General features: G+C 62.2%; 49 protein-coding genes (1 of these 49 cut by a window edge). 20 read left to right on the top strand and 29 right to left on the bottom strand.

What is annotated here, in order from left to right; translation table 11 throughout:
• Positions 1-61: 61 nt before the first annotated feature.
• From ACN9MO_RS17645 to trxA, 6 genes are all read left to right on the top strand, one after another.
• Positions 62-2,542, top strand: coding sequence for a PAS domain-containing sensor histidine kinase (locus ACN9MO_RS17645; protein ID WP_057252053.1), 2,481 nt, complete (start codon positions 62-64; stop codon positions 2,540-2,542).
• A complete protein-coding gene (gene tsaE, locus ACN9MO_RS17640; protein ID WP_112995102.1) occupies positions 2,542-4,053 on the top strand; it encodes a tRNA (adenosine(37)-N6)-threonylcarbamoyltransferase complex ATPase subunit type 1 TsaE in 1,512 nt (503 codons plus the stop codon). Before ACN9MO_RS17645 ends, tsaE begins: the two co-directional genes overlap by 1 nt.
• A 10-nt stretch (positions 4,054-4,063) precedes the next feature.
• Positions 4,064-4,795, top strand: coding sequence for a nucleotidyltransferase family protein (locus ACN9MO_RS17635; RefSeq protein WP_112995069.1), 732 nt, complete (start codon positions 4,064-4,066; stop codon positions 4,793-4,795).
• Entirely contained in the window at positions 4,792-7,980 is a 3,189-nt protein-coding gene (gene addB, locus ACN9MO_RS17630; protein WP_112995070.1) for a double-strand break repair protein AddB, read from the top strand. The genes ACN9MO_RS17635 and addB overlap by 4 nt, the downstream gene beginning before the upstream one ends.
• Entirely contained in the window at positions 7,970-11,536 is a 3,567-nt protein-coding gene (addA, locus tag ACN9MO_RS17625; protein WP_113133120.1) for a double-strand break repair helicase AddA, read from the top strand. The genes addB and addA overlap by 11 nt, the downstream gene beginning before the upstream one ends.
• A gap of 86 nt (positions 11,537-11,622) precedes the next feature.
• Entirely contained in the window at positions 11,623-11,946 is a 324-nt protein-coding gene (trxA, locus tag ACN9MO_RS17620) for a thioredoxin (protein WP_057252049.1), read from the top strand.
• A 96-nt stretch (positions 11,947-12,042) separates the two neighbouring features.
• Here trxA and ACN9MO_RS17615 read toward each other — a convergent pair whose 3' ends face one another.
• The 5 genes from ACN9MO_RS17615 to ACN9MO_RS17595 all read right to left on the bottom strand — a co-directional run bounded on the left by ACN9MO_RS17615 (position 12,043) and on the right by ACN9MO_RS17595 (position 17,203).
• Complete coding sequence (locus tag ACN9MO_RS17615) at positions 12,043-13,386, bottom strand: bifunctional folylpolyglutamate synthase/dihydrofolate synthase (RefSeq protein ID WP_112995072.1); 1,344 nt, start codon at positions 13,384-13,386, stop codon at positions 12,043-12,045.
• Positions 13,387-13,502: 116 nt separating this feature from the next.
• A complete protein-coding gene (accD, locus tag ACN9MO_RS17610; protein WP_112995073.1) occupies positions 13,503-14,417 on the bottom strand; it encodes an acetyl-CoA carboxylase, carboxyltransferase subunit beta in 915 nt (304 codons plus the stop codon).
• A 50-nt stretch (positions 14,418-14,467) separates the two neighbouring features.
• Positions 14,468-15,307 (bottom strand): tryptophan synthase subunit alpha, encoded by an 840-nt coding sequence (gene trpA, locus ACN9MO_RS17605; protein ID WP_058327475.1) that lies wholly within the window; start codon positions 15,305-15,307, stop codon positions 14,468-14,470.
• 4 nt (positions 15,308-15,311) lie between these two features.
• Entirely contained in the window at positions 15,312-16,532 is a 1,221-nt protein-coding gene (gene trpB / locus ACN9MO_RS17600) for a tryptophan synthase subunit beta (RefSeq protein WP_112995074.1), read from the bottom strand.
• Positions 16,529-17,203, bottom strand: a complete 675-nt coding sequence (locus ACN9MO_RS17595) for a phosphoribosylanthranilate isomerase (RefSeq protein WP_112995075.1) — start codon at positions 17,201-17,203, stop codon at positions 16,529-16,531. The genes trpB and ACN9MO_RS17595 overlap by 4 nt, the downstream gene beginning before the upstream one ends.
• Before the next feature lie 157 nt (positions 17,204-17,360).
• Here ACN9MO_RS17595 and ACN9MO_RS17590 point away from each other — a divergent pair, with 157 nt between their 5' ends.
• The gene (locus ACN9MO_RS17590; protein WP_058321604.1) at positions 17,361-17,555 is read left to right on the top strand and encodes a YqaE/Pmp3 family membrane protein; all 195 of its coding nucleotides are present in this window, start codon (positions 17,361-17,363) and stop codon (positions 17,553-17,555) included.
• Between the two features lie 23 nt (positions 17,556-17,578).
• On the opposite strand, the gene ACN9MO_RS17585 is transcribed toward ACN9MO_RS17590, so the two are convergent.
• The 9 genes from ACN9MO_RS17585 to ACN9MO_RS17545 form a co-directional block, all read right to left on the bottom strand.
• Entirely contained in the window at positions 17,579-18,331 is a 753-nt protein-coding gene (locus tag ACN9MO_RS17585; protein ID WP_112995076.1) for a M48 family metallopeptidase, read from the bottom strand.
• Positions 18,332-18,435: 104 nt separating this feature from the next.
• Complete coding sequence (locus tag ACN9MO_RS17580; RefSeq protein WP_057252042.1) at positions 18,436-18,855, bottom strand: DUF2852 domain-containing protein; 420 nt, start codon at positions 18,853-18,855, stop codon at positions 18,436-18,438.
• 146 nt (positions 18,856-19,001) lie between these two features.
• Entirely contained in the window at positions 19,002-20,276 is a 1,275-nt protein-coding gene (gene phaZ, locus ACN9MO_RS17575; RefSeq protein ID WP_057252041.1) for a polyhydroxyalkanoate depolymerase, read from the bottom strand.
• A 333-nt stretch (positions 20,277-20,609) separates the two neighbouring features.
• On the bottom strand, positions 20,610-21,632 hold the full coding sequence (locus tag ACN9MO_RS17570; RefSeq protein ID WP_112995077.1) for a zinc-binding alcohol dehydrogenase family protein: 1,023 nt from the start codon (positions 21,630-21,632) through the stop codon (positions 20,610-20,612).
• 32 nt (positions 21,633-21,664) lie between these two features.
• A complete protein-coding gene (locus ACN9MO_RS17565) occupies positions 21,665-22,642 on the bottom strand; it encodes an ABC transporter permease (protein ID WP_058321607.1) in 978 nt (325 codons plus the stop codon).
• Between the two features lie 40 nt (positions 22,643-22,682).
• On the bottom strand, positions 22,683-24,236 hold the full coding sequence (locus tag ACN9MO_RS17560; RefSeq protein WP_058327479.1) for a sugar ABC transporter ATP-binding protein: 1,554 nt from the start codon (positions 24,234-24,236) through the stop codon (positions 22,683-22,685).
• A gap of 94 nt (positions 24,237-24,330) precedes the next feature.
• A complete protein-coding gene (locus ACN9MO_RS17555) occupies positions 24,331-25,320 on the bottom strand; it encodes an ABC transporter substrate-binding protein (RefSeq protein WP_058327480.1) in 990 nt (329 codons plus the stop codon).
• Positions 25,321-25,487: 167 nt separating this feature from the next.
• On the bottom strand, positions 25,488-26,507 hold the full coding sequence (locus ACN9MO_RS17550; protein WP_112995078.1) for an aldo/keto reductase: 1,020 nt from the start codon (positions 26,505-26,507) through the stop codon (positions 25,488-25,490).
• Between the two features lie 40 nt (positions 26,508-26,547).
• Positions 26,548-28,065, bottom strand: coding sequence for a UxaA family hydrolase (locus tag ACN9MO_RS17545; RefSeq protein WP_255571511.1), 1,518 nt, complete (start codon positions 28,063-28,065; stop codon positions 26,548-26,550).
• Positions 28,066-28,279: 214 nt separating this feature from the next.
• On the opposite strand from ACN9MO_RS17545, the gene ACN9MO_RS17540 reads away from it, so the two are divergent.
• Together ACN9MO_RS17540 and ACN9MO_RS17535 are read left to right on the top strand one after the other, a co-directional pair.
• Complete coding sequence (locus ACN9MO_RS17540) at positions 28,280-29,158, top strand: GntR family transcriptional regulator (RefSeq protein ID WP_057252035.1); 879 nt, start codon at positions 28,280-28,282, stop codon at positions 29,156-29,158.
• A gap of 19 nt (positions 29,159-29,177) precedes the next feature.
• Positions 29,178-30,266 carry a mannitol dehydrogenase family protein gene (locus ACN9MO_RS17535; protein ID WP_112995080.1) on the top strand — a complete coding sequence of 363 codons (1,089 nt, stop codon included), beginning with the start codon at positions 29,178-29,180 and terminating at the stop codon, positions 30,264-30,266.
• Here ACN9MO_RS17535 and ACN9MO_RS17530 read toward each other — a convergent pair.
• Both ACN9MO_RS17530 and gabD read right to left on the bottom strand, forming a co-directional pair.
• The gene (locus ACN9MO_RS17530; protein WP_113479862.1) at positions 30,260-31,066 is read right to left on the bottom strand and encodes an HpcH/HpaI aldolase family protein; all 807 of its coding nucleotides are present in this window, start codon (positions 31,064-31,066) and stop codon (positions 30,260-30,262) included. The two genes, ACN9MO_RS17535 and ACN9MO_RS17530, sit on opposite strands and share 7 nt — an antisense overlap.
• A gap of 254 nt (positions 31,067-31,320) precedes the next feature.
• Positions 31,321-32,775 (bottom strand): NADP-dependent succinate-semialdehyde dehydrogenase, encoded by a 1,455-nt coding sequence (gene gabD / locus ACN9MO_RS17525; RefSeq protein ID WP_110879972.1) that lies wholly within the window; start codon positions 32,773-32,775, stop codon positions 31,321-31,323.
• 256 nt (positions 32,776-33,031) lie between these two features.
• Between gabD and ACN9MO_RS17520 the strand changes: the two genes are divergently transcribed.
• Positions 33,032-33,628 (top strand): nitroreductase family protein, encoded by a 597-nt coding sequence (locus ACN9MO_RS17520; protein WP_112995104.1) that lies wholly within the window; start codon positions 33,032-33,034, stop codon positions 33,626-33,628.
• A gap of 59 nt (positions 33,629-33,687) precedes the next feature.
• On the opposite strand, the gene gyrB is transcribed toward ACN9MO_RS17520, so the two are convergent.
• The 5 genes from gyrB to ACN9MO_RS17495 all read right to left on the bottom strand — a co-directional run bounded on the left by gyrB (position 33,688) and on the right by ACN9MO_RS17495 (position 39,012).
• Positions 33,688-36,123: a DNA topoisomerase (ATP-hydrolyzing) subunit B gene (gene gyrB / locus ACN9MO_RS17515; protein WP_112995083.1), complete on the bottom strand. Its 2,436-nt coding sequence runs from the start codon at positions 36,121-36,123 to the stop codon at positions 33,688-33,690.
• 135 nt (positions 36,124-36,258) lie between these two features.
• A complete protein-coding gene (locus ACN9MO_RS17510; protein WP_058321614.1) occupies positions 36,259-36,636 on the bottom strand; it encodes a helix-turn-helix domain-containing protein in 378 nt (125 codons plus the stop codon).
• A complete protein-coding gene (locus ACN9MO_RS17505; RefSeq protein WP_112995084.1) occupies positions 36,633-37,199 on the bottom strand; it encodes a Smr/MutS family protein in 567 nt (188 codons plus the stop codon). The genes ACN9MO_RS17510 and ACN9MO_RS17505 overlap by 4 nt, the downstream gene beginning before the upstream one ends.
• Positions 37,192-38,292, bottom strand: a complete 1,101-nt coding sequence (gene mltA, locus ACN9MO_RS17500) for a murein transglycosylase A (protein ID WP_112995085.1) — start codon at positions 38,290-38,292, stop codon at positions 37,192-37,194. Before mltA ends, ACN9MO_RS17505 begins: the two co-directional genes overlap by 8 nt.
• Before the next feature lie 15 nt (positions 38,293-38,307).
• On the bottom strand, positions 38,308-39,012 hold the full coding sequence (locus tag ACN9MO_RS17495) for a Tim44/TimA family putative adaptor protein (RefSeq protein ID WP_057252027.1): 705 nt from the start codon (positions 39,010-39,012) through the stop codon (positions 38,308-38,310).
• Positions 39,013-39,223: 211 nt separating this feature from the next.
• On the opposite strand from ACN9MO_RS17495, the gene ACN9MO_RS17490 reads away from it, so the two are divergent.
• Positions 39,224-39,730 (top strand): FxsA family protein, encoded by a 507-nt coding sequence (locus ACN9MO_RS17490; RefSeq protein ID WP_112995086.1) that lies wholly within the window; start codon positions 39,224-39,226, stop codon positions 39,728-39,730.
• A 182-nt stretch (positions 39,731-39,912) separates the two neighbouring features.
• Entirely contained in the window at positions 39,913-40,416 is a 504-nt protein-coding gene (secB, locus tag ACN9MO_RS17485; protein WP_057252025.1) for a protein-export chaperone SecB, read from the top strand.
• A gap of 61 nt (positions 40,417-40,477) precedes the next feature.
• On the opposite strand, the gene dnaQ is transcribed toward secB, so the two are convergent.
• The 5 genes from dnaQ to ACN9MO_RS17460 are packed head-to-tail and all read right to left on the bottom strand — an operon-like array spanning position 40,478 to position 44,079.
• Positions 40,478-41,182, bottom strand: a complete 705-nt coding sequence (dnaQ, locus tag ACN9MO_RS17480) for a DNA polymerase III subunit epsilon (protein ID WP_112995087.1) — start codon at positions 41,180-41,182, stop codon at positions 40,478-40,480.
• On the bottom strand, positions 41,175-41,777 hold the full coding sequence (gene coaE, locus ACN9MO_RS17475; protein ID WP_112995088.1) for a dephospho-CoA kinase: 603 nt from the start codon (positions 41,775-41,777) through the stop codon (positions 41,175-41,177). Before coaE ends, dnaQ begins: the two co-directional genes overlap by 8 nt.
• A complete protein-coding gene (locus ACN9MO_RS17470) occupies positions 41,777-42,634 on the bottom strand; it encodes a shikimate dehydrogenase (RefSeq protein ID WP_112995089.1) in 858 nt (285 codons plus the stop codon). The genes coaE and ACN9MO_RS17470 overlap by 1 nt, the downstream gene beginning before the upstream one ends.
• Positions 42,627-43,226 (bottom strand): Maf-like protein, encoded by a 600-nt coding sequence (locus ACN9MO_RS17465; RefSeq protein ID WP_057252123.1) that lies wholly within the window; start codon positions 43,224-43,226, stop codon positions 42,627-42,629. The genes ACN9MO_RS17470 and ACN9MO_RS17465 overlap by 8 nt, the downstream gene beginning before the upstream one ends.
• Positions 43,227-43,257: 31 nt before the next feature.
• Positions 43,258-44,079, bottom strand: coding sequence for a pyruvate, water dikinase regulatory protein (locus ACN9MO_RS17460; RefSeq protein WP_057252021.1), 822 nt, complete (start codon positions 44,077-44,079; stop codon positions 43,258-43,260).
• Positions 44,080-44,486: 407 nt separating this feature from the next.
• Between ACN9MO_RS17460 and hemE the strand changes: the two genes are divergently transcribed.
• The 8 genes from hemE to ACN9MO_RS17420 all read left to right on the top strand — a co-directional run bounded on the left by hemE (position 44,487) and on the right by ACN9MO_RS17420 (position 53,578).
• Positions 44,487-45,518, top strand: coding sequence for a uroporphyrinogen decarboxylase (gene hemE / locus ACN9MO_RS17455; protein ID WP_113133122.1), 1,032 nt, complete (start codon positions 44,487-44,489; stop codon positions 45,516-45,518).
• Positions 45,515-46,057: a protoporphyrinogen oxidase HemJ gene (gene hemJ, locus ACN9MO_RS17450; RefSeq protein WP_057252019.1), complete on the top strand. Its 543-nt coding sequence runs from the start codon at positions 45,515-45,517 to the stop codon at positions 46,055-46,057. Before hemE ends, hemJ begins: the two co-directional genes overlap by 4 nt.
• Positions 46,058-46,251: 194 nt before the next feature.
• A complete protein-coding gene (gene rho, locus ACN9MO_RS17445) occupies positions 46,252-47,517 on the top strand; it encodes a transcription termination factor Rho (RefSeq protein ID WP_093233478.1) in 1,266 nt (421 codons plus the stop codon).
• Positions 47,518-47,891: 374 nt separating this feature from the next.
• Positions 47,892-49,220, top strand: a complete 1,329-nt coding sequence (gene mnmE / locus ACN9MO_RS17440; RefSeq protein WP_112995091.1) for a tRNA uridine-5-carboxymethylaminomethyl(34) synthesis GTPase MnmE — start codon at positions 47,892-47,894, stop codon at positions 49,218-49,220.
• A gap of 100 nt (positions 49,221-49,320) precedes the next feature.
• Positions 49,321-51,204: a tRNA uridine-5-carboxymethylaminomethyl(34) synthesis enzyme MnmG gene (mnmG, locus tag ACN9MO_RS17435; RefSeq protein ID WP_113479863.1), complete on the top strand. Its 1,884-nt coding sequence runs from the start codon at positions 49,321-49,323 to the stop codon at positions 51,202-51,204.
• Positions 51,201-51,842, top strand: coding sequence for a 16S rRNA (guanine(527)-N(7))-methyltransferase RsmG (gene rsmG / locus ACN9MO_RS17430; protein ID WP_058321626.1), 642 nt, complete (start codon positions 51,201-51,203; stop codon positions 51,840-51,842). Before mnmG ends, rsmG begins: the two co-directional genes overlap by 4 nt.
• 15 nt (positions 51,843-51,857) lie before the next feature.
• Positions 51,858-52,652, top strand: a complete 795-nt coding sequence (locus ACN9MO_RS17425) for a ParA family protein (RefSeq protein WP_057252015.1) — start codon at positions 51,858-51,860, stop codon at positions 52,650-52,652.
• 35 nt (positions 52,653-52,687) lie between these two features.
• Positions 52,688-53,578, top strand: coding sequence for a ParB/RepB/Spo0J family partition protein (locus ACN9MO_RS17420; protein ID WP_057252014.1), 891 nt, complete (start codon positions 52,688-52,690; stop codon positions 53,576-53,578).
• Positions 53,579-53,797: 219 nt separating this feature from the next.
• Here ACN9MO_RS17420 and holA read toward each other — a convergent pair whose 3' ends face one another.
• The 3 genes in view from holA to leuS are tightly spaced (at most 12 nt apart) and all read right to left on the bottom strand, a layout consistent with a single transcriptional unit that may run on beyond the window.
• A complete protein-coding gene (gene holA, locus ACN9MO_RS17415) occupies positions 53,798-54,832 on the bottom strand; it encodes a DNA polymerase III subunit delta (protein ID WP_058321627.1) in 1,035 nt (344 codons plus the stop codon).
• 12 nt (positions 54,833-54,844) lie between these two features.
• Entirely contained in the window at positions 54,845-55,378 is a 534-nt protein-coding gene (gene lptE / locus ACN9MO_RS17410) for an LPS assembly lipoprotein LptE (protein ID WP_057252012.1), read from the bottom strand.
• Positions 55,365-57,520, bottom strand: the 3' portion of a protein-coding gene (gene leuS / locus ACN9MO_RS17405) for a leucine--tRNA ligase (protein WP_112995093.1). It continues 472 nt past the right edge of the window; only the last 2,156 of its 2,628 coding nucleotides appear in the window; the start codon falls outside the window, past its right edge — the gene reads right to left on this strand; it ends in the stop codon at positions 55,365-55,367. Before leuS ends, lptE begins: the two co-directional genes overlap by 14 nt.

The raw sequence follows: 57,520 nt of genomic DNA, 5'->3' as shown, positions 1-57,520 counted from the left end.
GAACTGTGCAAGGCGCAACAAGGCCGGCAGCACCCTTCGGACAGACGGGGATGGCAGCGCCATGAACAGAGACCAAACAGCTATTCCGGGCACCCGCCGCAAGGGCCCGAAGTTCCTGCGCCACCTTCTGGCCGGTACCACTCTCTTTGCAGCAACAGATGCGCTCGCCCAGGTCGCGCCGCAGAAGGCAAATATCTTCGGCTCGTCGGAGGTCGTCACCTTCTCCGTGCTCATCGGCGTCGTTTCCGCAGCGATGATTTCGGCGATCTGGCTGATCCGCCAGCGCGGCAATATCGAAGCCGAGAACCGCGAATTGCGCTCCGATCTGTCGGACGCCAACCAGCGCCTCTCGCGCTATCAGGCGCTGGTGGCCGACAAGAACCGCCGGATCGTCGTCTGGGACGGGCTGCTCGAGCGGGCTGAGCTGCTCGGCCAGCTGCCGCCCGAAACCGGCGCGCCGGCAGACGACCGCGAGTTCCTGGCCTTCGGCCGCTGGATCAAGGCGCAATCCGCCGGGGAACTGGAAAATGCGATCGACGCGCTGCGCACCCAGGCGCGCAGCTTCGACCTGGTGCTCGAAACGCAGCGCAACGAAGTCCTGGAGGCCCAGGGACGGGTCTCGGGCGGGCGCGCTTTCGTACGCTTCATCGCTCTCAACAATATGCGCGCAGAACTCGCTGAGCTGAAGCTTGAGCACGATCGGCTCAATACTGCGCTCGTGTCCTTCCGCACCCTTCTCGACGCCATCGATCTGCCGGTGTGGCAACGCGGCACGGATGGCGCCCTCACCTGGGTCAACGAGGCCTATGCCGACGCCGTCGAGGCTCCTGATGTCGCGGTCGCGGTTGCCGAAGGGCGCGAGCTGCTCGCAACCGTCGCGCGCGAAAAGATCCGCGCGGTTTCCACCTTCGACACACCGTTCCGCGACAAGGTTTCGACCGTCGTCAGGGGTAACCGCACCTTCTTCGAAGTCGTCGATGCCCGCAGCCCTGCCGGCTCGGCCGGCGTCGCCGTCGACGTATCCGGCATCGAGGCCGTGCGCGAGGAACTCAACCGGACGCTCAAGAGCCATGCCGAAACGCTCGATCATCTGGCGACCCCCGTCGCGATCTTCGACGGCAATCAGCGCCTGCAGTTCTACAACCAGGCCTTCCAGCGTCTGTGGAACCTCGACATCGGCTTCCTCGAGCGCAAGCCCGACAACGGCGAAGTGCTTGACCGGCTGCGCGCCGGCGGCCAGCTGCCGGAGCAGCTCAACTGGAAACAGTGGAAGGCCACCGCACTTTCCGTCTATCAGGCGCTCGACACGCAGAGCGACCTCTGGCACCTGCCGAACGGCCAGACGCTGCGCGTCTTCGCGACCGCCCGCCCACAGGGCGGGGTCACCTGGGTGTTCGAGAACCTGACCGAGAAGGTCGATCTCGAAACGCGCTACAATACGCTCGTTCAGGTTCAAGGCGAGACGATCGACCATCTCGCGGAAGGCGTAGCTGTGTTCGGGCCCGACGGCCGCATTCGTCTCTCGAACCCGGCGTTCCGGGCGATCTGGGGCATCAGCGAGGCGGAGGCCAAGCCCGGCACCCATATCCGGGCGATCGAGCAGGCCTGCCTCATCTCCTACGACCAGCCTGACGGGTGGAAACGTTTCACCCACATCATCACCAGCTTCGACGACGAACGGCCCTCCAGCCGCGGCATCCTTGAGCTTCGAACCGGACTGATCCTCGACTACGCCGTCATCCCGCTGCCGAACGCGCAGACGATGCTGACCTTCGTCAACATCACCGACAGCGTCCGGGTCGAGCGCGCGCTCACCGAAAAGAACGAGGCGCTGCGCAAGGCGGATGCGCTGAAGAACGACTTCGTGCACCACGTTTCCTATGAACTGCGTTCGCCGCTCACCAACATCATCGGCTTCGCCGACCTGTTGAAGACGCCGGCTTTCGGCGATCTCAACGAGCGGCAGGCGGAGTATGTCGACCACATCGCCACCTCCTCGTCGCTGCTGCTGACGATCGTCAACGACATCCTGGATCTCGCGACCGTCGATGCCGGCATCGTCCAGCTCGACATGTCCGAGATCAGTCTCACCGACTTCCTCGATGATATTGCCCACCAGATGGCCGACCGGCTGCTCGAGAGCGGCGTGACCCTCAGGATCGCCGCCCCTGACAATCTCGGCCGCATGGTCGCCGACCAGCAGCGGCTGAAGCAGATCTTCGTCAAGCTGCTCACCAATGCCGCAAACTTTGCGCCCGACGGCAGCGCCATCGACCTGAAGTGCCGCCGCGAGGGCAGCGACTTCATCTTCTCTGTCTCAGACAGCGGCCCCGGCATACCGCAGGACGTGCTCGATACCGTGTTCAACCGCTTCGAAAGCTACGGCCAGCGCGGCGGCGCAGGCCTCGGCCTTTCGATCGTCGAGAGCTTCGTCAGCCTGCACCACGGCACCGTCTCCATCCGCAGCAAGGAAGGCGAAGGCACGGAAGTGACCTGCCGCATTCCCTCGGCCGAAGTGCCGGCGATCGTCGCGGCCGAATGATGCCGGCGATCGAGCGCTTCCTGACGGACGAGGCGGCAACGATCGAGCTCGGCGAAGATCTGGCGCTGGCCCTGAAGCCCGGCGACTGCGTCGCGCTCTCGGGTGATCTCGGAGCCGGCAAGTCGACCTTGGCGCGCGCCTTCCTTCGGGCGCTTGCCGATGACGACGGGCTGGAGGTCCCCAGCCCGACCTTTACGCTGGTCCAATCCTATGAACTGCGCATTCCGGTCGCGCATTTCGATCTCTATCGGCTGGCTGATTCCAGCGAACTGGACGAACTCGGCTTCGACGAGGCGCTATCGCTAGGCGTCTGTCTCGTCGAATGGCCGGAACGGGCTGACGACGCCCTACCCACCAGCCGCATCACGCTGAGCATCACCCATGAAGGCGATGGTCGCCGCGTCGAAATTTCCGGTCCGGACGAAAAGCTGCAGCGCATCGCCCGCACGCTGGCGATCCGCGACTTCCTCGATCAGAACGATCACCCAAACGCACGGCGCCGGCACCTCAGCGGCGACGCCTCGATCCGGGCCTATGAGCGCATTTACCCGGCAGACGGCTCCGTTAGCCGGATTCTGATGGATTCGCCACGACACAAGCCCGACCCCGTCCTCCAGGACGGAAAATACTACCAGCAGCTCGCGCATATCGCCGAAGACGTCGTTCCCTTCGTCGCGATCGACCAGCTGCTCATTGCACGCGGCTTTGCAGCGCCGACGATCTACGCCCGCGATCTCGACCAGGGCATCCTGCTGATCGAGGACCTTGGGTCGGATGGCGTTCTCGACGCGGCCGGCCAGCCGATCGACGAGCGCTACATCGAAAGCGTACGACTGCTCGCCCGCCTCCATGCCAAGCAGACCGACAGGGAGATCAACCTCGACAGAGCGGTCATCCACCGCATTCCGGATTTCGACCGGACGGCGATGAAGATCGAGACGCGGCTTTTGACCGACTGGTACCTGCCGTGGAAGCGCGGTGCGCCGGCAAGCGATGACGAAAAACGTGAATACGGAGAGATCTGGGACGGGCTGATTGATCTTCTCCAGACCTCCGAGACGAACCTGCTCTTGCGAGATTTTCACTCGCCGAACATCATCTGGCGCGGAGAGCGCCAGGGATTGGACCGGATTGGCCTCATCGATTTCCAGGACGCGATGATCGGCCCGACGGCCTATGACGTGGCATCGCTGGTGCAGGACGCGCGCGTGACCGTCGCGCCTCCGCTCGCCAACCGGATGATGGAAACCTATCTCGCCGAACGGCAGGCAAGCGGCAACTTCGACGAGGCGACTTTCTTGCGCGACTGGCATTTGATGTCGGCGCAGCGCAACTGCAAGCTCGTCGGCATCTGGGTGCGGCTGATGCAGCGGGACGGCAAACCCGGCTACATGAAACATATGCCCCGCACTTTCGCCTATCTTCAGGCGGCGCTCACACATGAATCGCTGAAACCCTTGCACGACTGGTGTATGAAGACCGGAATCCTAGATTCCGAATCAGCGAACTGACGGAGAAGCAATGTCGATCAGCAATGCGATGGTGCTCGCCGCGGGCCTCGGCACCCGGCTCCGCCCGATCACCAACACCATGCCGAAGCCGCTCGTAGAGATCGCGGGCAAGCCGATGATCGACTACGTACTGGATCTTCTGGCAGAGGCCGGCGTCACCAAGGCCGCGGTCAACGTGCATCATTTCGCCGACCAGATGGAAGGACATCTCAGCCAGAGAAGAAGCCCGGAGATCCTGATTTCCGACGAGCGCAATGCGCTGATGAATTCCGGCGGCGGCCTGGCCAAGGGCCTGAAACTGCTGCCGGAAGGCCCCGTACTGGTGATGAATGCCGACCTCTTCTGGGTCGGGGAACCGGTCGGCGTTCCCAGCAACCTGACGCGCCTCGCCGCAGCCTTCGATGCGGACCGCATGGACATGCTGCTCCTGTGCGTGCGCGATGAGGACACGACCGGTCACAACGGCAAGAAGGACTTTTCGCTCGGTGCCGACGGCAAGCTGACGCGATACACCGAAGGTCTGCCAAACCCGGTGGTCTATGCCGGCGCGATCGCGCTTCACTCCCGGCTCTTTGCCGACGCGCCTGATGATGCCTTCAACCTCAACATCTACTTCGATCGCGCTGCCCAAAAAGGGCGCCTCCACGGCCTCCTGCTCGATGGCCACTGGATGACGGTCGGCACGCCCGACGCGATCGGCGAAGCGGAAGCGGCGATCCGCCGCCACCAGCCAGGAGGATGAGCGTGCGCGGCCGCCGGTCCAACGTCTTCACGATCCCGCCTGGCCTCCCCTTCCTGAAGACGCTCGCCGAAAAGCTTTGCGACGGTATCCTGACTCCGGACTTCCGCTACGATCCGGCCGATCCCTTGCCGCTTGCCGGCGTCACGATCTTCGTGCCGACGCGGCGTTCGGCCCGTGTGCTCAGATCCGAATTCGTCGACCTGCTCGACGGCCGCTCCACCATCCTGCCCACCATCAAGGCGCTCGGCGAGACCGATGATGACAGTGGCTTCTTCGACGCCGAAGTACCGGCAATCCTCGATCTTGCGCCGCCGCTGCCGGGCACGGCACGGCTGATCGAGCTTGGCCGGCTGATTCTCGCCTGGCGCAACCGGCTACCAAAGGTCGTGCTCGACATCCATGCGGAAAGCCCGCTGATCGCGCCGGCAAGTCCTGCCGATGCGATCTGGCTGGCACGCAATCTTGCCGATCTCATCGATGCGATGGAGACGGAAGAGCTGGACTGGGACGCGCTCGACCGGCTCGACGCCGGCGAGCATGCGCTGTGGTGGCAGCTCACGCTCGAATTCCTCAAGATCGCCCGAACCTACTGGCCGGAACGGCTCGAGGAACTCAAGCAATCCTCGCCCGCACGCCATCGCAACGCCATCCTTCAGGCCGAAACGCAGCGCATCGCCGGCGGCAAGATCGAAGGCCCGATCATCATCGCCGGCTCGACCGGTTCCATTCCCGCCACGGCCGCGCTGATTGCCGCCGTGCAGAAGCTTCAGAACGGCACGATCGTGTTGCCTGGTCTCGACCAGACGATGAGCGATGCCGAATGGGACATGATCGTCGCCGACGCTGCCTTTGACGGCAGGCCGGACCCGGCAAGCCGCAGCCACCCGCAATACGGCTTCTACAGGCTGCTGAAGCGCATGGGCGTCATCCGCTCGGATGTGGGCGCGCTAGCCGGCGCCCAAACCGAACTCGATTTCCGCGCGGCGATCCTCTCGCACGCCCTTTTGCCGGCAAAGGCCACCGATGCCTGGACCGAAATGCGCAGCGAACTCGACGGCGAATTGCTCCGCGCTGCCTTCGGCGATACGGCTCTCATCGAAACCGCCAACGAACGCGAGGAGGCGGCGGCGATTGCCGTTGCGCTAAGGCTTGCGCTGGAAGGCAGCGAGGATAGCCAGGCGGCGTTGATCACGCCCGACCGAAATCTCGCGCGGCGGGTCGGCGCCGAGCTCGCCCGCTTCGGCATCGAGGCGGACGATTCCGCCGGCACGCCTTTGTCCTCGACGCCCCAGGGCAGCTTCATGCGTCTGCTTCTGGAGGCAAGCCTGCGCCCCGGCGATCCCGTGCCCTTCGTTGCGCTGCTCAAGCACCCGCTGGCGCGCTTCGGGCTTTCGCGTGATGAGATGCGCCAGGGCGCCGACGCGCTCGAACGCATGGCGCTGCGCGGCAGCACCGCAACCGTCGATATCCTCGCCCTGGAGCCGTTGCTCGATGCGGCGATTGCCGGCCACAAGGTCGATCGCCACCCGCCGGAATGGCGTGCCGGCATCGGCGCCGAGGAGCTTCAGGCAGCACGCGATCTGGCGATCAAGATCGGCCTCGCGGTGGCGCCGCTGGCTTCCGCGCTCACGCGCAGCAAGGACGGCAGCCGCGTGTTCTCGGACGAATTCACCTTTGCCGACTGGGCGACGCGTACCGGCCAGGCGTTGGAAGCGGCCTCGGCCGACGAGCGCGGCGATCTCGGTGGGCTCTGGTCCGGCGAGGCGGCCGATACGCTGGCGACCCTGCTTCGCGGCATTATCGAAACCGATGGCCAGATGACGGCGGACGGGCCGCAATGGTGCGACGTCATGGAGGCGCTTGCTGCAGGTGCAGCGGTCAAGCCGCGGTCCATGCGCCATCCGCGGGTCTTCATCTTCGGCGCGCTGGAATCACGCCTGCAGAGCATGGATCTCGTGGTGCTCGGCGCCATGAACGAGGGCAATTGGCCAGGCCAGACCGCCAACGACCCGTTCCTGTCGCGCACGATGAAGACGGGCATCGGTCTCGAGCCCCCCGAGCGGCGCATCGGCCAGCTCGCGCATGACTTCCAGATGGCCTGCGGCACACGGCGGCTGATCTTCACCCGCTCGATGCGCCAGGGAGCAACACCCACCGTTGCCTCGCGCTGGCTGCAGCGGCTGCTCGCGCTTGGCGGCGAACGGCTGACTGCGGCCTTGCAGGCCAATGGCGCCGACTATCTGGCCTGGGCCCGGATGCTCGACGACGGAGGGCGGCAGCCGCTTGCCGAACGCCCTGCGCCCAAGCCGCCGGCGGACCTGCAGCCGCGCAAATATTCTTTTAGCGAGGTATCGCGGCTGAGGCGCGACCCCTACGCGATCTACGCCCGGCGCATTCTTCGCCTGCATCCGCTGCTGCCGTTCAACAGCGATCCCGGTCCGGCCGAGCGCGGCACGCTCTATCACCAGATCGTCGAGCGCTTTGTTCGCGGCGGCTTCGACCTCATGTCCCCCGCAGCCGAAGAGGCCATGCATCGGCTGCTGAATGAGGCCTTCGACGAGGCGCGGCTGCCCACACATATCGACACGATCTGGCGGCCACGCTTCGCCGCCGTCGGCTTGGCTTTCATCAAATGGGAGCGGGACCGCGCACGCTTCATCCGCCGCTCGCGCACGGAAGCTCCGGCATCGATGGAGCTCGGCGTCGCCGATATGCGGCTGACGGGCATTGCCGACCGGCTCGATATGCTGACCGACGGCAGCGTGGAGATCATCGACTACAAGACCGGCTCCAGCCCATCGGTCAAGGAAGCCCGAGTGCTGCTCGACCCGCAGCTCGCCCTCGAAGCCGCAGCCCTCAAGGCCGGCGCCTTCAAGGATATGCCGCCGAGCCATCCGCAATCGCTGCTCTATGTCCGGCTGAAGCCTGGATCGCGTTTCAAGCAGGAGACCGTGAACAACGAGGGCAGTAAGGCGAAGGAAACCAAATCCGCCGACCAGCTTGCGGACGAATCCCTCACCGAGCTCAGAAAACTCCTGAGTGCGCTGCTTTCGGGCAAGCATGGTTTTGCATCCCGCGTGATTGTTCAGAAAGAGCGCGACTACGGCGGCGAATACGACCATTTGGCACGCGTTGCCGAATGGTCGACGGCCGATAGCGAGGAGGAGGACGGCGATGAGGGATGACAGCCTCGGCCCCGAACAGGCGACGCCGCAAGCCTGGCTCGACTGGACCTCGCGTCGGCAATCGCTAGCCTCCGATCCCGCGCGTTCTGCCTGGGTTTCGGCCAATGCCGGATCCGGTAAGACACATGTGCTGACCCAGCGGGTGATTCGGCTGCTGCTTGCGGGCTGCCGACCCTCGGCGATCCTCTGCCTGACCTATACCAAGGCGGCGGCCTCCGAAATGTCGAACCGCGTCTTCGAACGGCTGGCCGAATGGGTAACGCTCGACGACGCGACGCTCGAAAAACGGATCGAGGCGATCGAGGGCGAGCGGCCTGGTCTTCTGAAGCTGCAGGAGGCACGCCGCCTGTTCGCCCGCGCGCTGGAGACACCCGGCGGCCTCAAGATCCAGACGATCCACGCCTTCTGCGAGGCGCTGCTGCATCAGTTTCCACTGGAAGCCAACGTCGCCGGACATTTCTCTGTTCTCGACGACCGCGCTGCCGCCGTGCTGCTTGCCGATGCGCGCCGCATGCTGCTGACGGCGACGGCGGCCAAGGACGATCCGGAACTGGCGCGCGCTTTCGCCACCGTGCTCGACCTCGCCGACGATACCGGGCTTGAAAAACTGCTCGCGGCGATCGTCGAGAACCGCACCGCGATCCAGTCCTTTCTCGAACATGCCGACGCGCTCGGCGGCACCGAGGCCGAGTTGCGCCGCGCCCTGAAGCTGGCGCCGGATGAAAGCGTCGACAGCGCCTTGGCCGCGATCTGGCCGTTGGCGGGCCTGAACGGTGCGTCCCTGGAACGCTACTTCTCACTCGCCACGAGCGTTGGCGGAACGAAGGTTCTGGAATTTGCAGAGGGACTTCGGACCGTCTCCAAGCTCACTGACTTGGGCGCGCGCTATGACGGTCTCAGGCATTTGTTCTTCACCGGCACCGGCAAGCCCCGGGCACAATCGGCCTTCCTCAACAGGGCGATGCAGCAGGCGGCCCCCGATCTCATAGACCTGGTGGACGAAGCCTACCGCCATGTCGTCGCCTGCATCGATCACATCAGCATTCTTAGGATGTTCGAGGCGACGCTGGCGGCTCTGACCCTCGCCGAAAGGCTCAACGTCGACTACGAGGAGCTGAAGCGGCGACGCAGCCAGCTCGATTTCGAGGACCTGATCAACCGCACGGCGGCGCTCTTTGCCCGCGGCGATGTCAGCGCCTGGGTCCACTACAAGCTCGACCAGGGGATCGACCATATCCTCGTCGACGAGGCTCAGGATACCAGCCCGGCGCAGTGGACTATCATCCAGGCGCTGGCGGCTGACTTCTTCTCCGGCGAAAGCGCCCGTGGCGCCAACCGCACCATGTTCGCCGTCGGTGACGAGAAACAGTCGATCTACTCCTTCCAGGGCGCACGGCCGGAACGGTTCTCGCATGAGAGCCAGGAAACTGAACGGCGGGTGCGCGACGGCGGCAAGGCCTTCGAGCCCATCCGTCTTCAGCTCTCCTTCCGCTCTACCGTCGACGTGCTTTCGGCCGTCGATACGGTCTTCGCCAATCCGGCGCATGCACGGGGCCTCAGCGCCCGCAACGAGCCCGTCGTTCATGCTTCGAACCGTATCGGCCATCCCGGCGCCGTCGATATCTGGGACGTGATTGCCGCCGAACCGATCGATACGGACGAAGAATGGACCGCAGCCTTCGACGCAACGCCTGAGAGCGCACCGGTCAATATCCTCGCACGCCGGATCGCCGGCGTCTTGGAGAGCTGGATCGGCAAGGAAACGATCGTCGAGAAGGGTATTCGCCGACCGATGCGTCCGGGCGACGTGATCGTGCTGGTCCGTAAGCGCGACGCCTTCGTCAATGCGCTGACCCGGGCGCTCAAGCGCCGCAACAACATTCCGGTCGCCGGCGCCGACCGGCTGGTGCTCACCAAGCATATTGCCGTTCAGGACCTGCTCGCGCTCGGGCGCTTCGTCCTCTTGCCGCAGGACGACCTGTCACTCGCCGCGCTGCTGAAAAGCCCGCTGTTCAATCTCGGCGAAGACGCGCTGTTCGAGCTCGCGGCGCGGCGCAAAGAAGGCGAAAGCCTCTGGCAGAGGCTCCAGGCCGAGGCGGCCGAGGGCATCCTGTTCCACCAGGCAGCAAGGGCGCTGAAAAGCTATGTGGCGCTCGCGAACGCGCTTGCACCGCACGATTTTTATGCCCGCATCCTTGGCGTTCATGGCGGCCGGGCGGCCTTCCTGGCGCGGCTCGGCACCGAGGTCAGCGACATTCTTGACGAGTTCCTCACCTTCGCCCTCGATCAGGAAAGAAGCGGCCTCCCCGGTCTGCAGGCCTTCGTTTCGACGCTCGAAATGGAAGCGCCGACGGTCAAGCGCGAGCAGGACAAGGAACGCGACGAAGTCCGGATCATGACGGTGCACGCCGCCAAGGGTCTCGAAGCGCCGGTCGTCTTCCTCGTCGACGGCGGCGGTGCGCCGTTCAGCAACCAGCATGTCCCTTCCCTTCGTTTCCTCGAGCTCGCTCAAAGGGATGGCGCCGTCCTGTCGTTGCCGGTGTGGCGCGCACCGGGCTCGGAATCGAACACGCTCGTGGCCGCCGACAGCGATCGCCTGAAGACGCTCGCCGAGGAAGAGTATCGACGCCTGCTCTATGTCGGCATGACCCGTGCCGCCGACCGCCTGATCGTCTGTGGCTATCGCGGACAGCGGGCCGTCGCCGAAACATGGCATGCCATGGTTCAGGCGAGCCTCGCCGGGGACGAAAATGGCCGCGGCCACCCGAAGACCTTTCACACCGGCGGCGAGGAATGGTCCGGCCATGCCTGGCGCGAGAAGCAGCTCGAGCGCGACCTTCCCTCCAAGCAAGCGCCCACGCCGGACGCCAGCCGCCCGGCCACCGGCCTGCCGAAGGCCCTTTCGACGCCGCTGCCACCGCAAAAGCGGCTGCCGCGGCCGCTCAGCCCCTCCGGCGTCGGTATCGCCATCGACGAGGACGACGGCGATGGGCTTGTCGGATCCGCCCTGTTTTCTGAGAAGGCACCGGCAAATCTCTCGATGTTGCGCGGTGCCATCCTGCACCGCCTGCTGCAGGTCCTGCCCTCCATTGCGGGCAATGATCGCCGCGCCGCGGCCGAGCGCTACCTCGTGCGTTCCGTGCCCCGCTGGTCGCCGGAGCAGCGCGCCGCGCTGATTGACGCTGTCGAGAATGTGCTCGACCATCCCGATCTTCAGGCGCTCTTCTCGGCCGGCAGCCGCGCCGAAGTCTCGGTCATGGGCACGCTGACCCTCGGCACGCGCGAGCACGCGGTCTCCGGCCGTATCGATCGGCTCGCCGTCAGCGACGGGATCGTGACCATTGCCGATTTCAAGACGAACCGGCAGGTGCCGGCTTCGCAGGGTGACATACCCTTCGCCTACAGGGCACAGCTTGCGATCTATCGCGAGCTGTTGCGGCCGCTCTATCCCGGGCACGCATTCCGATGCGTGCTGATCTTCACCGAAGGACCGGCAATCCACGTGGTTACGGATCAGGCGCTCGACAGGAGCCTTGAAGACCTCGCGACAAAGTGAGATACCCGATATTGAAAATCCAGCGGTGCCATCTCACATGAGACACAACATCTGGATACTGCCATTCCGAACGCAAGGAGCAGCCTATGGCTACCGTAAAGGTCGATACGTCCAATTTTCAGCAGGAAGTGCTGAACTCCGCCGAGCCCGTGGTTGTCGATTTCTGGGCTGAATGGTGCGGCCCCTGCAAAATGATCGCGCCGAGCCTCGAGGAAATCTCGAACGAGCTCGCCGGCAAGGTCAAGGTCGTCAAGCTCAACATCGACGAAAACCCGGAACTGGCTGCCCAGTACGGCGTTCGCTCGATCCCGACGCTCGCCATGTTCAAGGCCGGCGAAGTGGCCGACATCAAGGTTGGCGCTGCGCCGAAGACGGCCCTTTCCTCGTGGATCTCCACGGCGGTCGCCTGAGACCTTCGCTGACTACCGCAGCAGAAAGCCCGGCATGCCGGGCTTTTTTCTTGTCTTGAACTTGGCTGCTATCGGGATGGCGGCGCCACCTCCGGATCACTTCGGCGGCGTACCGTTGTCGGCGAGAACGTCGCCCACCAGATAGAGCGAGCCGCCGATCAGGATGCGCGGCGGCGCCGGATCCTCATCGACCAGATTGGCAACGATCGTCAGCGCTTCGGCGACGGAAGAGACAGCCGAAGCCTCAAACCCGATAGCAGCCGCGTCGCTTGCAAGTGCCACCGGATCAAGACCTGCATCGGAACCACGGATCGGAACGGTGAAGACCTGTTCGGCAAGATCCATAAACGCCCGGAAATAGCCGACCGGATCCTTGGTGTTGATCATGCCGATGATCAGGAACAAGGGGCGCGATTCGCGTTCTTCGAAGGTCGCCATCGCTTCGGCGATCACCTGGCCGGCACCCGGATTATGGCCGCCGTCGACCCAGATTTCCGCATCGGCCGGACCGTAACGCGTAAGTTTGCCGCTGGTCAGGCGCTGCAGGCGCCCGGGCCACTCGACGCCGGCAAGCCCCTTCTCGATCGCCGCCTCCGAAACGTCGAAGCCCGCAGCCCGCACCGCGCGAACGGCCGCGGCGGCATTGGCGTATTGGTGGCGTCCCGGCAGCTTCGGCAGCGGCAGATCGGCGAGACCGCTTTCGTCCTGATAGACAAGGCGGCCGAATTCCTCATGCGCCATGAAGTCCTGGCCGTAGACGAACATCGGGCAGCCGAGCCGCTCGGCCGTCGAGATCAGCACATCGCGCGCAGCCTCTTCTTCCTGCTGACCGATCACGACGGAGCAGCCGCACTTCATGATACCGGCTTTTTCCGCAGCGATCAGTTCCACCCGGTCGCCGAGATAGGCCTGGTGATCGAGCGAGATCGGCATGATGACGGATACGGCCGGTCGGGCAATGACATTGGTGGCGTCGAAGCGGCCGCCGAGGCCAACCTCGATGATCGCGACATCCGCCGGATGCTCGGCAAAGAGAAGGAAGGTGACGGCGGTCAGGATTTCGAAGACGGTGATCTTCTCGCCGCCATTGGCTTCGGCGACGCGACGCACCGCATCGGCCAGAACGGGGTCGCTGACGAGCCGTCCCTTGCCGCCCTTGACGCCGAGGCGGTAACGCTCGTGCCAATTGACGAGATGCGGCGACGTGTGGACGTGAACGCTGAGACCGGCCGCTTCCAGGATCGCCCGCGAAAACGCGGTTGCCGAACCCTTGCCATTGGTGCCGGCGACATGGATCACCGGTGGCAGGCGGTCCTGCGGATTGCCGAGCGCGGCGAGCAGCCGGGTGATCCTGTCCAGCGACAGGTCGAACCCCTTGGGGTGGAGGGCAAGGAGTTTTTCGATCTCATAGCCCGCTTCGCTGGCTTCCACCGCTGTCATCTCTCACCCCGACCCGACAAGCTTGACTGCCAAACATCTCCGGTCTGGCGGAGATGTTTCATTCTTGTTCTGCACAACTGCGGGAAAACCGGTTCACGCTTTTCCCGCAATAGCCTTTAAGCGCTTGCCGCGACCGGCAAGGCAGCCGGCTGCGTGCCGCCGTTGAGCTTCGAGGCTTCTGCCGGCTTCTTCGTCAGGATCTTCAGGACCCGGGCAAGCGTCGACGGCAGATCATGGCGTTTGACGACCATGTCGACCATGCCGTGCTCCAGCAGGTATTCAGACGTCTGGAAACCTTCCGGCAGCTTCTCGCGCAGCGTCTGCTCGATCACGCGCTTGCCGGCAAAGCCGATTTCGGCGCCAGGCTCGGCCATATGGATATCGCCAAGCATCGCATAGGATGCGGTGACGCCACCGGTCGTCGGGTTGGTGAGCACGACGATATAGGGAAGACCGGCTTCCTTCAGCAGGTTGACGGCAACCGTGGTGCGCGGCAGCTGCATCAGCGACAGGATGCCTTCCTGCATGCGGGCGCCGCCCGATGCCGGGAAAATGACCAGCGGGCACTTCTCGGCGATCGCTCTTTCGAAGGCCTTGATAATCGCCTCGCCGGCAGCCATGCCGAGCGAACCGCCAATGAAGTTGAACTCGTGCACGACGGCGACGAGCTTGACGCCCTGAACGCGGCCGAGACCGGCGACGATCGTGTCTTCGAGCTCGGTCTTCACGCGGCTGTCGCGCAGACGGTCGGAGTACTTCTTGGAATCGCGGAACTTCAGCGGGTCCTGAGCAACCTTCGGCTGCGGAAACGCTTCATAGATGCCGCCGTCAAACAGGTCCTTCAGCCGAGCCTTGGCCGGCATCTTCATGTGGAAGCCGGACTGCGGGATGACCCACTTGTTTTCTTCGAGATCGCGGTGGAACACCATCTCGCCGGTTTCCGGGCACTTGATCCAGAGATTTTCCGGAACTTCCCGGCGGCCCAGCATCGAGTTGATCTTCGGCCGAACGTAGTTTGTGATCCAGTTCACTTAGTAACTCCTGAAGATTTCCTTCGGGTTGTGCGCGCTAATATAGGCAATTATTCGGCTGCTGCGAGGCGTGCGGACCGCACGCCTGCCGAGAGCCCTCTGACCAGCGCTTCAACACCCGGAACCGTCGCGTCCGTCGCCTTGCCCTCTTCGGTCAGGCTCGACGCGATCTGGTTGACGATCGCCGTACCGACGACCACGCCATCGGCGGATGCTCCGATGGCCCTTGCATGCTCCGCCGTCTTGACGCCGAAACCGACGCAAACCGGCAGGTTGGTGTGCGCCTTGATACGGCCGACAGCGCCGGCAATCAACGACGGATCGGGCAGAGCCGAACCGGTGATGCCGTTCATCGATACGTAATAGACGAAACCGGAGGTGTTTTCGAGAACCTTCGGCAGGCGACGGTCGTCCGTGGTCGGCGTCGCCAGGCGAATGAAGTTGATGCCCTTCGCAAGCGCCGGGATGCAGAGCTCATCGTCCATCTCCGGCGGCAGGTCGACGACGATCAGGCCGTCGATACCGGCAGCAAGCGCATCCGTCAGGAAGCGGTCGACGCCGTAGATGTAGATCGGATTGTAGTAGCCCATCAGCACGATCGGCGTGCGCTGGTCGTCCTCGCGGAAGCGGCGCGCGATCTCGAGCGTCTTGGCAAGCGTCTGGCCGCCCTTCAGCGCGCGTTGACCGGCAAGCTGGATGGCCGGGCCATCGGCCATCGGGTCAGAGAAGGGCATGCCGAGTTCGATGACGTCGGCGCCGGCCTTCGGCAACGCCTTCATGATCGAGAGCGACGTCTCGAAATCCGGATCACCGGCCATGAAATAGGTGACGAGGACCGGCCGTCCCTCGGCCGCCACATCGGCAAATCTCTTGTCCATGCGTGCGGTCATGATCTTACAGCCCCATTCCCAGTAACTTGCCGACGGTGAAGATGTCCTTGTCGCCGCGACCGGAGAGGTTCATCAGGATGATCTCGTCCTTGCCCATTTTCGGCGCACGCTTGATGACCTCGGCAAGCGCATGCGACGGCTCGAGCGCCGGGATAATGCCTTCGAGGCGGGTCAGCGTCTGGAACGCCTCGAGCGCTTCGTGGTCCATGATCGGCACGTATTCGACGCGGCCGACATCGTTCAGCCAGGCATGTTCCGGGCCGATGCCGGGATAGTCGAGGCCGGCAGAAATCGAGTGGCCTTCCTTGATCTGGCCGTCGCCGTCCTGCAGCAGATAGGTGCGGTTGCCATGCAGCACGCCGGGCGAACCGGCGGTGATCGACGCGCAATGCTCGTCGCCCTCGATGCCCTTGCCGCCGGCTTCGACGCCGACGATCTTGACGCTTTCATCATCGAGGAACGGATGGAAGATGCCGATCGCGTTGGAGCCACCGCCAACGGCAGCAATGACGAGATTCGGCAGCCGACCTTCGGCGGCGAGCATCTGTTCCTTGGCTTCCTGGCCGATGACCGCCTGGAAATCGCGGACCATTTCCGGATAGGGATGCGGGCCGGCGGCCGTACCGATCAGATAGTAAGTGTTGTCGACATTGGTGACCCAGTCACGCAGGGCCTCGTTCATCGCGTCCTTGAGCGTGCCGCTGCCGGCGGTTACCGGCTTGACCTCGGCACCGAGCAGCTTCATGCGGAAAACGTTCGGCGCCTGGCGCTCGACGTCGGTCGCGCCCATGTAGACGACGCAAGGCAGGCCGAAGCGGGCCGCGACTGTCGCCGAAGCAACGCCATGCTGGCCGGCACCGGTTTCGGCGATGATGCGCGTCTTGCCCATGCGCTTAGCCAGCAGGATCTGGCCGATGCAGTTGTTGATCTTGTGCGAGCCGGTGTGGTTCAGCTCTTCGCGCTTGAAATAGATCTTGGCGCCGCCGAGCTCAGCCGTCAGCCGCTCGGCGAAATAAAGCGGGCTCGGCCGGCCGATATAGTGAGCGCCGAGATGCGCCAGTTCCGCCTTGAATGCCGGATCGTCCTTTGCCTTGTTCCACTCGGCCTGCAGGTCGAGGATCAAGGGCATCAATGTCTCGGCCACGAAGCGGCCGCCAAAAATGCCGAAACGGCCGTCCTCGTCGGGACCGCCCCGGAAAGAATTCAACTTTGGCGCCTGGTTCACGTCCTGCTCCCTGACCGTGGCATGCCCGCCTCCGCCTGGCGAACGGCATTGAAAAACGATTCCATGAGCTTCAGATCCTTGACGCCCGGCGCGCTCTCGACGCCGGAGGAGATATCGATGGCGCGGGCGCGGGTCTGCGCCATGGCCTCGCCGATGTTACTGGCGTTAAGACCACCGGAAAGCATGTAATCGACGCTTCCGTCAAGCGCGTCGAGCAGGTTCCAGTCAAAGGAAACGCCGTTGCCGCCGGGCAAATCGGAACCTTGAGGCGGCTTGGCATCAAAGAGGAAGCGATCGGCAATGCCGATATAGGGGTCGATCCTTTCGAGGTCCGATGCATCGCGCACCGAAAGGGCCTTCATGATAGGGAGCCCGTACATCGCCTTGACCGTCAGCAGCCGCTCCGGATCTTCGCTGCCGTGAAGCTGCAGGATATCCGGGTTGAGCGCCGAAACGATCTCGTCGAGTTCGTCGTTGTCGGCATTGACCGTGACCGCGACGATCTTTACCTGACCGCGAATGCGGTCTGCCAGACGGCCGGCATCGTCAGGCTCGATGTTCCTGGGGCTCTTTGGAAAAAAGATGAAGCCGGTATGGGATGCACCGAGCGCGACAGCACGCTCAACCGCTTCCGCGGTCTTCAGCCCGCATATCTTCACTTCGGTTTTCATGAGAAGCGACCTTGCATGAAATGTCGCGCGAGTCGAGCCAAAAACCGACGCGCAAGGCCCAGCCAGCGCCCCCTGCAACGATGGCCCGACGGCCGTTGCGCCCCTTGCGCGACAGGCGAGCTTTCACCATATGCATTTTACCACAATGGAGAGACTGATGCGCCTGTTGCTCGCGCTAATCCTGCCCTGGCTGCAGTTTTTCACGATCGGCCGTCCCTTTGCCGGCCTCGTCTGCCTGATCCTGCAGCTCACCCTAATCGGTTGGGTTCCGGCAGCGATCTGGTCGGTCTATGCGCTCAGCCAATACAAGACCGACGAGAAGATCCGCGACGCTCTGCGTTACCGCGCGTAACGCGCCATCGCTCTCCGCCTGGTTCAGTCGAAGTCGATCGCGTGAAGCATCGTGCCGTTGCGGCGGAGCCAGCGCTTGGCATCCTCCGTATCCGGGCACAGCCTCCCGCACAGCGTCCAAAAATCGGGGCCGTGGTTCATCTCCTGCAAATGTGCGACCTCGTGCGCTGCAAGATAGGCGATGACCTTCGGCGGCGCCATGACGATGCGCCAGGAGAAGCTCAGCGCCCCATCGGCCGAACAGGATCCCCAGCGGCTGCGGGTGTCCTTCAGCGACAGCGACTTCGCCCGTCGGCCGATGCGGCCGGTATAGATTGCCACCAGCCGATCAAGATCCTGACGGGCTTCCTTCTTGAGGAAATCGACGATACGCCGGTTCAGGTGCTCCTCGCCGCCGTTGACGCGCAGCACCGGTTCGTCATCGATCAAGACCGCTTCCGTCAGACCGCGGATATTGCCGGTACGCTCGATCCGGTGGGAGATGCCTCGGATCAAGATGGAGCCGCCCTCCTCGATCTGGCTTTCGCCGGAGAAACGCGCGAGCTTCGTCATCAGCCAGCCCTGATGGCGGTTGAGAAAGGCGTTGACCTCACGCTCCGGCAAGCCTTGGGGTATCGTCATCTTCAGCGCCCGGCCGCCGGGCTCGATGCGCAGTGTCATGCGGGTCGCGCGCGCGTTCTGCTTGATCGTCAGCGGCAGGGACTTGCCGGCAACGTCGATCTGCCGCGTCATGGCGGGTGGAGCAGGTTGAATGCGCCGCTTAAATGAAGGGAACATGCAGGCTTTCTAACCGATTCGCTGGGGCTTCGCCTACAGCGTCGAAAGGCGCGCAATGGATAATCCGGCGTTTCATGTGAAACGCCGGAAGCGTTGTCTTTGGATTAGTGGGCTTCGACCACCGGGCCGGAGCCGCCGTTCTTGCGGTCGCGCATGAAGCGGTCGAACTCTTCCTGGTCCTTGGCGCGGCGAAGCTCGCGCACATAGGTGTCGAACTCTTCGCGCATCGCGTCGAGCTTGCGGCGTTCCTCGTCGAGGCGGGCAAGCTCGGCTTCACGCCAGTCGTCGAAGGCGACGTTGCCGGTGCGATGCGTCCAGTTGGAACGGCGTCCATTGCGCTTGAATGCAGAGCACATGCCATCCACCGTGTCGTTGGCGTCTTTCTTGAAAGTCTTCAGCTTTTCGCCGAACAGGATGTAGGCGAGCATGGCCAGACCCAGTGGCCAGAAGACCACGAAGCCGAGCACCATCAGGGCGATGGTCGCGGGCGTCCAATCCGGACGGATCATTGCAGATTGGTTCATCTTCAGGATTCCTCGCAATCATCCGGGCCACCCATGCGGCCCGATGAAAACGATGTGGGAAGGCGCCCTTGGCTGTGCAAGACGCCCTCCCCCGGATTCGAACAAACCCTTGACTCTACGCGGTCAAAACGGCCCCGATCGCGAGGTTAGGCCAACTTGCCGCCCTTGATGAGCTGCTTCACCGGCTTCACGTGCCGCGAGTGCTCGCGGTGGAAAGCGACGATGCGCGGCGCGATTTCGCGGCGGAAGCGCGATCCGTTGAAGACGCCGTAGTGGCCGACATCCGGCTGCATGTAGTGCATGCGCATGTGATCAGGGATGTTGGTGCAGATCGTCTGCGCCGCCTTCGTCTGGCCAACGCCGGAAATGTCGTCGTTCTCGCCTTCGACGGTCAGCAGCGCGACCTTCTTGATCGCCGTCGTATCGACGCGCTTGCCGCGATGCATCATCTCGCCCTTCGGCAGCGCGTGCTGCATGAAGACCACCTGCACGGTCTGCAGGTAGAATTCGGCCGTCAGGTCCATGACGGCCAGATACTCGTCATAGAAGTCCCGGTGCTTCTCGGCGGCGTCACCATCGTTCTTCACCAGATGCGCGAAGAACTCTTTGTGGGCGATCAGGTGCCGGTCGAGGTTCATCGACATGAAGCCAGAGAGCTGCAGGAAGCCCGGATAGACCATGCGCATGAAGCCCGGCTGCGGCCACGGCACCGGCATGATGACGTTGTCGCGGAACCATTCGATCGGCCGCTGTTCGGCAAGCTGATTGACGCCCGTCGGATTGATGCGGGTGTCGATCGGTCCGCCCATCAGCGTCATCGTCGCCGGCGACAGCGGATCGTCCGCCGCTTCCATCAGGGCGACGGCGGCGAGCACAGGCACTGCCGGCTGACAGACGCCGATCACATGGGTGTTCGGGCCCAGGAAGTGCAGCATCTGGATGACGTAGTCGATGTAATCGTCGAGATCGAAAGTGCCTTCGCTGAGCGGCACCATGCGGGCGTCGATCCAGTCCGTGATGTAGATGTCGGAATGCGGCAGCAGGGCTTCCACGGTGCCGCGCAGCAGCGTCGCGTAGTGGCCGGACATCGGCGCCACGACCAGAACCTTCGGATCGGCGGCACGCCCCTTGGGCAAGGCGCGCTCGAAATGGATGAGGTTGCAGAAGGGTGAGCGCCAGACGATGCGCTCGTAGACGGAGACGGACATGCCGTCGACCTCTGTCGCGGGAAGTCCGAACTCCGGTTTGCCATAGCGGCGGGTGGAGCGCTCGAACACTTCGAGCCCGGCGGCAGCGGCACGGCCGAAATAGGTGTGCGAGATGGGGTTCATCGGATTGCTGAAGGCAAGCCGCATGGCATCGGCGGCCGTACGCCACGGCGCCATCATTGCATGGTTCAATTCATAGAGCTGGTAGAACATGGGAAGCGTACCCCTTGGTTCAATCGACGACAACGCCGCTCCCGGTCGGACGCAAGCTTGCGATTGTTTGTCTTGGTGTCCGCAATCTCTGCCAGACTACCACTTTTCTTGTGCAGTGCAACAAATATACCCGTCTCGCCTCGATACAAGGCCTCAGGCCAGAATGAATCTGGATTCCTGACGATTTGCAAACGAGCTTGTCCGAAACTGGCGGTTTTCCGCAATTTTCGTGCGTTGAGTGCCGATGTCGGGCATTTTCGGAGAGAAAATGGCGACTCCGAAGAGCGACCGTCAGGCGCGACCTCTGCGGCAATGCAGCAAAGCCGCCATCGCTCATGCTGCTGCCACCTTGACGATTGCCTTGACCAGACCCGACTTTTCTTCCGCCCATCGCGGCAGATCGGCAACCGCGCCCTCCAGCGTCGTGCGGTGGGTGATCAACGCCTCGACCGGCACGAGGCCGGAAGCAATCGATGCAACGACGTGATCAAAGTCCTGGCGGGTCGCATTGCGGCTGCCGACCAAGGTCATCTCCCGCTTGTGAAACTCCGGATCGGAGAAGCATATCTCGTCCTTGACGACGCTGACAAAGACCAGCGTGCCGCCATGGGCGACATAGGCGAAGGCGGCCTGCATCGAGCCACTATACCCGGTGGCATCGAAGACCACGTCGAACCCATCCCCTCCCGTCGCTTCGGCTATGCGTGACCCCATATGGGTTCCCGCGACGATGCCATTGGCAAAGCCGAGCTTCTCGGCAGCAAAATCCAGCCGTTCGTCGCTGGTATCGACGAGCGTCACCTGATGGCCGGCAATGCGCGAGAAGATCGCGGTGCCGAGGCCAATCGGCCCTGCGCCGATGACCAGCGCCCGTGAACCCGCATCCGTGGATGCTCGGCGCACCGCATGGGCACCGATTGCCAGGAATTCGACCGTTGCCGCAGCTTCGGCAGACAGACCGTGCGCCGGATAAAGATTACCCTCGGGCACGATGATCTCTTCGCAGAAGGCGCCATCCGTATGCACGCCGAGAACCTTGATGGCGGTGCAGCAGTTCGGCTTGCCCTTGCGACAGGCAACGCAGTTGCCGCAGGAGAGATAGGGGTTGACCACCACAAGCGTACCGGGCGCGACCTCAGTGCCGCGGCCACCGGAAATGACCGTTGCCGAGATCTCGTGACCCATGACCCTCGGGTATTCGAGGAACGGATGTTTGCCGGCGAAGATATGGTAGTCGGTACCGCAGATGCCGACATGGCTGACGGATAGACGCACCCAACCGTCAGGCACGTCTTCAGCCGGTGGACGGTCGACGACCTCCAGGCGGCCGGGTTCGAGGCAGAGCACGGCTTTCATGGCAGTTCCCGCGGAATGTTCGGTGGCAGCGCCTAGCGGGCGCTGCGGCGCCGGAGTTGGTCGAAATAGACGATGACGATGATCAGCGCGCCGGTGATGATGCGCTGCCAGAACGAGTTGACGTTGAGAAGATTGGCACCGTTGTTGATCGTCGCAAGGATGAAAGCGCCGAGCAGCGGCCCATGGACCGAGCCGACGGCCCCGAACAGACTGGTGCCGCCGATGACCGACGAGGCGATCGCCTGCAGTTCCCATCCCTCGGCTTGCGTCGCGTTACCGATGCCGATGCGCGAGGCGAGCAGCAGGCCGACGAAGGCGGCGCAGGTCGATGACAGGATATAGGCGAGATAGATGGTGCGGTGCACGTTGACGCCGGAGAGGCGCGCCGCCTCGTTGTTGGAGCCGACCGCGAAGAGATAACGGCCGAAGCGGCTCAAGTGCAGGAAGACATAGGCCGGGATCGCCACCACGATCACCATCCAGAACAGGCTCGGCACACCGAGGAAATCCGCGCGAGAGAAGTTGGTGAAGGCTTCATTGGTGATCGAGATCGTCGAACCGTTGGTGATCAGCAGGCCGATCCCGCGCAGCGATGTCAGGGTCGCAAGCGTGATGATGAAGGGCGGCAGACCCATGCGCACGATGCCGAAGGCATGGAAGGCGCCGATCAGCACCCCGAAGGCGAGCGTGAGGATGATGGCGGCCCAGAGCGGCATGCCAGCCGCAAGCAGCCAGGCGACGATGACGCTGGTGAAGCCGACCACCGCCCCCACCGAAAGATCGATGCCGGCGGTGATGATGACGAAGGTTTGGCCGACCGCGAGGATGGCCGTCATCGCCCCCTGGCGCAACAGGTTGCTGATGTTGTTTGGCGTCCAAAAACTGTTGGTGGCGAGGCCCAGCAGCAGCCAGAGGAACAGAAGCAGCCCCAGGAGGGTGAGGCCGAACAGAATGCTCACGCCCTTGCGTGGCGCCGCGCTGGCGCCGCTTTCCACCGTTTCCGCACTCATCGTCTTCCTCCCTGCGTCTCTCAGATTTCTTTTTATGTGTTCAAACACCGATCGCCTGCGTCAGCACTTCCTCGTGGCTCGCGGCGCGATAGTCGTGGCTAGCAACCAGCCGCCCGCGCCGGAACACGTGCAACTTGTCCGCAAGCTCGTAGACTTCAGGCAGATAGGATGAGATCAGGATGATGCCTGCCCCGTTCTCCAGAAGCCGCGCGAACAGGCGGTAGATCTCGGCCTTGGTGCCCACATCGACGCCGACGGTCGGCTCGTCGAAGATGAAGAGCTTGGCGCCATGGCTCAGCCACTTGCCGATAACGATCTTCTGCTGGTTGCCGCCGGACATGGCCGACGCCAGGACTCGTCGCGACGGCGTCTTGATCTTCAGGTCGCGGATCTGCCGGTCGGCATTCTCCCGCTCCTGCTGGCCGTTGATCGTCAGGCCACGCGTCAGCCGGTTGAACACCGGAAGATTGATGTTGAGGCCGATCGGCAGATTGAGGCACAGGCCCTGATCGCGGCGGCTTTCCGGCGCGAGCGCGATGCCGAGATTCATGGCGACACGCTCGCTGGCGATCTCGACCTTGCGCCCCTTCCAATAGACCTCGCCGGCGCTTGGACGATGCCGACCATAGAGGCCGAGCGCAAACTCGCTGCGCCCCGCTCCGATCAGCCCATAAAGGCCGACGATCTCGCCGGCGCGAACGGTCAGCGATACATCCTGAAAACCGGGGCCACTCAAGTTCCGCGTTTCGACGATGACCTCGCCGGGCGGAAAATGCTCCTTGTGATAGATCTGCTCTATGGTGCGGTTGATCATCAACGCGATCAGCTCCGCCTCGTTCGTCTCGCCAATCTTGCGGGTGCCGACATGGGTGCCGTCGCGCAGCACCGAGACGCGGTCGGCAATCTCGAAGACCTCCTCCATTCGGTGGCTGATATAGACGATGGTCACGCCTTCGGCCTGAAGCCTCTGGATCAGCCGGAAGAGCTGCGCCGATTCCTGTCGGGTGAGATAGGCGGTCGGCTCATCGAAGATCAGGAACTGCGTGCCACGCATGGCGGCGCGCGCCGTGGCGACGAGCTGCTGCTGGCCAATGGTGAGACTGCCGAGCACCGCGCCGGCCGGCAGATTGAAGCCGAGATCGTCGAGCACGCGCTGTGCCGCATCGGTCATGGCGCGCTTGCGCATCAGGCCGTTGCGATTGATCTCGTCGCCGAGGAACATGTTGGCCGCCACGGTCAGGTGGGCGCAGAGCACGACCTCCTGGTGCACGGCGTTGATGCCGCGTTCGATCGCCTCCTGTGGCGTGCCGAGCTGGACGGGTTTGCCGCACCAGACGATTTCGCCTGACGTGCGCTTGATGACGCCGGTCAAGAGTTTGATCAGCGTCGACTTGCCGGCACCGTTTTCGCCGACGATCGCGTGAATTTCACCGGAAAGAAAGGTCAGCGACGCCGGCTTCAAGGCCTCCACGGCGCCGTATTTCTTCTGCAGGGCGCGCAGCTCCAGGATCGGCTCGCCTTTCGGAACCGGGTGGCGCGTCGCCACATGCAGCCCTTCGGTCCTGACGTCGCGTGCCTCTTGCAACTCGGTCATCTGCGCATTCCTCCCATGACAGCGATCGGCTGCGGCCGGTCCTCGCTCCGGCCGCAAGCGCGGTGCGGCAGGCCGGAGGCCCGCCGCGCCATCGTCACTTGATCTTCGGGTTCAAGAGAGCGTCGATCTTCGGGTCCGCCATGTTGGCCTTGGTCACCAGGTTGGCACCGGTATCGACATTCGCCTCGACCTTCTCCTTCTTGGAGACGGCGAGCGCCGTCTTTATGCCATCATAGCCCATGCGATAGGGATCCTGAACGACGAGGCCGGCAAGAACGCCTTCCTTGAGGAAGCCGACGGTCTTGTCGTCGCTGTCGAAGCCGATCACCTTGATCTTGTCACCGAGCTTGTTTTCGGCGATCGCCTGGCCGACACCCTGCGCCATGATCAGGTTGGAGGCGAAGACGCCAACCAGATTGGGGTTGGCGGTGATCAGGTCGGTCATCATGTTGAGGCCGGTGGTCGCCTGACCGTCGGCGTATTTATCAGCAACGACCTTGAAGCCCGGATACTTGGTCTTGACCTGATCGAGGAAACCTTCGCGGCGCTGGTCGAGCGAACCGACGCCCGGAAGGTTGGTGATGATGGCAATTTCGCCCTCTTCCTTACCGGTCATTTCTTTCACAGCTGCGGCGAGCCCGTCGGCAGCGATGCGCCCGCCCTGGACGTTGTCGGTCGTCAGAAACGACGAGAATGCCTTCGAGTCTGCGGCGGAATCGATGCCGATGATCGGTACCGCCTTGGCCGCCTCATCGATCGGCTTGCCAAGCGCCTTGAACTCCGTCGGCGAAATGACGACAGCAGCCGGAGCGCCAGCCACCGCATTCTCAAGAATGCTGATCTGGCCGTTGATGTCGGACTCGGCCTGAGCGCCCAGTTCCGGCACGTTGACACCCAGGTCCTTGCCTGCAGCGCGCGCGCCCGCCAGCACGATCTGCCAGTAGAAGGACGTGGTGTCCTTGACGATGATCGGGATCGTCACGTCCTGCGCGAAGGATGCCACCGGCGTCATGCCGGCGATCATCGCAGCGCTCGCCAAAGCGGTGAAGGCACGACGGGTAAGGCTGCTTTTTAGAATGCTCATCCCAGGTTTCTCCTCTCAGTGCACCGTGTTCCACTTCTTGGAGATCGATCGCAGGTGCTAGCTATCGACCTTTTATCGATAAAAAACATATTGGAATGCTAATACGACAATTCCGGCTTGGCAAGCTGCCGGAACAGCATTTCAGATCGAAACGCGGCTCCCGCCCGCTATACGCGAACCGCCTCGTCGCCGAGCTCCGGCGCGACCAGCGTGAACGGTTCGAAAGCCGCGAAATCGGCCGCTGAAAACCGGTGTTCGGTGAGCGCCATGTTGCGCCTCAGACTCTCCGGCTTGGCGGTGCCGAGCAGCACGGAGGCGACCATGGGATGGCTCAGCGGAAACTGCATGGCTGGCGCGGCAAGCGGCACGTTCATGCCGCGCGCAACCGCCTCCATGGCAGCGACCTTTTGCCGGATATCTTCCGTTGCCGGCATGTAATCGAAATGCGCACCCTCGACCGGACCCGTTGCCAGGATTCCCGAGTTGAAGACCCCGCCGACGACAAGCGAGGTCTGCTTTTTTTCACAGAGCGGCAGCAGTTCGGCGACGGCCGAGCGATCGAGCAACGTGTAACGGCCGGCCAGCAGGATGCAGTCGATATCGGCCCACCGCATGACCTCCAGACAGACCGGCACTTCGTTGACGCCAAGACCATAGGCGGCGATCGCTCCTGAGGATTTCAGCTCCTCCAACGCCTTCAGGCCACCCTCCAGCAACTGCCTGATATAGACGGCATTGCGGGCGGCACCGTGGGTGTAGCCGCCGATGTCGTGGACATAGAGGATGTCGATGCGGCCGAGTCCGAGCCGGGCGTAGCTGAACTCGACGGAGCGCATGATGCCGTCATAGCTGTAGTCGTATCTGACATCGAAATTGAGCGGCTTCACATAGGAATAGTCTGGCACCTTGTCTTCCGGCACCGGATGGAGGAGCCGGCCGACCTTGGTGGAGAGCACGAATTCGTCGCGCGGCTTGTCGCGCAGGAAGTCGCCGACGCGGCGCTCGGCAAGCCCGAGGCCGTAATAGGGTGCCACATCGAAATAGCGCATACCCGACTGCCAGGCCGCGTTCAGTGTCGCGATGGCCGCGTCACGGGTGCACTCCCGGTAGAGCCCGCCGAGGCCGGCGGCACCGAAGCTAAATTCGGTCACCGCTAGTCCGGTTCGACCGATCCGTCTCGTCTGCATTCCCTGTTCTCCTCCTCCAAGGATGCCAGTCGTCACATGTCTAGAGCGTCGCCCCCAGATGCCAGGGCACGAACTCGTTGTCGCCGTAGCCGAAAAGCTCGCTCTTGGTCTTGCGGCCAGAGGCGGTCTCGACGATCAGGTCGAAGATCTCCCGGCCAAGCCCGGCAATGCTCGCCTCCCCCGAAGCGACCACCCCGCAATCGAAGTCCATGTCCTCTTCCATCGCCCGAAACAGCGCCGTGTTGCTGGTAAGCTTGATCGACGGCGCCGGCCTACAGCCGAAACAGCTGCCGCGGCCGGTGGTAAAGGCAATGACGTTGGCACCGCCGGCAACCTGGCCGGTGGCAGATACCGGATCGTAGCCGGGCGTATCCATGAAGACGAGCCCGTGCTCGGTGACCCGTTCGGCATACCGATAGACTGCGTTCAGCGGCGACCGGCCACCCTTGGCGACAGCACCGAGTGATTTTTCAAGAATGGTGGTTAGTCCACCGCGTTTGTTGCCCGGCGAAGGATTGTTGTCGAGCGATGCGCCATGCATCGCCACATAGTTCTCCCACCAGGCAATCAGGCCGTCGAGTTTCACCGCTACGGCCTCATTCACCGCCCGGCTGCGTAGCAGGTGCTCGGCACCATAGATCTCAGAGGTCTCCGAGAGGATCGCCGTGCCGCCGGCTGCAGCAAGGATATCGACGGCGGCGCCAAGCGCCGGATTGGCGGTGATGCCCGAAAGCCCGTCCGACCCGCCACATTGCAAGCCGACGATGATCTCGCTGACCGGAATGGCAATACGGCGCTCTTTTCCGATTTCGGCTGCGATTTCTTCGAGAATGCCGAGTGCCTTTTCCACGGAGCGGCGCGAGCCGCCGGCTTCCTGAATGTTGAAATGACGTTTCTCCGCGCCAGCGCCGCTCTGGCCATAGAGCGTCAATTGATTGACCTCGCAGCCGAGGCCCACCATCAGCACGCCGCCGAAATTGGCATGGCGGGCGTAACCGGCAAGCGTGCGGTGCAGATTGGCCATTCCGTCGCCGGTCGACGACATGCCGCAGCCCTGATCGTGCACGATCGGCACGAAGCCGTCGATGCCTTCGTATTTCGGCAGGATGCGGCGGTTCGCCTCCTCGGCAATGGCACGGCAGACCGTGGTGGAACAGTTAACGCTGGCGACGACACCGATATAGTTTCGCGTCGCAGCCCGGCCATCTGCGCGGCGATAGCCCTTGAAGGTGCGTGCCTTGTCGGCATCGCTTGCCGCCTCCGGCGTCCCTTGTGGACCGATCGCCAGACGATCCCGGTCGAAGGCAAGATTGTGGGAATGCACATGGTCGCCCGGCGCGATGTCGGCGGTCGCCCGTCCGATCGCCTGGGCGTATTTGACGACCGGTTCGCCGGCGCGAATGGGACGGATCGCAATCTTGTGGCCGGCATCGACCTTTACTGCGGCGCGAGCGCCGTTCGGCAAGGCATCACCAGCGGCAATCGCCAATGTCGCCACGACGACGTTGTCCTCCGGTGCGAGCAGGATGGTGGACGGCGCAGACACCGATTTCTCCATGATTGTTATCGTCTGTTCTGTCTTTTATCTACAATAGACAGATCGTCGTCAATGGGTATTATAGCGAAAACATCGGCGACGACGCCGTGCCAACGACCGGACCGGGTGAATGGGAGGAACAGATGTTGACGACAGACGGAGACAAAACCGGATCGCCGCGATAGAGGAGCGTCCCTGACAAGCGCAGACAATTTCGAACCGGCCGGATCTTGCCATGGCAAAACAGAACACCGTCTTCAAGGATGCCTATAACCGCTGCCTGAAGCTTCTGGCGGAAACATCCTCGCTGCCCTCCGAGCCGGAACTTGGGCAGGTGCTCGGCGTCAGCCGGACGACGGTGCGCGCGATCCTCAGCCGCTTCGAGGAGGCGCAGCTCATCGCCTGGGACAAGCGCAAGAAGAACGTGCTGCGGCAGCCCCGCCCCGACGACTACTTCCCAACGGAAGAGACCGATTCGCTCGCCGAAATCATCGAGCGCAGTTTCATGCGCCGGATTCTCGCCGGCGGCGCCGAGCCCGGCATGCAGATCAACGAGCTTGAACTGGCGCGCGAGATCGGCACCGGAACGACCAGTGTGCGCGAGTTCCTGATCCGCTTCAGCCGCTTCGGCCTGATCGAAAAACGGCCAAACAGCCACTGGATCCTGAAAGGCTTCACGCGTGAATTCGCGCTGGAGCTGACGGAAGTGCGCGAGATGTTCGAGCTGCGCTCGGCCGCACGTTTCGTCTCGCTTCCGGATGATCACCCGGCCTGGGAGGAGCTCAGGGAAATCGAGACCCTGCACCGGGAAATGCTTGCCGATATCGACAACCGCTACCGGGAGTTTTCCGAGTTAGACGAGCAGTTCCACCTGCTAGTGCACAAGGCATCCAGCAACCGCTTCATCGTCGATTTCTACGATATCATCGCGATCGTCTTCCACTATCACTACCAGTGGAACAAGACGAATGCCCGCCAGCGCAACGCCCGCGCGCTTGAAGAACACCTCGCCTATATCGAAGCGTTGCGCTCGCATGATCCCGCAAAGGCCGAACAGGCCTGCCGGCGGCATCTCCAGTCCGCGCGCGAAACTCTCCTTCAATCCATTCCATAGCCAGCTACCGGAGCCACAGATGCCGACGCCGATCGTGCAATTCGGAACCAGCCGCTTTCTTCAAGCGCATGCCGATCTCTTCGTCAGCGACGCGCTGAAGGCGGGAAAGGCACCAGGCCCGATCACGATCGTGCAGACAACCGGATCCAGCGAGCGTTCCGGACGTCTTGCGGCGCTCGCGCGCCCCGAAGGCTTTCCCGTCATCATCCGCGGCATCCAAGACGGGGAGCGGATCGACGCGACGCAGCGGGTGACGAGCGTGACGCGGGCGCTTTCAACCGCTGAAAACTGGAGCGAGGTCCGGGAGATTGTTGCCCAGGAAGCGGAAATCCTGATCTCCAATACCGGCGATACGGGTTACCGGATCACCGACGACGACCTGGTCACGGACATTCCCCGTTCCTTTCCCGGCAAGCTGCTCCTGCTCCTGAAGGCCCGCTTTGAAGCGGGTGGGCGCGCCCTGACGATCCTTCCTTGCGAGCTCGTGTCACGCAACGGCGATGTGCTGAAGGCGCTGATGCTGGGGCTCGCGGCGGAGCGGGCCAAAGACACCGCTTTCACGAACTGGCTGAACACAGGTGTCGTCTGGGCAAACACATTGGTCGACCGCATCGTCTCCGAGCCTCTGGAGCCCGCCGGTGCGATTGCCGAACCCTATGCGCTCTGGGCGATCGAAAACCAGCCCGGCTTGCACCTTCCGTGCATTCATCCGTCCGTGAAGCTCGTTGATGACCTGACGCCTTACGAGAAGCTGAAGCTTCACATCCTCAATCTCGGCCACACCGTGCTGGCCGATCTCTGGCTGAGGGAGGGCCGTAACCCGCATGAGACCGTCCGGGAGACGCTCGCCGACGCCCGCGTAGCAGCATATCTCGACCGCATCTATCGATCCGAAGTCATTCCCGCTTTCGCCGCGAAGGACCTGCAAAGCGAAGCGACGGACTATGTCGCCGCGACGCTGGAGCGCTTCAGAAACCCGTTCCTCAATCATCGCCTAAGCGATATCGCCAACCATCACCGCGAAAAGATCGCGCGCCGGATCGGCGACCTCCGGCTCTGGAGCCCGGGCGTAGCAATGCCCGGGCTCACGGCAATCTCGGATCAGTAGCCGGATTCCTGCTTCTTTGGTGCCACCGCCACCTCGCCGAGAAACTCCTGGCGCAGCGCCGTCGTCGCGCGCACGAGCGACGTGACATCCGTGCCGATCGCCATGAAATCGGCGCCCATCTCGCGGTAGTCGCGCGCCTGATCGAGATCGAGCGTCATGATGCCCCTCGCCTTGCCGGCCTTCTTGATACGCTCGAACGCGTCGGCGATTGCCGCGCGCACCTCCGGATGGCCCGGCTTGCCGAGATAACCCATGTCGGCCGCCAGGTCGGAAGGGCCGATGAAGAGGCCGTCAACGCAATCAAGCGCGGCAATCTCATCGATCGCAGCAAGACCCGCGCGGCTCTCGATCTGCAGGATCAGGCAGATTTCATCACCGGCGGTCTGGAGATAGTCGCCGATGCGGCCGAATTGCGAGGCCCGACCGAGGGCGGCGCCGACGCCGCGAACGCCACGCGGCGGATAACGGGTGGCGCGCACCAGCTGCTGTGCCTGCGCCAGGCTCTCGACCATCGGGATCAGCAGGGTCTGCACACCGGTGTCGAGAATCTGCTTGATCAGCACCGTGTCGCCGACCGGCAGGCGAACCATCGGGTGGCTCGCCGATGCCGAGACCGCGCGAAACTGCGCCGACAGCAAGGGAATGTCATTCGGCGCATGCTCGCCGTCGATCAGCAGCCAGTCATAGCCGCTGCCGGAAACCACTTCCGCCGCGTATGGGCTGGCGAGCGCCACCCACAGCCCGAGCTGGAAGCGGTTTTCGCGCAGAGCCGCTTTAAAGGGGTTCTTCGGTGCCGGCATGCTGACTCTCCTTAAACTTAGCGTGGGATCGAGCTTCGCCCCTCATCCGCCTGCCGGCACCTTCGTCCTGGAAAAAGGAGGACGGACGATGCCGCACCGACTCAAGTCCCCTCGCCCCGCTTGCGGGGAGAGGCTAGGGTGAGGGGCAATCTCACGCCATCGATGGATTCGACTGCGAAGACTAACGCCTTGCTGGCAAAAGAAAACCGGCCAAAACGTTGGCCGGTTTGTTGCAAGTCGGATTTTCGCCTGTTTCAGGCCACGCCGCCGAGGCAGACGTATTTGATCTCGGTGAACTCTTCGATGCCGTAGCGCGAGCCCTCGCGGCCGAGACCGGAGAGTTTCACGCCCCCGAACGGCGCTTCCGCTGTCGAGATCAGGCCGGTGTTGACGCCGACCATGCCGTATTCCAGCGCTTCGGCCACCCGGAAAACCCGCGCCAGGTCCTTGGCATAGAAGTAGGAGGCAAGGCCGAACTCAGTGTCGTTTGCCTGTTCGACCACATCCGCCTCATCGGCGAAGCGGAAGAGCGGCGCCACCGGGCCAAAGGTCTCTTCGCGCGCCACCGCCATCGCCTGGGTGACATCGGCCAGAACCGTCGCCTCATAGAAGGTGCCGCCGAGCGTGTGACGCTTACCGCCCTGGATCACGCGCGCGCCCTTGGAGGTGGCGTCGGCAATATGCTCCTCGACCTTCTCCAGCGCCGCCTTGTCGATCAGCGGCCCGAGGATCACGCCCTCGTCGAGGCCGTTGCCGATCTTCAGCTTGGCGACCGCCTTGGCGAGCTTGTCGGAAAAGGCGTCGTAGACCTTGTCCTGCACATAGATGCGGTTAGCACAGACGCAGGTCTGGCCGTTGTTGCGGAACTTGGCGATCAGCGCGCCCTCAACCGCCGCATCGAGATCGGCATCGTCGAAGACGATGAAGGGAGCATTGCCGCCAAGCTCGAGGCCGAGCTTTTTGATGGTGGCGGCGCTCTGGCGATAGAGCTCGGCACCGACTTCGGTCGAGCCGGTGAAGGTCAGCTTGCGCACGACGGGGTTGGAGGTCATCTCGGCACCGATCTCGCGGGCCGAGCCGGTGATGACGCTGAACAGGCCCTTCGGCAAGCCGGCGCGTTCGGCGAGAATGGCGATCGCGATTGCCGAGAACGGCGTCTGTGCCGCCGGCTTCAACACCATCGCGCAACCTGCAGCGAAAGCCGGGCCGGCCTTGCGGGTGATCATCGCATTGGGGAAGTTCCAGGGCGTGATTGCCGCGACGACGCCGATCGGCTGCTTCATCACCAGGATGCGCTTGTCGGGCTGATGACCGGGGATCAGGTCGCCATAGAGGCGGCGCGCCTCTTCGGCGAACCACTCGACGAAACTTGCGCCATAGACGATTTCGCCCGTTGCTTCGGCAAGCGGCTTGCCCTGCTCCAGCGTCAGGATGCGGCCGAGATCTTCCTTATTCTCGATCATCAGCTCGAACCACTTGCGCAAAACGCCGGCGCGGTCCTTGGCCGTGCGCGCCGCCCAGCCCTTCTGGGCCACGCGCGCCGCCTCGATCGCCGCCCTGGTTTCCTTGGCGCCGAGCTTCGGCACCCGGCCGATGATCTCACCGGTCGCCGGGTTGTTCACCTCGATCGCGTTCGCCGCGTCCGCCTCGATCCACTCGCCGCCGACGAGCGCTGCCTGGCGAAACAATGATGGGTCTTTAAACGACATGATCCGTCCTCTCTCAAAGTCTACAGAACTTATACAACTTTTTTCTTGGAAACGGCAATGACCCACGCGACCGTTTCTGCACTTTCCTGGCGCGCCTCGCGTACCGACCGCGCTCGCGTTCCCGTGCGTCCAACCCGGTTTCATCCACACCCGTCCTCATGTAGCGTCCGAAACGAATCGAGCCATAGGCGCAGGTGACAGATCAGGCACCGAAGATCGGCCGAGGATATAGAGAACACATAGAAGAGGCATGTCCATGACGGCGACCAACAACAGAAAAGCCGATTATCCCATCGATGCCATGTTCCTGGAGCGCTGGTCGCCCCGCGCCTTCACCAACGAGGAGATCGAGGAACGCGAACTGCTTTCCTTCTTCGAAGCGGCCCGATGGGCGCCGTCTGCGAGCAACCGACAGCCCTGGCGCTTCGTCTATGCCCGTCGCGGAACGGAGCACTTTCCGGTGCTGCTCGACACGCTCGATGAAGGCAACCAGCGCTGGGCGAAGAACGCTGCCGCGCTTCTGATCGTTATTTCAAGAACCCACAACCAGGCACAGAACGGCGAGATGCGGCCGGCCTATACCCACGCCTTCGACACGGGCTCGGCCTGGTACAGCCTCGCTCTGCAGGCTTCCCTTGGCGGCTGGCATACCCATGGCATGGCCGGCATCGACCGCGACAAGGCGATGCGCGTTCTGAACGTTCCCGAGCATCACCGGGTCGAGGCCGCCGTGGCGATCGGACGGCTGGCTGACCCCTCGACGCTACCGGACGACCTGCGCGCACGCGAAATCCCGAGCCAGCGCAAGCCGGTCAGCGAGTTCGCCTTCGAAGGCCAGTTCAAGGGCGAATAACGAAAAATCCCGGCGCCGCAAGGCACCGGGATTCCAAGTGGTCACGATATCCGAGAAGATCAGATGTCGAGGTTGGCGACGCTCAGTGCGTTTTCCTGGATGAAGTCGCGGCGCGGCTCGACCTCGTCGCCCATCAGGCGCGAAAACAGGCCGTCGGCATCGGTGGCGTCGGTGACGCGGACCTGCAGCAGCGAGCGGACGTTCGGATCGAGCGTCGTTTCCCAGAGCTGCTCGGCATTCATTTCACCGAGGCCCTTGTAGCGCTGCATCGAGAGACCCTTGCGACCGGCCGCGAAGATCGCATCGAGAAGCGCACGCGGTCCGCTGATCTCCAGGGTACCGTCGCGACGCCGCAGAACCGGCGGGGCAGCATAGACTTCCTTGAGCTTCGCGGTGAGCTGGTCGATGTAGCGGGCATCGGACGAGCCGATCAGCGCCATATCGAGCACCGCGACTTCCTTGACGCCGCGGACCATGCGCTCGAGGCGAAGACCGCCTTCTGCCGTGACCGCACCGCTCCAGCCGCGTTCGGTTTCCTCGGCGATGACGTCGAGGCGACGGGCAACCTCCGCAGCGACCGCTTCATAGGCGTCGCGCTGGCCGTTGAGCTCAACGTTCAGGGCGCCGGCGATCGCCGCCTGCTCGACGATCGAGCGGTTGTAGCGCGAGTGCAGCCCGTTCATCAGATTGCGCAGGCGGAGTGCATCATTGATGACTTCGCGCAGATCCTGGCCGGCGCGCACTTCGCCTGATTCCAGCTCCAGCGTGGCTTCTTCCAGACCCATCGTGATCAGGTAGTCTTCCAGTGCCTGCTCGTTCTTGAGGTATTGAGCCGACTTGCCGCGCGTGACCTTGTAGAGCGGCGGCTGGGCGATATAGAGATGGCCGCGCTCGATCAATTCCGGCATCTGGCGGAAGAAGAAGGTGAGCAGCAGGGTGCGGATATGGGCGCCGTCGACGTCGGCGTCCGTCATGATGATGATCTTGTGATAGCGCAGCTTGTCGGCGTTGAACTCGTCCTTGCCGATCGAGGTGCCGAGTGCGGTGATCAGCGTACCGATTTCCTGGCTCGACAGCATCTTGTCGAAGCGCGCACGCTCGACATTGAGGATCTTGCCGCGCAGCGGCAGGATCGCCTGGTTTTCGCGCGAGCGGCCCTGCTTGGCGGAGCCACCTGCCGAGTCACCCTCCACCAGGAAGACTTCGGACTTGGCCGGGTCACGCTCGGAGCAATCGGCAAGCTTTCCGGGCAGCGACGAGATATCGAGCGCACCCTTGCGGCGCGTCAGTTCGCGGGCCTTGCGGGCGGCTTCGCGGGCAGCAGCCGCTTCGACCACCTTGCCGACGAGGATCTTGGCTTCGCTCGGATGTTCTTCGAACCAGGTGCTGAGCGCTTCGTTGACGAGGCTTTCGACAACCGGGCGCACTTCCGAAGACACCAGCTTGTCCTTCGTCTGCGATGAGAACTTCGGATCTGGAACCTTGACCGAAAGAACAGCCGTCAGGCCTTCGCGGCAGTCCTCGCCCTGGAGCGTGACCTTTTCCCTCTTGGTGATGCCCGAGGAATCCGCGTAGGAGGTGACCTGGCGCGTCAGCGCGCCGCGGAAGCCCGCCATATGGGTGCCGCCGTCGCGCTGCGGGATGTTGTTGGTAAAGCAGAGCACGTTTTCGTGGTAGCTGTCGTTCCACCACATCGCCACTTCGACGGTGATGCCGTCCTTTTCGCCGCGGATCGATACGGGCTTGTGCACCAGCGGCTTCTTCGCCCGGTCGAGATAGGCGACATAGGCCTCGAGACCGCCCTCATACATCATCTCGTCCTGGCGAATGTCCGAATGGCGCTTGTCGGTCAGAATGATATGAACGCCTGAATTGAGGAAGGCGAGTTCGCGAAGGCGGTGTTCCAGCGTGTTGTAATCGAACTCGGTCTTGGTGAAGGTTTTGCTGCTCGGCAGGAACGTCACCTCGGTTCCGGTCGCGTCGCCTGCGTCGCCGGTAACGGCCAGAGAGCCATCGGCGACGCCGTGCGTGAAGCTCATCTCGTGAATTTTGCCTGCGCGGCGAATCTTCAGCTTCAGGGAAACGGAAAGCGCGTTGACCACGGACACGCCGACGCCGTGCAGACCGCCCGAAACCTTGTAGGAGTTCTGGTCGAATTTTCCGCCGGCGTGCAACTGGGTCATGATGACCTCGGCCGCCGACACGCCTTCTTCCTTGTGGATGTCGGTCGGGATGCCGCGACCGTTATCCGTGACCGTTACCGATCCATCAGAATTAAGCGTCACCGTTACGATATCCGCATGACCGGCAAGCGCTTCGTCGATCGCGTTGTCGACGACCTCATACACCATGTGGTGCAGACCGGAGCCGTCATCCGTGTCGCCGATATACATGCCCGGCCGCTTGCGCACGGCATCCAGGCCCTTCAGCACCTTGATGGAATCGGCACCATATTCGGCGCTGGCGCCGGTTTCGGTCTCAGGATTGTCGGTCATTCAGCTACGGGTCTTTCCAGGTTGTTCGGACAGGGTGATTCGTTGCGAATCACGTCTCGGACGCCTCGTGGACTATAGAAAATTTGTCCACGGTTCCAAATCCCGGACCGCCGGGCAGCGGCCGGAAACAGGCATTCATCCCCTGTCATTATCAGGAAATGTGGCTTTTTCCAAAACATCTTCCAGGGCGCGGATCGTCTCAGGCGACAAAGCGCGGATTTGTTCGCTGAGGCGGTTGGCAAATGCCGTGTGCTCCGGCGTCAGGCCCGACGTGTCCAGCACGACTTTCGGTGCGGAGACGTTGGCGATACGGAACAACTCCTCCGCCTCATCCCAGATCACATTGAAATAGCCGGCCACCCGCTGGAGAAAATCGAAGCTCGGCGCGCCGCGCTTTCCGTGTTCGAGGGCTGAGAGATAGGCGGCCGAAACGTTGATCGCCGCTGCCATCTGTTTCTGCGACACGCCCTTCCTGCGCCTGAGTTCGCGCAGCGCCTCGCCGAAGGGTGTCATATCGCGCTTCCCCTCACACGCGCCAGGCGGACATATAGAGCACCCTCGCCGCCATGGTTGCGGGCGGCCTGCTCGTAGGATGAGATCAGCGGCCGGAACTCGGGCAAGGAGAACCAGAGCGGTACCGCCCGCTTCAAAGCACCGTCGCTGCCGAACGAGGTGCCCTTGCCGGTTATGACGAGCACATGGCGCAGCCCGCGCTCATGCGCCCTTAAGAGAAACTGCAACAGCAAACCATGCGCTTCGCTCTGGATCATGCCATGCAGGTCGATCCGGGCTTCGAGTGTCAGGCGCCCCTTGGCGAGCTTGCGCTTGACCGGCTTCTCAAGCGGATGATGCAGTTTCTCGCCCGTCTTTTTCGTCAGCGCGATACCCGGCTGTTCGACGGCGCCGGTCGATTTCTGCTGCTGCTTGGCTTTCGGTTCTTCCTGCGCCTTCGGCTCTTCGTCTACGGCCAACATGTCCATCAGGTCGTCGAGCCGACCCGGCATCGGTCTCGTCGAGCGGGCAACCTTGCCCCAGAGAATGCGATCTTCGGACGAAAGCTCTTTTTTCTTAGGCATGGCCGTATCGTGCCGCGGCCGCCTTGGGAACGAAAACATAGAAGTCGGCCTGATTACGAACTGCCCCGGCCCGTTCGCCCGCCTCGAAGCCGGAACCGGTGAAGATGTCACCGCGCGCTGGACCGACGATTGCCGACCCCGTGTCGAGCGCCAGCATCAGGCGCTGGAAGGGCTTTCCGTCATCGAGGCGTGTCAGGCTCTCGCTCGCGATATAGAAGGGTACGCCGAAGGTATGGATCAGCCGGTCCACCGCCAAGGAACGTCCCGGCTCGAGCGAGACCTTGGCAGCGGCGATCGGACCCAGGTGCTCGTCCTCGACAGCGGCCTCGCGGAAGAAGATAAACGACCGGTTGTGCCAGAGGACCTCATCGACGTCGTCCGGATGCGCCTCCAGCCAGTCGCGAATGCTCATCATCGAGACGGTCGCGGCATCGATCTTGCCGCGTTCGATCAGCAGTTTGCCGACGGCTGAGAAATAGTGGCCGGTCTTGGCGGCATAGGTGACGCGGCGACGCGAACCATTCGGGAATAGGAGCCGCGCCGCACCCTGGACATGAACGAAGAAAACTTCGACCTTGGACTTCGCATAGGCGATCTCCAGGCCGCGGCCGGCAAGGTAGCCCTGCTCGATTGCCCGCCTGTCCGGATACTCGCTGATCCGGCCATCCTCGGAAAGACCAAAGGCGAAATAGGGATCCATCCCATCGGGCCGGTTGGTGTCGTCGATATCGACCAGATCCGCAGGGCGTCGGTAGAGCGGATAGCGATAGGTCTCGTCCGCTTCGGCGCGAACCTCGATTTCCGGTTCGTAGAAGGCGGTGACAAAGCCGGAACCCGCTTCCGGTTTGATCCGGAACGGTGCGAAGTGCTTCTCGAAGAAGGCCCGTGCGCCGTCAGCTGTGTCGACGTCGGCTGACGAAGCCGAGAAGGCCGGCATAAGATCATCGGCCGAGATCCCCATCGATCCGGTGCGATAGGGCTTGGTCGAGACGTGCTTCTGACAGCGGCGCATCGCCTCTATCACCTTGGTCGGGTCGTCGTCCCGCCAGCCCGGAAGATCGTCGAAACTGACGGGTTCAAGTCGAAAGGACATCGTCGCCACGGCCGCTCAATTTTCGGATTCGGTGGCGATCAGCTTCCAGTTCGGATCCCGCGAACGGATGTCGCGCGCAAAGGTCCAGAGATCATTGACCTCGGCAACCGATTCGGCATCGCCGTCGATCAGGCCACCCTGTTTGTCATAAGTCGCCGAAATCAGCTGGCTGACGATACGGACCGTGATGTTCTCTTCGCTGTCCTTCACTTCGGCGTGAATGATGTCGGCCTTGTCGATGCCGACGAAGGTGGACTTGACGACTTCGCCCTTGCGCTCCCGGTCGGTGATCGCCGCGTCGAAGCCTTCATAGACCTCGCGGGACAACAGGTTCTTCAGCGTCTTGCGGTCACCGTCAGCAAAGGCCATGACGATCATCTCGTAGGCCATCTTGGCGCCGTTGACGAATTCCTTGGGATCGAAGCTCGGATCAGCGTCGCTCAGCGCTCGAAGCTGGGTGTTCAGTGTTGTGCCAGCCTTGGCGAAGGCATCGATCGATTCGTAACGACCCGCTTCTTCTTCCGCGCTCTCGCGTCGCGGCAATTGCACGACCTTGCCCTTGTCGCCGTTTTCCGGCCCCTGGCTCATGTCTCGCGGCGAATAGGGATCGAATGGCGGCCGTTCGCTTCCTGTCCGGCGGCCCAAAACGCTGCGCAGTTGCAGGAAAATGACCACCGCGGCGATCAGGAAAAAAAACGTGATGAAGTCAAAAGAGCCCATTTCCACCCGGAACCGCTGTTAGAATTTCTCGTGGCTATTCCATATAGTCCGCAAGAATAGATCATTCAAATGGCGATGTCGCACCCTTACAGCACCGAACGTCTTTTAAGACGCACAAAGGTCGCTGTGGCGCTTTAGAGTTGCTGCATGTTTTTGCTCTTAAGTCGGAGACGATTTAAGGGAACACCAGGTTTCATTTTCGGGCAGATTGATGCGCTCATTTCTTATTCCCCTTGTCATCTTCGGGCTCCCGCTCGCCGAGATCGCCGGTTTCGTCGTCGTCGGCCGAGAGATCGGACTTTTGATGACGCTGCTTCTGGTGCTTGCAAGCGCATTTGTGGGTGTGATCCTGCTCCGAGTCCAGGGATTTACCGTCATCCGCAGGATGCAGGATGCCACCCGCACAGGCAGTGACCCGGGCCGGGAGGTGATCGGCGGCGCCTTGCTGTTCGTCGCGGCGATCCTGCTCGTCGTACCGGGCTTCGTCAGCGACGTGATCGGTCTCCTCCTGTTTCTGCCCTTTGTCCGCGACGTCGTGGCCGCCTATCTGCGCAAGAGGATGACGATCGTGACGGCGGCATCCGGGACGAACTGGTACCCACAAGACGACCCGCGGCAGCCACGACCCTCGACGCGCGTCATCGACCTCGACGAAGGCGAATTTTCGCGGAAGGACGACGAGGATCCGCCGCAAGGTGGGGACCGCGATCGCCCCTAGACGAGGAGCGTTTGGCGGAATGCGCATCCGGCACTCTGTCGCCCACATTCCGGAGCATAATCCTGGCTTGGCGGTTTGGAGCAAAGGTACGCGCATCCGCCTGAAAGCGCCGGGTCCGCAGGGTTGTAAGCCCTAGGCCGAAATGCTAGATGGCCTCACCGAATTGATGTCGAGGAACCCTTATGACGACTGATACCGCATCCAACGGCAACGGCAGCGCGCAGCAGAGCCCGTCGCTGAATATCCTCGCCCAGTATATCAAGGACCTTTCCTTCGAAAACCCGGGCGCTCCGCGTTCGCTGCAGGCTCGTGACAAGGCGCCGTCGATCAACATCAACGTCAATGTCAACGCCAATCCGCTCGCAGAGAACGATTTCGACGTCGTTCTGTCACTGAACGCCGAAGCCAAGGACGGCGACCGTGTTCTCTTCAATGTCGAGCTCGCCTATGGCGGCGTCTTCCGCGTTGCAGGCTTCCCGCAGGAGCACATGCTGCCGCTGCTCTTCATCGAGTGCCCGCGCCTGCTGTTCCCGTTCGCGCGCCAGATCGTTGCCGACGCGACCCGCAATGGTGGCTTCCCGCCGCTGATGATCGACCCGATCGACTTCGCGCAGATGTTCGCGCAGCGCATGGCAGAAGAAAAGGTCCGTGCTCAGGTTTCGAACTCGAACGAAACCGCGAACTGATCGAAAATCAGAACGCTGAAACAATGAAGCCCGGCTCGCGCCGGGCTTTTTTGATGCCTGGTTATTCCTGGGGATCGTATTTTGCCCAGATCGCCTTGGCGCCGATCTTGGCAATCAGCGCAGCGTGAGCCGCAAGATCGTCCTCCGACAGCCGGCTCGGCAGCGGACGCGGACGCTGGCCGATGACGATCGGCACATCATCGAGCTCGATCGACTGCCCCGCCGATTTCGTCGAGACAAGGCCGAGCGCTGCCTGACGACCACCGATCATCTCAATATAGACTTCGGCGAGCAGTTCGGAGTCGAGAAGAGCGCCGTGTTTCGCGCGGTGCGAATTGTCGATGCCGTAACGACGGCAAAGCGCATCGAGCGAGTTCGGCCCCATCGGATGCTTGCGGCGAGCAAGCGCCAATGTGTCCGTCACCCGATCGATGGCGATCGGCGGCAGTCCCAGACGCGCGAACTCGGCGTTGACGAAGCCCATGTCGAAGGTGGCGTTGTGGGCGACCCAACGCGCATCACCGAAGAAATCTAGGATCTCATCGACGACATCGGCGAAGGGCGGCTTGTCCTTCAGGAAGTCGTCGGTGATCCCGTGGATGGCGAGCGCATCCGGATGAACCTTGCGGCTGCCGGGATTGATGAAGATGTGGAGCGTGCGGCCGGTCGGAAACTGGTTTTCGAGTTCGACACCGCCGATTTCGATCACCCGGTCCTCGCGATTGTCGAGCCCCGTCGTTTCCGTATCGAAGATGATCTCACGCATCCGCGTCTCCGTTTCTGGCTGCGAGTTCGTCGACGACCGCCTTCACCTGGCCGCGGGTGACGTCGAAACTGTCGCTGGTATCGATGATGTAGTCGGCGCGTTTACGCTTTTCGCTGTCCGGCACCTGCCGCGCAAGGATCATCGCGAGTTTTCCCTCTGTCATTCCCGGTCGCTTCAACGCCCTATCGCGCTGGAGCTCGGCCGAGCAGGTCACCACGATGACGCGGTCGACCCTTTTTTCCGCTCCTGTTTCAAACAACAGCGGGATGTCCAGGACGACAAAGGGCGCAGCTGTAGCCGCGTACTTTGCAAGGAACTCCTGTTCCTTCTTGCGCACGAGCGGATGTACGATCGCCTCGAGTTCGGACAGCCGTCCCGGCGCCTCCATGAGCTGGCGCGACAGTTCGGACCGGTCAACCTCGCCGTCTTTCGTCGTTCCGGGAAAAGCCGCCTCGACCGGCGCAACTGCCTCGCCGCGATAAAGTTGGTGCACCACCTCATCGGCATCGTTCACCGGAACGCCGAAGTCACGGAACATCTGGGCCGTCGTCGACTTGCCCATGGCGATCGATCCTGTGAGCCCAAGGATCATCATCAGCGCCGGTCCATGTCATCGATGATGCGTTGTCGAAGCGTGGCATCGACCGTCGGCCGACAGCCGAACCAGAGCTCGAAGCCGGGGACGGCCTGGTGCAGGAGCATGCCCAAACCGTCGACAATCGCAAAACCTTGCGCCTCTGCCTGCGCGAGGATCGGCGTCTTCAGGGGAACATAGACGATGTCCGTGACGACGGCGCTGGAAGCCATGACGCCGAAATCGAGCACGAGCGCTTCGCTGCCATCCATGCCTAGTGACGTGGTGTTGATGAACAGACCGGCACCCGCCATCACCTCTTTGAGCGCGCCCATCGGATGCGCTTCGACCGCCGGGCCGAAACGATCGGCGAGTTCCTTCGCCCGGTCGACCGTCCGATTGACGACATGGATCGTCTTGATGCCGCGATCACGGACGGCCTGAATGATCGCACGGCTGGCGCCGCCTGCGCCGAGAATGACTGCGGTTGACGTCTTGTCCCAGCCAGCCGCCCGCTCATCGAGATTGGCAACGAAGCCGCGGCCATCAGTGTTGGTGGCGTGCACCGCTCCATCTCTGAGCCATAACGTATTGGCCGCGCCGAGTTCCTGGCTCAGCTCATCCGGCCGATCCGCCAGACGACAGGTGAGCTCCTTGTGCGGGATGGTGACATTGCCGCCGCAGAAACCGGACGTTCCGTCCTTGAGGCTTTCGATGAAGGCGGCAAAATCTTCCGGCCTGACCTCATGCGCGCGATAGCTGCCGCGCAGACCGAGCTCATTCAGCCAATAACCATGGATCAGAGGCGACCGGGAGTGCTTGATCGGATAGCCGGTGACGAAGGCGTGGTTAACAAATGTTTCACGTGAATCACGCATCGATCGTTCCCAGTTCACGAAGTTTGGCGAGCAGCGGCAGCATCGGAAGACCGAGGATGGTGAAGTAGTCGCCTTCGATCTTTTCGAAGAGCTGGATCCCCTCGCCCTCCAGCTGATAGGCGCCGACGCTCGAAAGCGCCTTTTCGCCAACACGCTGCAAGTGGCGATCGACGAAACCTGCCGTCAGCGGCCGCACCGTCATGTGGGCGGAAGAAACGTGCCGCCAGACAACCTCTTCACCGCGCAAAAGCACGATGGCGCTGTTCAGGCGATGGGTCTTTCCGGACAGAGACAGCAAATGCTGAGCCGCTTCCGCCATGTCCTTCGGCTTATGATAGACCCGTGCTTCCAGAGACATGGTCTGGTCGGAGCCGATCACCAACGCGTCGCCGAAATGGCCGGCGACGTCGCGCGCCTTTGCCTCCGCCAGCGCGAGCGCTACAGTTTCGGGTGCCACACCGGCTTCTTCGAGTGGCTTTTCCAGCGCACGTTCATCGATCTTGGCTGCCTTCGCCTCGAAAACGAGGCCGGCATTTTCCAGGAGCGCACGTCGAAACGGGCTTGCCGAGGCCAGGACGAGCGAAAGATTCATCATGCAGGTTCCCGTATTGTTCGATTCGGGTCTAGCGCAGACGCGGACGCAGGGCAACGATTGCCGCCGCGGTTTCCTCGATCGAACGGCGGGTGACGTCGATGACCGGCCAATTGTTGCGGGCGCAAAGCGACCGGGCATATTTCAGTTCCTCGGTAATCGAGGCCTTGTCCGTATATTGATCGCCGTGAAAGCCCTGCGTCGTTCCGAGCACCCGGTGCTGGCGCACCTGCGAGATACGGTCGGCCGTGGCGATCAGGCCGACGACGAGCGGCTTCGTCGCCTCCATCAATCTTTCGGGTAGCGGCACGCCCGGAACGATCGGGATGTTGACCGTCTTGATGCCGCGGTTGGCGAGATAGATGCTGGTCGGCGTCTTCGACGTCCGGCTGATGCCGACCAGAACGACATCCGCCTCGTCGAAATCGGCGGGCAACTGACCGTCGTCATGGTCCATCGTGAAATTGAGCGCGTCGATGCGGGCGAAATACTCCGCATCCATCACGTGCTGGGCGCCCGAACGGCGGCGCGACGGCGATCCCAGATAGGACTGGAAGAGGTCGATGATCGGATCGAGCACCGAGACGCAAGGGACACCCATCTCGCGGCAACGCCGATCGATGACATCGGCGAGTTCGCGGTCGACAATCGTATAGAGCACGATGCCGGGCGCACCATCGATGGCGTCGAGGACCTGCAGCAACTGTTTGCGGTTGCGGATCAACGGATAGACATGCTCCAGCGCATGCGAGCTCTGAAACTGAGCGGCGGCGGCGCGTCCGGCAGCAATCAGAGTCTCGCCCGTCGAGTCCGAAATCAGGTGAAGGTGGAAGTAGTTTTTCTTGTTCTCCACGCAATTCTCCTGGTGCTGTTGATAAGCCGGGATGAAAGACAGCTAACGACGGGGCGCCGACCCAGGCAAGTGGAAAACTGCCGACTTATTCACAATTGGCGCTGTCGCGGAAACCGTTTCGGGGCAAATGTGGAAAAGACTCGCGACGATGACAAAGTGTCACGCGTATCAACCGCTTGTCCACAAGCGTGACCAAATCCGTGGTTCCGCTAACCGACTGAATCCAAATGCCTTTATTCGTCTCTCTGCACTGTTTTTCCAGATTACCCAGACACTGTCCCATCGCGCGTTGTCCCGAGCGACAGCCGTGGACAAGTCAGTGGCTTGTTTTAATCCTTGATACCCACCGACTCTAAGAAATAGAAACCTTCTAAATATCTTTGATTTTATATTGGGAGAGATGATCCGTGACCGAAACGCGCAGAAAGGTTCTGGAGGTTTTGGCAGGGAAGACGGTGTCTCCTCCTCCGATCTGGCTGATGCGCCAGGCAGGCCGTTACCTGCCGGAGTACAGGGCTACACGGGCTACGGCCGGGAGCTTCCTCGATCTCTGTTACACACCCGATCTCGCAGTCGAGGTGACGCTGCAGCCGATCCGTCGATACGCTTTCGACGCTGCCATCCTCTTCTCCGATATCCTGGTCATTCCCGATGCTCTGAAACGCAATGTGCGCTTCGAGGAAGGCCACGGGCCACGAATGGATCCGATCGATGTCGACGATATTTTGCGCCTGAAGCCCGAGGGCATCGCTGAGCACCTCCAGCCTGTCTTTGAGACGGTATCGCGGTTGCGCGCTGAACTTCCCGTCGAAACGACCCTGCTCGGTTTCTGTGGCGCTCCCTGGACGGTTGCGACCTATATGATCGCCGGACACGGGACGCCGGACCAGGCCCCTGCCCGCCTTTTCGCCTACCGCAACCCGGAAGCCTTCGATCATCTGCTGTCCTTCCTGGCGGATGTCTCGGCCGATTATCTCGTGCGGCAGATCGATGCCGGCGCCGATGCCGTGCAGATCTTCGATTCCTGGGCCGGCGTTCTCGGCGAGGAGGAATTCGCCCGTTACGCGGTCAAGCCGGTGCAGCGCATGATCGCTTCGGTCAGGGCGCAGCGGCCGAATGCAAAGATTATCGCCTTTGCAAAAGGCGCCGGTCAGTTGTTGAAGACTTATCGCCAGGCGACGGGCGCCGACGCCATCGGCCTTGACTGGACCGTGCCGCTTTCCTTTGCGAAGGATTTGCAGAAGGAAGGGCCGGTCCAGGGCAATCTCGATCCGATGCGGGTCGTGGCGGGCGGCATGGCGCTCGAGGAAGGCATCGATCGTATTCTCGATGCGCTTGGCCATGGGCCGCTGATCTTCAATCTCGGCCATGGCATCACGCCGCAGGCCGATCCGGATCACGTGTCGGCGCTGGTTGCGCGGGTTCGTGGAGCGCAATGATGGCCGAGAAGCAGACCGACTTAGCGCCCGGCAACAGGGCGCGGCTCAGGGCAACGATCGCGCTTGGTGCTTTCGTGGCGCTTCTCGTCGGTCTCTTCGTCTGGCGGCCGGATGATTTCTATCTCTGGATCAAGGCGTTGCATGTCATCGCGGTGATGTCATGGATGGCAGCCCTGCTCTACATGCCGCGCCTTTTCATCTACCACACCGACGCCGCGCCGGGCTCCGCGCAATCGGAAACCTTCAAGATGATGGAGATGCGGCTGCTGAAGGTGATCATGAACCCGGCGATGATGATCTCCTGGGTGCTCGGCCTCTACCTCGCCTGGAGCGTCTATGGCTTCCACGGCGGGTGGCTGCACGCCAAGCTGCTGTTCGTGGTGCTTTTGACGGCAGTCCACATGCGCTTCAGCCGTGGCGTTCGCGAATTTCAGCGTGACGAAAACAAGCACGATGCGCGCTATTGGCGGCTGATGAACGAGGCCCCGACGCTGCTGATGATTCTCATCGTGATCATGGTCGTGGTGAAGCCGTTCTGAATTTAATCGATTCGTGATTTGCAATAGTCGTTTCTAATTTGCGACAGCCCCTTGCAGGGTTTCACGTGAATCGCTATTTTCTGCCATCTCCTCTTCATGGCTTGTGACAAAGACAAGAGCCTGCCTCTTCCAGCCGCAGCTCCCCAACGAATACTCGCCATCTCTCCACTACCCATACCAAACATGGATCCTTCATGGCTGAAATGAAGCTACAAGAACTCAAGAACAAGACGCCGACCGATCTGCTCGCCTTTGCCGAGGAGCTCGAGGTGGAGAACGCCAGCACGATGCGCAAGCAGGAGCTGATGTTCGCGATCCTCAAGATGCTCGCGGCTCAGGATATCGAAATCATCGGCGAAGGCGTTGTTGAAGTGCTGCAGGATGGGTTCGGCTTTCTCCGGTCCGCGAATGCAAACTACCTTCCCGGTCCTGATGATATCTACATCTCGCCTTCCCAGATCCGCCGCTTCTCGCTGAAGACCGGCGACACGGTCGAGGGCCCGATCCGCGGACCGAAAGAAGGCGAGCGCTATTTCGCTCTCCTCAAAGTCAACACCATCAATTTCGACGATCCGGAAAAGATCCGTCACAAGGTTCACTTCGACAACTTGACGCCGCTCTATCCGAACGAGCGCTTCAAGATGGAGCTCGAGGTTCCGACGTCGAAAGATCTCTCCGCCCGCGTCATCGACCTGGTGGCGCCGCTCGGCAAAGGCCAGCGCGGTCTGATCGTCGCACCGCCGCGCACCGGTAAGACGGTTCTGTTGCAGAACATCGCGCATTCGATCACTGCCAATCATCCAGAATGTTACCTGATCGTTCTTCTGATCGACGAGCGTCCGGAAGAAGTGACGGATATGCAGCGCTCGGTGAAGGGCGAAGTCGTTTCATCGACCTTCGACGAGCCGGCGACGCGCCACGTCCAGGTCGCCGAAATGGTGATCGAAAAGGCGAAGCGTCTTGTCGAACACGGCCGCGACGTCGTCATCCTGCTCGACTCGATCACCCGCCTCGGCCGCGCCTACAACACGGTCGTTCCGTCATCGGGTAAGGTCCTGACCGGCGGTGTCGATGCCAACGCGCTGCAGCGCCCGAAGCGCTTCTTCGGCGCTGCCCGCAACATCGAAGAAGGCGGTTCGCTGACGATTATCGCGACCGCGCTGATCGATACCGGCAGCCGCATGGACGAAGTCATCTTCGAAGAATTCAAGGGCACCGGCAACTCGGAAATCGTGCTCGACCGCAAGGTCGCCGACAAGCGCATCTTCCCGGCGATGGACATCCTCAAGTCCGGTACGCGTAAGGAAGACCTGCTGGTGCCGCGCCAGGATCTGCAGAAGATCTTCGTGCTCCGCCGCATCCTGGCGCCGATGGGCACGACCGACGCGATCGAGTTCCTCATCGACAAGCTCAAGCAGACGAAGAATAACGGTGATTTCTTCGACTCGATGAACACGTAAGACCCGTTCGATATCCGATTTGAGAGACCGGTCGACTTATCGTCGACCGGTCTTTTGTTTTCCCAAAACCTTAGCCGGATTCTTCTTCCTCATTGATTCGGCTTCGCAACAATCTCGTTCTCTCCGGGATCTGGGATCGGTGATCGCCCCGGCTGATTCACGTGAAACACACCGACGCTGTGAAACATGAGCGTGGCGGGACCTTGATATTTCGGCGCCGTTTCGGCATAAGCTCCCCGACCCTTTGAGTACCGTTTTCATTCTGCGTGAGCACGCTCCGCGAAGAATAAACAATCGGTCCGGAACTTCGACGATCCCCATTGTTTCGACCAGCGAGGCGCCCTTCCGTCACCGCGGTCTTTTCAGGTGAGCCAATGACAGCAATGCACACGATATATGCGCTTTCCAGTGGAGCCCTGCCCGCTGGCGTCGCGGTCGTGCGTGTCAGCGGTCAGCACACTGCGGCGGTCCTACGGGAATTGTGCGGCGATGTCCCGTTACCGCGGGCAGCAACGCTCAAAACGATTCGGACACGCAACGGTCTTGTGATCGATAGCGGTCTTGTTCTCTATTTTCACGGACCAGCCTCTTTCACGGGGGAAGACTGCGCCGAGTTTCAGATCCATGGCGGTCGCGCTGCGGTGAACGCCCTGCTCGAAGAGCTCTCCGAGTTCGAAGGTCTACGCCACGCCGAAGCGGGTGAGTTCTCACGACGCGCCTTCCAGAACGGCAAGCTGGATCTTGTGGAAGTCGAGGGTCTCGCCGACCTGATCGTCGCCGAGACCGAGATGCAGCGCCGCCTGGCGATCGAACACTCTGGCGGCGGGCAATCGCAGGTCTATGCGGCTTGGGCGAAACGTCTCACGCACGCGCGGGCGATGATCGAGGCCGAACTCGACTTTGCTGACGAGGACGATGTGCCGGGCTCGGTGAGCGAACGCATCTGGCAGGACATGTCCGTGCTTGCACAGGAGATCGCCGCACACATCGCCGATGCGCCGATTGCCGAGATCATCCGTGATGGGCTGAAGATCGTCATCGCCGGTGAGCCGAACGCCGGAAAGTCCAGCTTGCTCAATGCACTGGCGCAGAGAGATATCGCGATCGTCACGGAAATTGCCGGGACAACGCGTGACGTGCTCTCGGTGGATCTTTCATTAGCCGGATTCTCAGTCAAGCTTTATGACACCGCCGGTCTGCGTGAAACCGAGGAACGTGTCGAGCAAGAGGGCATACGTCGCGCGCGAGAAATTATCGAGCGAGCAGATTTGATCCTCCTCCTTTCGGAGACGGCGAGCGGCTTTGATTCTCTGTCCGATATCACATCTGACGGCACTGCCGTCTTGCGTGTAGCAACGAAGATAGATCGAGATGATCGGCAATGGTCTCCTGATGAAGCCGATGTTTTGATCTCGACCCGGACGGGTGAAGGCATGGATCGCCTACTGGATGAGATCGCCGCCCATCTCCCCGACCTCAGCGGTCGAACGTCCCTTGCCTTGCCTTCACGTCGCCGTCACGTCGATAGTCTCCGGCAGGCTCTTCGGGCAATCGAAGAGAGCTTGGCGGGGCGACATTACGGCCTGGACATCCGAGCAGAGCAGCTTCGTCTTGCCGGAGACGCGATTGGACGGATTACCGGGCGGGTGGATGTCGAGAACCTTTTGGATGTGATATTTTCCGAATTCTGTATCGGAAAATAGTCTGTGGAAACAACGATACAACGTTTGCGAGTCCTTCGTTGTGTTTCACGTGAAACGATTCGTGCCGGTGCAAAGGTGTGCTGGCTTGGAGATATGAGCAATGACCCAGTATGATGTTATCGTCATTGGCGGTGGACATGCCGGTTGCGAGGCGGCGGCCGCGGCTGCACGTCTCGGCGCCAACACGGCACTGATCACGCACAAGGCGTCGACCATCGGCGTGATGTCCTGCAATCCAGCGATTGGTGGATTGGGCAAGGGCCATCTCGTGCGCGAGATCGATGCCATGGATGGTCTGATGGGTCGGGTCGCCGATGCCGGCGGGATTCAGTTTCGCCTGCTCAACCGTCGCAAGGGCCCGGCTGTCCGCGGTCCGCGCACGCAGGCCGACCGGCGCCTTTATCGCGAAGCCATGCAGCGCGAAATAAGCGGCATTGCCAACCTCACGGTGGTTGAGGGTGACGCCTTCGACTTGATCGAGAGTGATGGCAAGGTCAGCGGTGTCGTCATGAAGGACGGCCGGACGTTTGCATCGACGTCCGTGGTTTTGACGACCGGCACCTTTCTGAAGGGGCTGATCCATATCGGCGACCAGAAGATCCCGGCTGGCCGCGTTGGTGAAGAACCCTCTGTTGGGCTTTCGGCGACACTGCTGCGCTATGGTCTGAAGCTGGGACGTCTGAAGACCGGTACGCCGGCACGCCTGGATGGGCGCGCGATCGATTGGGACAGTGTCGGCCGACAAGGTCCCGACGAGGATCCTGTACCGTTCTCCTTCATGACCGACCGCATTCTGAACCGTCAGATTGATTGCGGCGTGACGCGCACGACCGAGGCCACCCACAAGATCATCGCTGACAATATCGGAAAGTCCGCGATGTATTCGGGTCAGATCGAAGGTGTCGGTCCGCGCTATTGCCCGTCGATCGAAGATAAGATCGTGCGTTTTGGCGAGCGCGACGGTCATCAGATCTTCTTGGAGCCGGAAGGCCTCGACGATGACACCATCTATCCGAATGGGATCTCGACCTCATTGCCGGCTGATATCCAGGAGGCCTTCATTCGAACAATTCCGGGATTGGAGAATGTGGCGATCCTGCAGCCCGGCTATGCCATCGAGTATGACCATGTGGATCCGCGCGAGTTGAACGCGACGCTGGCGGTGCGCAAGATGCCCGGCCTGTTCCTGGCAGGGCAGATCAACGGGACGACAGGTTACGAAGAAGCCGGCGCCCAGGGGCTGGTCGCGGGCCTGAATGCGGCGCTGCTGGCGACCGGTCGGCCCGAGGTGATCTTCAGCCGCACCAACTCCTATATCGGCGTCATGATCGACGACCTGACGTCGCGCGGCATTACCGAGCCTTACCGCATGTTTACATCTCGAGCGGAGTATCGTTTGTCGCTGCGCGCTGATAATGCCGATGCGCGACTGACGCCGTTGGCGATGGAACTCGGCTGTATTTCAGATGCGCGCCGCGACCGCTTTACCGACTGGCAAGTACAGTTCGATGATGGACGGCAACTGTTGAAGAGCCTCTCGGTGACGCCAGCCGAAGGCAATCGTCATGGCCTGAAGCTGAACCAGGATGGCCAGCGGCGCACCGCCTTTGAAATCCTCTCCTATCTGGATCAATCGATTTCCGCCTTGGTGCCGATCTGGCCGGAGCTGTCGTCGATTGGTTCACGGGTCGTCGAGGCGCTGGAAATTGACGCCGCCTATGCGGTCTATATGGACAGGCAGGCGGCGGATATTGCAGGCATTCGCCGCGAGGAAAATCTGGCGATCCCTGAAGGCTTTGACTTTGACAGGCTGTCGGGATTGTCCAATGAGTTGAAGCAGAAGCTGAAACAGCATGCCCCGCGCAATCTGTCGCAGGTGATGAAGGTGGATGGCATGACGCCCGCCGCCGCATCGCTGATCCTTGCCTGGCTGAAGCGTCAAAACGGAAGCGCAGAACGCGAAGAAAAGGCAAGTGCACAATGAAAACGAGTCCAATCGATGTGTTGAACGGACTGCGTGTTTCACGTGAAACGAATGAACGCCTGGAGCACTTTGCCCGCCTTTTTCAGAAGTGGGCGAAGTCGATCAATCTCGTAGCGCCTTCGACGATTGAGGATCTATGGCGCCGCCATATCGTTGATAGCTTGCAGCTTGTACAGTTGTCGCCCGAGCCAAAGACCTGGGTTGATCTGGGAAGCGGCGGCGGCTTCCCGGGCATCATTACGGCGATCTATCTCTCGGAGTTCGCTGACGGCTGGGTGCATCTCGTCGAAAGCAACAACAAGAAAGCCGCATTCTTGCGAGTCGCCTTGGCCGAAACGGGCGCGCGTGGCTCCGTTCACCCGATTCGAATCGAAGAAGCCGGCAAGGTGATTCCGCACGCCGACGCGGTTTCGGCGCGGGCCTTGGCCGATTTGACGCTCTTGCTCGACTACTCTGCGCCGTGGTTGCTGGCAGATGAGCGCAAAACGGTCGCCTATTTCCACAAAGGGCGGGATTACCAGCGCGAAATCGACAAAGCCATTGGCCGCTATCAGTTCGATCTGGTAAAACATCCAAGCGTCGTCGAGCCGGACTCTGTTGTGCTCGAGATCGCAAATCTATCACGCAAGGTTCAGTGATCGGCGAGCGGAAACATGTTTGGCGCAAGAAATCGGATCATCACAATCGCAAATCAGAAAGGTGGAGTCGGTAAAACGACGACCGCCATCAATCTGGCGACTGCTCTCGCGGCAATCGGCGAACGAGTCCTCATCGTCGATCTCGATCCGCAAGGCAATGCCAGCACCGGTCTGGGTATTCAGCGGCGCGATCGGAACCTCTCATCCTATGAGCTGATGATGGGCTCGCACGGGATCAACGAGATAGCACAGCAAACCGCTGTGCCGAATCTTTCGATTGTGCCTTCGACTATGGATCTTCTCGGCGTCGAGATGGAGATTTCTCAGGAACCGGACCGGGTCTTCCGCCTGCGCAAAGCTTTGGTCAGCCCGGCGGCGATGGAGTACTCCTATGTGCTCGTCGATTGCCCGCCGTCGTTCAATCTCCTGACGATGAATGCCATGGCCGCAGCGCATTCCGTGCTGGTGCCGTTGCAGTGCGAGTTCTTCGCGCTGGAAGGTCTCAGCCAGCTGTTGGAAACTGTGGATCAGGTTCGCCGATCGGTGAATCCGTCGCTGGATATACAGGGTATCGTGCTGACGATGTTCGACTCGCGCAACAATCTCGCCCAGCAGGTCGTCAGTGATGTCCGGACCCATCTTGGCGACAAGGTCTATCACACGCTCATTCCGCGCAATGTTCGCGTTTCCGAGGCGCCGTCCTATGGCAAGCCTGCGATTCTCTATGATCTGAAATGCGCTGGAAGCCAGGCCTATCTGCAGTTGGCATCGGAAGTGATTCAGCGTGAACGCCAGCGCAAGGCTGCATAATCATTTCGGTAGCGTAATTTAAATCGGGTGACGATATGAACGACGATAGCTCGAAGAGACGGCTTGGTCGCGGACTGGCCGCGTTGATCGGCGAGATGGATCAACCGCTGCAGGCAGGTGCTTCCGCCCCTGCCCCGGTCAATCCGGACCGGCGTGTGCCGATTGAGTTCGTGTCGCGCAACCCGCGCAACCCGCGCCGGCAGTTCGACGAAGCCGAGCTTCAGGATCTCGCCAATTCGATTCGTCAGCACGGCATCGTTCAGCCCGTTGTCGCTCGCACGATCGGCGCCGACCGCTACGAGATCATCGCCGGCGAACGTCGTTGGCGGGCCGCACAGTTAGCCGGATTCACCGAGATTCCGGTCATTATCCGTGACGTCGACGATCGCACGGCGCTCGAGATCGCGATCGTCGAGAACGTTCAGCGCTCGGATCTCAACCCGCTCGACGAGGCGCTCGGCTATGAGCAGTTGATTGCCGAACACGGTTACACGCAGAACGATCTCGGCGAAATTATCGGCAAGAGCCGCAGCCACGTCGCAAACAGCCTGAGACTGCTGAAATTGCCGGAACCGGTGCGCGACATGCTGTCGGAAGGCGCGCTGTCTGCCGGGCATGCGCGAGCGCTGATTCCGACGTCGGATCCGGCGGCGCTGGCCCGCACGATCGTCTCCAAGGGGCTTTCGGTGCGTGATGCCGAGCGCATCGCCCAGAACGATATCCGCGCGCAGAACGACCCGAATTTCGGCAAGACGGCACGCCGCGACGAGAAGGATGCGGACACGCTGGCGCTTGAACGCACCCTGTCGGACAGCCTTGGCCTCGAGGTCACCGTCAATCACAAGGCTTCCGGCGGCCATCTTCGCATCGCTTACAAGACGCTCGATCAGCTCGAGGAGATCTGCCGTCTGCTCGAGCGCCGCTGAGCGCATACAAACGCCATTGTGAGAACAATCGAGAGGCGCCCCCTGCAAACAAGGGCGCGCCTTAATATATTGATTTCTCTAATCTTTCTGCGCGAACGGACCAGATTCAAAGGGATCGCCTGCAAGGACGCGGATCCATGCGTGTAAAGAGGCAATTCCAGCTAGGAAATGAAGGAAGCAAGCGAACTCAGCCGGCTGAGTTCCCCTGGGCCGAACGCATCAACGCCGTGCGGATTGCACCGCGATCGCCATGAGGTTCTGCAAGACCAGGCTTTCTTCGAGGCTGGCGCGACTGCGGCTTTGGAAGATGGTTGTCTGCAGGCGATTGAGTTCACGGCGTATCGCCGGCGCCGTCCATTGCTTCAGCGCGGCCTCGACGATCGGTTTGCGTCGGAAATGCAGACCACGCCCGAGCGTCGCAATCACTTGCCCTGCCTGTTGACGACTGGCGTCCATCTCGGCGCGCATCACGTCGAGCTGCTGGAACTGTCGCAGACAGGCCTGCAGTACCAGAAACGCCGGGGTCTTCGAGGTCGTGATCTTTTGCATCGCGTGCAGCAGGCCATCGAGATCGCCCTTGAGCACCGCATCGACCGCGTCATCGACGGAAATGGCGCTGGCATCGCCGACGATGTCGAGCACGTCCTCCTCGTCCACGGCCGTCTTCCCACGGCAGTAAAGGGCGAGCTTGCGCAGCTCGTTGCGTGACGCCAGACGGTCGCCGCCGAGAGCGTCCACCAGGCGCGCACGGGCGGCCGGCGTGATTCCCAGCTTCTCGTCGCCAAGTTCCTTATCAATCAAGGCCTGCAGGCCGCGAACGTCATCACTGTAGCAGGCGATACAGGCAACAGAGCGGGCCGTCTCGCCGATCTTGCGAAGGGCGGCACCCTTCTTCAGGTCACCGGCCTCGACGATCACATAGCTGCCTGAGGGCGGCTCGGCCGCCAAAAGCTGCATCGCGTCGACGAGTGACTTCTCGTTGGCTGCTCCCCGCACCCAGATGAGCTTCTCACCGCCAAACAGCCCGATGGAATTGACCTCGTCCAGCAGCCGGCCGGGCGATTGCGCCAGCTCGCTGACATCGAGCTTCAGGACGGAAAAGGGATCATCCAGCGGCACGCCGCAGCGCGCGGCGAGTGCGGACGCACGCTCGGATACGAGCCCGCGATCGGGCCCGTAGAGAATGAACAGCCGGTAGACCCCGACGGACTTCTGGAGGAAGGAGTCGAATTCGTGCGACTTGACTTCGCTCATCCCGACACCGGACTAGCGACTGAGGGCCGCGGCAACATCAGCCCGGATCAGCTCGGCCAATTCCTTTGCGGCGCGGTTTTCGCCATCGCGCACGGCGCGCACCTTGGCAAATTCCTGGACGGAGAAGTCGACAAGCGCGACCGCCGTGCGGTTGCCAGACTTGATCGTCTCGCCCGTTCCGATCTTCGTCAGGTTGTAGTCCGCCTTGACGACGATGCGTCCGGCGCTTGCCCGATCCACGCGGTCCTTGTTCTGATCATAGAGCACGCCCATGGCGCGGCTCGTGACGTCCAGCGACAGGTGATATTGCGGGTTTACCGGTTCGCCCTGCCCGCCCGCCACAAGGAAGATCAGCGCGTTGCGGACTTCCTGTTCGACGCGCTCGTCGGCATCGGAGATCTCGATCGCCGCCAGCGCCGTCGACGTACCGACAGGATCGGAGTAGAGCGGCCTGACCTGGCAGCCGGCGAGCGCGGTCAGCAAAAGAACACCTGCCAGCACCGGAAACGACCGGATACGGGAGCCAGCTCTATCAGACAACGACATTGACGATCCTCTGGGGCACGACGATGATTTTCTTGGGGCTGCTGCCGTTGAGCGCGGACTTGACGGCATCGAGCGCCAGGACGGCGCTTTCGATCGCACTCTGATCCGCATCGCGGGCGATTGTCAAATCGGCGCGCTTCTTGCCGTTGATCTGCACGGGAAGGGTAATTTCGTTCTCGACGACCAGCGCAGGATTGAACGTCGGCCAGCCGCGCTCCGCGATCAGCCCCTCGCCGCCGATTTCGCGCCAGCATTCCTCGGCGAGGTGCGGCGTCATCGGTGCAATCAGGCTGACCAGGATCGTCGTGGCGTCCTTTACAGCGCTCGCGAGCGCTGCGTCCGCCTTGCCGGCGGCAACCTGTGTCAGCGGTGCGGCAAGCGTGTTCACGAGCTCATAGATCCGTGCCACGGCCTTGTTGAAGGCCAGCTTGTCATAATCCGCCTCGACCGCGCGCAGCGTCTTGTGCGCGGCCTGAGAAACGGCAAGGGCCTCGCCTTCAAGCGCCGGTACGGCTTCGATCCCGCGCAGCTTTTCGGCCGCCTCGCTGATCAAGCGCCATACGCGCTGGACGAAGCGATGTGATCCTTCGACACCGGCTTCGGACCAGATGACGTCACGATCCGGCGGCGAATCGGAGAGAACGAAGAAGCGCGCGGTATCGGCGCCATAGGAAGCGATGATGTCGTCGGGATCGACGACGTTCTTCTTCGACTTCGACATCTTCTCGATCGAGCCGATGGCGATTTCCTCGCCGGTCTCGAGCAGCACGGCGCGGCGGCGTCCGTCGATTTCCTCGATGCGGATCTCGGCCGGGGTCACCCATTCGCGCTGGGCACCCTCGCCGCGGCTATAGGTTTCGTGCACGACCATGCCCTGGGTGAAGAGACCCTTGAACGGCTCGTCGAGCGCGACATGACCGGTCGCCTTCATCGCGCGGGTGAAGAAGCGCGAGTAGAGCAGGTGCAGGATCGCGTGCTCGATGCCGCCGATATATTGATCCACCGGCAGCCAATGGTTGGCGACCTTGGGGTCGGTCGGATTGTCTTCCCACGGCGCGGTGAAGCGGGTGAAGTACCAGGACGAATCGACGAAGGTGTCCATCGTGTCCGTCTCGCGCCGGGCATCCTTGCCGCAATGCGGGCAGGCAACGTGGCGCCAGGTCGGGTGACGGTCGAGCGGATTGCCCGGCTTGTCGAAGGTGACGTCCGGCGGCAGAATGACCGGCAGGTCGGCCTTCGGAACCGGCACGACGCCACAATCATCACAATGGATGACCGGAATCGGGCAGCCCCAATAGCGCTGACGCGAAATGCCCCAGTCGCGCAGGCGGAAGTTCACCTTGCGCTCGGCGCGCCGCGTGCCGTCGAGCGTTTCCTGCTCGAGCTTCGAGGCGACTGTCTCAAATGCCTCTTCCGTCGACAGGCCGTCGAGGAAGCGCGAGTTGATCATCACGCCGTCGCCGATATAGGCCTCGTCGCCGATGGCGAAGGTTGCGGCATCGCCGTCCTTCGGCATAACGACCGGAACAACCGGCAGGTCGTACTTGCGGGCGAAGTCGAGGTCGCGCTGGTCACCGGAGGGGCAGCCGAAGATGGCGCCCGTGCCGTAGTCCATCAGTACGAAATTTGCGACATAAACAGGCAGTTCCCAGCTCGGATCGAGCGGGTGCTTGGCGCGAATGCCGGTATCGATGCCCTTCTTTTCCGCCGTTTCCAGCGCGGCGAGCGAGGTGCCGGCGCGGCGGCACTCCTCGCAGAAGGCATCGACTTCCGGATTGGTCGCCGCCGCCTGCCTAGCCAGCGGATGGTCGGCAGCGATCGCCAGGAAGGAAGCGCCGAAGAGCGTGTCCGGACGGGTCGTGTAGACGGTCAGCTCGGTCGCGTCACCGGCGGTGCCTTCGACCAGTTCCCAACGCAGCGACAGGCCTTCGGAGCGGCCGATCCAGTTCTTCTGCATCAGGCGCACCTTCTCGGGCCACTGATCCAGCGTGTCGAGCGCGTCGAGCAGTTCCTGGCTGAAGTCGGTGATGCGGAAGAACCACTGCGTCAGTTCGCGCTGTTCGACCAGCGCGCCCGACCGCCAGCCGCGGCCGTCGATCACCTGCTCATTGGCGAGCACGGTGTTGTCGACCGGGTCCCAGT

Origin of the sequence: Ensifer sp. R-19 (genome assembly GCF_049905105.1) — a bacterium.
In the GTDB taxonomy this organism is placed as follows: Bacteria; Pseudomonadota; Alphaproteobacteria; order Rhizobiales; family Rhizobiaceae; genus Ensifer.
This window is presented reverse-complemented; position numbering and strand designations above follow the sequence as displayed.

Excerpts from the sequence above, each read along its gene's own strand:
- ACN9MO_RS17550 (WP_112995078.1), bottom strand. The coding sequence starts at position 26,507 with ATGCAGACGAGACGGATCGGTCGAACCGGACTAGCGGTGACCGAATTT.
- tsaE (WP_112995102.1), top strand. The coding sequence starts at position 2,542 with ATGCCGGCGATCGAGCGCTTCCTGACGGACGAGGCGGCAACGATCGAG.
- ACN9MO_RS17565 (WP_058321607.1), bottom strand. The coding sequence starts at position 22,642 with ATGAGTGCGGAAACGGTGGAAAGCGGCGCCAGCGCGGCGCCACGCAAG.
- ACN9MO_RS17570 (WP_112995077.1), bottom strand. The coding sequence starts at position 21,632 with ATGAAAGCCGTGCTCTGCCTCGAACCCGGCCGCCTGGAGGTCGTCGAC.
- ACN9MO_RS17580 (WP_057252042.1), bottom strand. The coding sequence starts at position 18,855 with ATGAACCAATCTGCAATGATCCGTCCGGATTGGACGCCCGCGACCATC.
- ACN9MO_RS17495 (WP_057252027.1), bottom strand. The coding sequence starts at position 39,012 with ATGGGCTCTTTTGACTTCATCACGTTTTTTTTCCTGATCGCCGCGGTG.
- ACN9MO_RS17595 (WP_112995075.1), bottom strand. The coding sequence starts at position 17,203 with ATGAAAACCGAAGTGAAGATATGCGGGCTGAAGACCGCGGAAGCGGTT.
- trxA (WP_057252049.1), top strand. The coding sequence starts at position 11,623 with ATGGCTACCGTAAAGGTCGATACGTCCAATTTTCAGCAGGAAGTGCTG.
- ACN9MO_RS17560 (WP_058327479.1), bottom strand. The coding sequence starts at position 24,236 with ATGACCGAGTTGCAAGAGGCACGCGACGTCAGGACCGAAGGGCTGCAT.
- mltA (WP_112995085.1), bottom strand. The coding sequence starts at position 38,292 with ATGTCCTTTCGACTTGAACCCGTCAGTTTCGACGATCTTCCGGGCTGG.
- rsmG (WP_058321626.1), top strand. The coding sequence starts at position 51,201 with ATGAAAACGAGTCCAATCGATGTGTTGAACGGACTGCGTGTTTCACGT.
- coaE (WP_112995088.1), bottom strand. The coding sequence starts at position 41,777 with ATGATGATCCTTGGGCTCACAGGATCGATCGCCATGGGCAAGTCGACG.
- ACN9MO_RS17425 (WP_057252015.1), top strand. The coding sequence starts at position 51,858 with ATGTTTGGCGCAAGAAATCGGATCATCACAATCGCAAATCAGAAAGGT.
- secB (WP_057252025.1), top strand. The coding sequence starts at position 39,913 with ATGACGACTGATACCGCATCCAACGGCAACGGCAGCGCGCAGCAGAGC.
- ACN9MO_RS17590 (WP_058321604.1), top strand. The coding sequence starts at position 17,361 with ATGCGCCTGTTGCTCGCGCTAATCCTGCCCTGGCTGCAGTTTTTCACG.
- addB (WP_112995070.1), top strand. The coding sequence starts at position 4,792 with ATGAGCGTGCGCGGCCGCCGGTCCAACGTCTTCACGATCCCGCCTGGC.
- mnmE (WP_112995091.1), top strand. The coding sequence starts at position 47,892 with ATGACAGCAATGCACACGATATATGCGCTTTCCAGTGGAGCCCTGCCC.
- mnmG (WP_113479863.1), top strand. The coding sequence starts at position 49,321 with ATGACCCAGTATGATGTTATCGTCATTGGCGGTGGACATGCCGGTTGC.
- trpA (WP_058327475.1), bottom strand. The coding sequence starts at position 15,307 with ATGACCGCACGCATGGACAAGAGATTTGCCGATGTGGCGGCCGAGGGA.
- ACN9MO_RS17615 (WP_112995072.1), bottom strand. The coding sequence starts at position 13,386 with ATGACAGCGGTGGAAGCCAGCGAAGCGGGCTATGAGATCGAAAAACTC.
- lptE (WP_057252012.1), bottom strand. The coding sequence starts at position 55,378 with ATGTCGTTGTCTGATAGAGCTGGCTCCCGTATCCGGTCGTTTCCGGTG.
- ACN9MO_RS17490 (WP_112995086.1), top strand. The coding sequence starts at position 39,224 with ATGCGCTCATTTCTTATTCCCCTTGTCATCTTCGGGCTCCCGCTCGCC.
- ACN9MO_RS17420 (WP_057252014.1), top strand. The coding sequence starts at position 52,688 with ATGAACGACGATAGCTCGAAGAGACGGCTTGGTCGCGGACTGGCCGCG.
- dnaQ (WP_112995087.1), bottom strand. The coding sequence starts at position 41,182 with ATGCGTGAGATCATCTTCGATACGGAAACGACGGGGCTCGACAATCGC.
- ACN9MO_RS17535 (WP_112995080.1), top strand. The coding sequence starts at position 29,178 with ATGCCGACGCCGATCGTGCAATTCGGAACCAGCCGCTTTCTTCAAGCG.
- ACN9MO_RS17505 (WP_112995084.1), bottom strand. The coding sequence starts at position 37,199 with ATGCCTAAGAAAAAAGAGCTTTCGTCCGAAGATCGCATTCTCTGGGGC.
- ACN9MO_RS17585 (WP_112995076.1), bottom strand. The coding sequence starts at position 18,331 with ATGTTCCCTTCATTTAAGCGGCGCATTCAACCTGCTCCACCCGCCATG.
- ACN9MO_RS17555 (WP_058327480.1), bottom strand. The coding sequence starts at position 25,320 with ATGAGCATTCTAAAAAGCAGCCTTACCCGTCGTGCCTTCACCGCTTTG.
- ACN9MO_RS17645 (WP_057252053.1), top strand. The coding sequence starts at position 62 with ATGAACAGAGACCAAACAGCTATTCCGGGCACCCGCCGCAAGGGCCCG.
- ACN9MO_RS17470 (WP_112995089.1), bottom strand. The coding sequence starts at position 42,634 with ATGCGTGATTCACGTGAAACATTTGTTAACCACGCCTTCGTCACCGGC.
- addA (WP_113133120.1), top strand. The coding sequence starts at position 7,970 with ATGAGGGATGACAGCCTCGGCCCCGAACAGGCGACGCCGCAAGCCTGG.
- ACN9MO_RS17545 (WP_255571511.1), bottom strand. The coding sequence starts at position 28,065 with ATGGAGAAATCGGTGTCTGCGCCGTCCACCATCCTGCTCGCACCGGAG.
- hemJ (WP_057252019.1), top strand. The coding sequence starts at position 45,515 with ATGATGGCCGAGAAGCAGACCGACTTAGCGCCCGGCAACAGGGCGCGG.
- gyrB (WP_112995083.1), bottom strand. The coding sequence starts at position 36,123 with ATGACCGACAATCCTGAGACCGAAACCGGCGCCAGCGCCGAATATGGT.
- ACN9MO_RS17530 (WP_113479862.1), bottom strand. The coding sequence starts at position 31,066 with ATGCCGGCACCGAAGAACCCCTTTAAAGCGGCTCTGCGCGAAAACCGC.
- ACN9MO_RS17465 (WP_057252123.1), bottom strand. The coding sequence starts at position 43,226 with ATGAATCTTTCGCTCGTCCTGGCCTCGGCAAGCCCGTTTCGACGTGCG.
- ACN9MO_RS17635 (WP_112995069.1), top strand. The coding sequence starts at position 4,064 with ATGTCGATCAGCAATGCGATGGTGCTCGCCGCGGGCCTCGGCACCCGG.
- phaZ (WP_057252041.1), bottom strand. The coding sequence starts at position 20,276 with ATGTTCTACCAGCTCTATGAATTGAACCATGCAATGATGGCGCCGTGG.
- gabD (WP_110879972.1), bottom strand. The coding sequence starts at position 32,775 with ATGTCGTTTAAAGACCCATCATTGTTTCGCCAGGCAGCGCTCGTCGGC.
- ACN9MO_RS17520 (WP_112995104.1), top strand. The coding sequence starts at position 33,032 with ATGACGGCGACCAACAACAGAAAAGCCGATTATCCCATCGATGCCATG.
- ACN9MO_RS17510 (WP_058321614.1), bottom strand. The coding sequence starts at position 36,636 with ATGACACCCTTCGGCGAGGCGCTGCGCGAACTCAGGCGCAGGAAGGGC.
- holA (WP_058321627.1), bottom strand. The coding sequence starts at position 54,832 with ATGAGCGAAGTCAAGTCGCACGAATTCGACTCCTTCCTCCAGAAGTCC.
- ACN9MO_RS17540 (WP_057252035.1), top strand. The coding sequence starts at position 28,280 with ATGGCAAAACAGAACACCGTCTTCAAGGATGCCTATAACCGCTGCCTG.
- rho (WP_093233478.1), top strand. The coding sequence starts at position 46,252 with ATGGCTGAAATGAAGCTACAAGAACTCAAGAACAAGACGCCGACCGAT.